Origin of the sequence: Variovorax sp. YR566 (assembly GCF_051992195.1) — a bacterium.
Classification (GTDB): domain Bacteria; phylum Pseudomonadota; class Gammaproteobacteria; order Burkholderiales; family Burkholderiaceae_C; genus Variovorax.
Genome location: NZ_CP197092.1, coordinates 2670901 through 2726152, shown reverse-complemented (window position 1 = coordinate 2726152; position 55252 = coordinate 2670901). Strand labels below are relative to the sequence as shown.

The window sequence follows — 55252 nt, the reverse complement described above, 5'->3', positions numbered from 1 at the left end:
CGACAAATGGGCCGAGCGCACGCTGATGGCCTGCGTGCGCTCGTCGGAAGACCTGCCGCTCAACGCCCGGCGCATGCTCGAGCACCTGATCGCGCCTACGGAAGAAGCTACGAGGAAGTGACGGGCTCCCCAAACTCGATCTGGATCTTCACGTCGGTCGCGCGCCCCGCAGCGGCCTCCTCGAAGGCCTCGATGCCATCTTCGAACGCGAAGGTGCGCGAGATGAAGGGCTTCACGTCGACCTGGCCCGACGCGATCAGCGCCAGCGCGCGCGGGAAGATGTTGGCGTAGCGGAACACCGACTCGATGCGCGCCTCCTTCGCCTGGATGGCGACGATGTCGAAGGCCACCTTGGCAGCGGGTATGCCCACCATCACGAGGCAGCCGCCGGGACACAGCAGCTCGAAGATGTCGTCGAAGGCGCGCGCGCTGCCGCTGGCTTCGAACACCACGTTGGCGCCCCAGCCGTCGGTCAGCGACTTCACGGTGTCGGCGAGCTTGGTGTTGCGCACATCGACCGTGGTGACGGCCGGGTTGTCCGCAAACAGCGCCAGCTTCTCCGGCACGAGGTCCGCGAGGATCACGCGCGCCGCGCCGCCCGCAAGTGCAGCCAGCGCCGTCATCGCGCCGATGGTGCCCGCGCCGATGACCACCGCCACGTCGCCCGGCTTCAGCGCCGCCTTCTTCGCGGCCTGCAGACCGATGGCCAGCGGCTCGACGATGGCGCCCTCGCCGAAGCTCACGTTGTCGGGCAGGCGGAAGGTGAAGGCCGCCGGGTGCACCACGAAGGGCGTAAGACAGCCGTGGATCGGCGGCGTCGCCCAGAAACGCACGGCAGGGTCGAGGTTGTAGATGCCTTCGAGCGTGGCGCGCGAGTCCATTTGCGGAATGCCGGGCTCCATACATACGCGGTCGCCGGGCTTCAGGTGCGTGACTTCCGCCCCCACCTCGGCCACCACGCCCGAGGCCTCGTGGCCCAGGATCATTGGATCTTCCACCACATAGGGGCCGATGCCGCCGTGCTGGTAGTAGTGAACGTCGCTGCCGCACACGCCCACGGTGTGCATGCGGATCTTCACGTCGCGCGGCCCCATGTCCAGGGGAAGGTCTACGTCGCGCAGCCTGAGCTCGTGCGCTTTTTCCAGAACCAGTGCTTTCATTTCTTTTCGTCCTTGAAGGGGTGTCGGGGGTGTCAATGCAAAGGGGTGTCGGTGCGCAGCAGCGAGGCACCGGTGTCGATGTCGAACAGGTGCACCTGCAACGGATCGGCCACGAAACGCACCGCATCGCGCAGCCGCGGGCATTGGGCCGAGGGCATCAGCGCGGCGATTTCGCTCTCGCCCTGCCCGAAGCTCACCAGCACTTCGTTGCCGAGGTATTCGATGAGCTGCACCTCGCCGGCAAAGCCCCCTCCGCGACCGCCTTGCGTGTCGACCTGCAGGTGCGCGGGCCGCACGCCCAGCGTCACGCGCTCGCGGCCTTCGAGTGCAAAGCGGCGCGCGTCCACAAGCACGGTGCCCTCGCGGCCCGCCAGCTCGAAGTAGCCATCGGCGTCACGCACCATCATCTCGACCAGGTTCATCGGCGGCGTGCCGATGAAGCCGGCCACGAAGGCCGAGCGCGGCCGCTCGAAGATCTCGCGCGGCGAGCCGACCTGCTCGATGCGCCCGTCGCGCAGCAGCACGATGCGGTCGGCCAGCGTCATGGCCTCGTGCTGGTCGTGCGTGACGTACACGGTGGTGGTCTTCAGCGCCTGGTGCAGCCGGGCTATCTCGATGCGCATGTGGTTGCGCAGCTTGGCGTCGAGGTTGGACAGCGGTTCGTCGAACAGGAACACCTTGGGCGTCTTGATCATGGCGCGCGCAATCGCCACGCGCTGCTGCTGGCCGCCCGACAGCTCGGTGGGCCTGCGCTGCAGGTACCGCTCCAGGCCCAGTGTGTCCGACACCTCCTTGATGCGCGCATCGATCTCGGCCTTGGGCACCTTCAGGCGCTTGAGGCCGAACGCGATGTTGTCACGCACGCTCATGTGCGGATAGAGCGCGTAATTCTGGAACACCATGGCAATGCCGCGCTCCTGCGGCGGCAAGTCGTTCACGCGCTGGCCGCCGATCAGCAGGTCGCCGTCGGAAATATCTTCCAGCCCCGCGAGCATGCGCAGGATGGTCGATTTGCCGCAGCCCGAGGGGCCCAGGAACACGACAAACTCGTTGTCCGACACGTCGAGGTCGAACTGGTGCACGACCTGTGTTTCGCCGTAGCGCTTGATGATGTTGTGACAGCTGATTGCGGACATGTTGTTCTTCGAGGGAAAGGAAATGATCTGGCTCATGCTGCGTCGCGCTTGCGCTTGAAGGCGGCGTTGAGGAAGCCGCTGAGCACGCCGACCATCAAGAGCGGTGGCAGCGACAGCAGGATGACCGAGGCATTCAAGATGCCCCACGGCACGTCGCGCCCGAGTTGGCTCAGCTCCGAGGCAACGATGGGCAGCGTCTTCGCGTCCGACGTTGTGAGCATCAGCGCGATGAGAAACTCGTTCCACACCAGCACGAAGCCGAAGGCGATGGCGCCGACCAGCGAGCGCGCGGCAATCGGCAGCGCCACTTTGAAGAAGATCGCATAGGGGCCGTAGCCGTCGACGCGACCCGCCTCTTCCACCTCTTTCGGCACAGCCTTGAAGGCCGGTATGGCGAGCCAGATCACGGTCGAGAGCGTGAGCAGCGTGTAGGTAACGATCAGCGCGAAGCGCGTGTCGTACAACTCCAGCTGCAGCCAGATCACCATGAGCGGAATGGCCACGGCCACGGGCGGCAGGAAGCGCATCGACAGCACGAAGAACTGGATGTCGTCAGCCCAGCGCAGCGGATAGCGGGCGAGCGCATAGGCAGCCGGCAGCCCGAGCACCGCGCCGGCAATCACTGCCGCGCCCACCACCACGATGGAATTGAGCAGCCCCTGCGCCACGGCCTCGCGGCTCAGCACGTAGACGTAGTTCTCCAGTGTCGGCGTAAAGAAGATCTTCGGCACTGCCGAGACGATGTCCACCCGGTTCTTGAACGAGTTGAGAAAGGTCCAGAACACCGGCACCAGTGCGGAGAGCCCTGCGGCGACCAGCACCAGCCGGGCTAGCAGCGTGCCTGGGGCGAACGGGGTTTTCTTTTTTGGCAAAGCGCTCATTTCGGTCGCGTCCATTTCCAGATGTAGGTGAACGCCACGGTCGAGGCGACCATCATCAGCACAGCCATGCTCGACGCGTACGAGATACGCCCAGACTCGATGAAGCCCTGCGAGAAGGCGTACATGTCCAGCGTCTCGGTGGAGATGCCGGGCCCGCCACGCGTCATCACGTAGATCAGGTCGAAGGCACGCAACGACTCGACCATCTTCACGAACGTCAGGCTGATAAGCGGCGCCTTCAGCATCGGCAGCGCGACGTACGCATACACCTCCCAGGTCTTCGCATGGTCCATGCGCGCGGCCTCGAAGGGCTGTGGCGGCAGCGTCTCGAGCAGCTTCAGCACGATGACCGCGAAGAACAGCCCCCACTGCCACACGTCCACGAACGCCACCGTCATCAGCGCCGTGAGCGGGCTGGCCAGCAGGTCCAGCGGTTCGCCGGTGATCGCCTTGTACGGATACGTCAGCAGTCCGAACAGCGGATGAAAGGCGAACTTCCACACGAAGGCGGCCGACACGCGCGGCAGCAGCACGGGCACGATGAACAGCATCGACAACACGTTGCGCCAGCGCGCGGTGGTGCACTGGAACAGCAGCACACCCAGCAGCACCGCGAGCCCCATGGTCGCGCTGACCGTCAACACCTCCCACACCAGCGACACCCGCACGGAGTTGAGAAAGCGCCGATCGGAAAACAGCTGGATGTAGTTCGACAGCCAGACCCAGCTGGAATCGGCCTGCCCGAGCTCGCGGTCTTGCAAGGAGATGCCGATCGCGAACAGCGTCGGCACCAGCGCCAGCACCGCGAGCACCAGCAGGCCCGGCCCGATGAAGACGACCGGCAGCCTTGTCTTTTTTCGTTTCTCCCTGGCGGCCATCACTTCTTGCGCCGTGCGATCAGTTGCTTCGCGTAGGCGTCGAGCTCGTCGAGGCCGGCCTTGATGTCGGTGCGCGAGCCGGTGATCAGCTCTTCGAGAATGATCCCCCAGCGGTCGCCGAGGTCGGGCCAGGCGGCGTCCTGCCAGAAGTTCACGGCCGTGAGCTTGCCGGTGTCGGCCAGCGCCTTGCCGAGGTCGGCGCCATAGCGCTTGGCGAACTCGGGGCTGCCCAGCACGCTGGTACGGTTGAGCTCGCCGAACTGGCCTTCGGCGAGGCGGCGCTGCTCCTGCTGCTTGGAAGTGGCCCAGGCGACGAACAGGCCCGCGCACTTCTTCGCCTCCTCGGTCTTGTTGGCCTTGGCACCGATGGCCAGCCCGTGGCCGTAGCCGCCGCCGGTCAGCGGCGTGGGCGGCGGCAGGTAGGCGACCTTGCCGATCACGGTCGACATCTTGGGGTCGAGCGCGTTGCCCGCCAGTGGGGTCGACTCGATCAGCATCGCCACCTTGCCCGCGAGGAAGGCGCCGGTGGCCTCGTCCCAGCCGCCTGTCTTGGTGCCGGGCGCCGAGTACTTGAACAGGTCGAGGTAGGTCTGCGTGGCCTTCACCGCGGCGGGCGAATCGAACACGGGCTTGTCGCCGTCGAACCACTGGCCGCCGTAGCCGCGGAAGAACGGCATCCAACGCCACACGTTGGCACCCGAACCGCGCTGGCCGCGCAGGGCCACGCCGTAGATGCCGTGGGCCGGGTCGTTGAGCTTCTTCGCGGCTTCGGCGAATTCCTCGAGCGTGGTGGGCGGCTTGATGCCGGCCTTTTCGAGCAGGTCCTTTCGGTAGACCAGCAAGTCGCCGCCACCGGTGAGCGGCGCAAACCAGGCCTGGCCGTCGAAGGTGGCGACCTTCTGGCGGCCGGGGTCGAAGTCGGCGTAGTCGTAGTCGGCCGGGTAGTACCTGGCAAGCGGCACGATCCACTTCGACTGGGCGAACAGCGGCACGTTGGCCTCGTCGACGTAGTACACGTTGTACTTGCCGACGGTCGAGGCGTCGGCGCGGGTCTTGGTGCGGCGGTCGTTCTCGTTGAGGTTGTCGATGCTGAACGATGCGCCGCTCAGGGCCTTGAACTCGTCCTTGTACTTTTCCAGCAGGGTCAGTCCGTCGCGCGGCTGGGACAGCACGCGCACATCGTCCTTGCAGGCCTGCTGCGCCTGCGCATGGCCCGCCGCGGCCAATGCCGCCAGCAACAGTGCGCCGGCCTTGATGCGGCGCGTGGTTCGGTTCGTCATCGTTCGTCTCCTGGTCTTGTTTGTGAAGGGCTTGCGAGAGGGACGAAGCGTATGCAGCCGCGGGCCGGCACCGCGTACACGCGCGCCGGTGGACTGGTACTTCGATGACCAGCGGGCTTGGGGTTTTGCCGGGGGTGGCGTACGAATTCGCCAATCGGTTGCAATGTAAAACCAGATTGATAGAATCTGTTTGGTTTTATTTTGAAACCCAAAACGACCAGAAATGCCAGAAGAAAAACAGAGCATCGCCATGCAATTGAACATCGATGCGGCCGCGGCCCGTGATGCGCAGACACGGACTGCCACGCCACAGATAACGGCCGCGATGGCGCTGCTGTTCGCAGTCGCCTGCGGGCTGGCCGTGGCCAACGTCTACTACGCCCAGCCGCTACTGGACACGCTGGCGGCCACCTTCAGCATCCGCCCCGCCACGGTCGGCATCGTGATCACCATCACCCAGGTCGGCTACGGCCTGGGGCTGCTGCTGGTCGTTCCGCTGGGCGACCTGATCGACCGGCGGCAACTGATCGTGGGGCAATCGCTGCTGTCGGTGATCGCCCTGCTTTGCGTTGCGCTGGCGCCCAGCGCGGCGGTCCTGTTGCCGGCGATGGCCGCCGTGGGCCTGCTGGCCGTCGTCACGCAGGTGCTGGTCGCCTACGCCGCACTCATGGCCCCGCCGGGCGAGCGCGGCCGCGTGGTCGGCATCGTCACCAGCGGCATCATCGTCGGCATCCTGCTGGCGCGGGCGGTGTCGGGCACGCTGTCCGATCTTGTCGGCTGGCGCTCGGTGTATTTGGTGTCGGCCGCAGCCACGCTGGTCGTCTCCGGCCTGTTGTGGAAGGCGCTCCCGCGACGCGCACTGCCCTCGGTGCGCATTTCGTACCTGCAGCTGATCCGGTCGGTGTTCACGCTCTTCGCCGAAGAGCCTGTGCTGCGCATCCGTGCGGTGCTCGCGATGCTGATCTTCATGGCGATCACGATGCTGCTGACGCCGATGGTGCTGCCGCTCACGTCGCCGCCGTTCTCGCTGTCTCACACGCAGGTGGGCCTGTTCGGCCTGGCTGGCGCAGCCGGCGCCATGGGCGCTGCGCGCGCGGGCCGCCAGGCGGACCGGGGCCGCGCACAGCGCACTACCGGCATCGGGCTGTCGGTGATGCTGCTGTCTTGGGCGCTCATCGCCATGCTGCCGTGGTCCATCTGGGCGATGGTGGTCGGCGTCGTCACGATCGACTTCGGCCTGCAGTCGGTGCACGTCGCCAACCAGAGCCTGATCTACCGCGTGCGCCCGGAAGCCCAGAGCCGCCTGACCGCCGGCTACATGATCTTCTATTCCATCGGCTCCGCCACCGGATCGATCGTCTCGACGATGCTGTATGCACACGGCGGCTGGAACATCGTCTGCCTGGCCGGGGCCCTCACCAGCGGCCTGGCACTGGCGTTCTGGGCCACGACCCGGCACCTGACGCCGCAGGATGCCAGCCCCTGATGAGCTTCAGCACCGGGAAGCTCAGGCCGTGGTAGCGAGCGGCGTGTTCTGCGCGGTGCGCAGGCCGAAGCGGTCCTGCGCCTGCTGGCGGTAGGCCGAGGGGGTCATGCCCTTGAGCTGCAGGAAGCGCCGGTTGAAGTTCGCGAGGTTCGCAAAACCCACCTCGTAGCAGATGTCGCTCACAAGCCGGTCGGAGGTCTGCAGCATCTCGCAGGCCTTGGCGATGCGCAGCCGAGTGACGAAGTCGGTGAAGGTGGCGCCCATGTGCTTGTGGAAATAGCGCGAGAAGCTGCTTTCGGCCATGTTGGCCACGGCGCACACGGCCGGCAGCGACAGCTCTTCGGTCAGGTGCTGGTCGAGGTAGTCGAGCACGCGGCGCATGCGGGTGTTGGCGCTCGGGTCTTCGCTCGCCGTGCCTGTGGTGTTCGAAATCTGGCGCCAGTCGGGCCAGCGGGCCAGCTCGTGCAGCAGGCCGATGAACTCCGCCAGCCGGGCCATGCCCTCCTGCGCCTGCACGCGCAGGAAGCGTTCGCGCACCAGCGCGTGGATGCCGAAGAACTCGATGCCGAGCTTTGCGCGGTCGAGCATCGGCAGCACCGCCTTCAGCTCCGGGAACAGGTCGGTGCCCTTGCGCAGCGGCTCGTCGCGAAAGTGGATGACCATGCTGCGCTCGGCAATGCCCTCGGGCGGCACGTCGTGCGAAATCCAGGTATGGGGCAGCCGGGCGCCCACCAGGGCCACGTAGCCGGGCTCGAAGCGGCCGATGTGGTCGCCGACGAAGGCGTCACCGCTGCTGCGATTGATGCACTGCAGTTCGTATTCGTCGTGGTAGTGCCAGCAGTCGAAGGGCCAGGGCACGCCGTGCTGCAGGCAGCGCACCGAGCTGCCGCCCGCCGGCTCGAAGCCGAGCCTCGGGTCGCGCAGCAGTTCGTGCTCGAGTTCCGGCTTGCGCGCTGCGTTGTGTCTCATGGTTCTGTGAGCCTTCGCGCGGTGGCCGGCGGTGCTTTCTCAGCTGCCGGCGATCTTCATCCGGTTCACCAGGACCGATCCCGTGGTCTTGGCGCCGAAGGTGTAGGCATCGGCCCCGATGGCCTCGATGCCCATGAGCATGTCTTTGAGGTTGCCGGCGATGGTGATCTCCTGCACCGGGAAGGCGATCTTGCCCTTCTCGACCCAGAAGCCGCTGGCGCCGCGCGAGTAGTCGCCGGTCACGTAGTTCACGCCCTGGCCCATCAGCTCGATCACGAACAGGCCGGTGCCCAGCTTGGCGAGCATGGCGTCGAGGTCGTCGGTGTTCTTGGTCAAGCGCGAGCTCAGCGTCAGGTTGTGCGAGCCGCCGGCGTTGCCGGTGGTCTTCATGCCCAGCTTGCGGGCCGAGTAGGTCGAGAGAAAGTAGCCTTCGAGGCGGCCGGCATCGACCACCTTGCGCGCCCGGGTGGTCACGCCTTCGTCGTCGAAGGGCGAGCTGCCCTTGCCGCGCAGCACGTGCGGGTCTTCGGCCACATCGACGTGCTTGGGCAACACGGGCTTGCCCAGCGAATCGAGCAGGAAGCTGCTCTTGCGGTACAGCGACCCGCCGCTCACAGCCTGCACCAGCCCGCCCAGCAGGCCCACGGCCAGCGGCGACTCGAACAGCACCGGGCATTCGGTGGTCTTGATCTTGCGCGACTTCAGGCGGCTGAGCGCCCGTTCGGCGGCGTAGCGGCCCACGGCCTGCGGGCTGGCCAGTTCATCGGCCGAGCGCATGGAGCTGTACCAGGCGTCGCGCTGCATGTCGTCGCCCTTGCCGGCGATGGGCGCCACCGAAATGGAATGCCGCGAGCTGGCGTAGCCGCCGCGAAAACCGTGCGTGTGGGCGCTGAAGAAGTGGCTCTGCTGGGCCGAGACGCCCGCGCCTTCACTGTTGGTGATGCGCTTGTCGGTCGACAGGGCCGCTTCTTCGCACTCCAGCGCCAGCTTGGCGGCCTGTTCGCTCGTCACGTCCCAAGGGTGGAACAGGTCGAGTTCGGGGTGCACCTTGGCGATGTCTTCTTCGTCCGGCAGGCCGCTGACGGGGTCTTCGGCCGTGAAGCGGGCGATGTCGTAGGCCGCCTGAACGGTCTGCTTGATGGCCCCTTCGGAGAAGTCGGAGGTGCTGGCATTGCCGCGGCGGTGGCCCACGTAGACCGTGATGCCCAGCGACTTGTCGCGGTTGCGCTCGACGTTCTCCAGCTCGCCCTTGCGCACCGAGACACTCAGGCCGCAGCCCTCGGAGGCCTCGGCCCCGGCGTCGGTGGCACCGAGCTTTTTGGCATGCGCCAAGGCGGTGTCGACCAGGTTTTCGAAGAAGGAGCGGCTGTAGGCGAAGCCGGAATCGGCGCGCGAGGAGGATGTCGTCATGTGGTGGCTATGATACTTGCGCCCCCTGTTTCACGTTTTCTCCCCAGCTTCCCACCGCGTTGCAACGCCGCACGGTGCGGCCCAGAATCCACTCCATGTCCCGCAAACCCAAAAAAGGCTATTTCGTCCGTGGCCAATTCGTTGCCGAAGGCAGCGAACTCGACCTTGAGCTCAAGCGCGAGCTCAAGGGCACCGACGAAGCCAGCCGTACCGACCTCAAGCGCGAAAGCGACGAGCTGCAGAAGCTAGGCACCGAGCTGCTCACGCTGCGCGCCGGCCTGTTCGATACGCTCCAGCTCGACGAAAAACTGGTCGACGCCATCGCCGAAGCCAAGCGCATCACCAATTTCGAGGGCAAGCGCCGCCAGATGCAGTTCATCGGCAAGCTCATGCGCAAGCTCGAGCCCGAGGTGCTGGAGGCCGTGAAGCAGGCCCTGTCCGAGCAAAGCATCGCGCCGGCCGCCGAAACCGCCGCCCTGCACGAGGCCGAACGCTGGCGCGACCGGCTGATTGCCGACGACGACGCCCTCGGCGGCTGGATAGAAACCCACCCCGCCACCGATTCCCAGCAGCTGCGCGCCCTGGTGCGCCAGGCCCGCAAGGACATGAAGACCGGCCCGGCCGGTGAAGCGCCGCGCCAGGGCAAGGCCTACCGCGAGATCTTCCAGCTGGTGCGTGCCCAACTGGCGGTGCACGGCGGAGCCGACCACGCGGCAGCGGCCGCCGCCCAAGACCGGGAAGAGGACGCATGAGTTCGCTCGACCCGGTCCGCATCGGCATCGTCTCCATCAGCGATCGTGCTTCCAGCGGCACCTACGAAGACAAGGGCCTGCCCTCGCTGAAGGAATGGCTGGGCCGGGCGCTGAAGAACCCCATCGAATTCGAACCCCGGCTGATCCCCGACGAGGCCGACCGCATCAGCGCCACGTTGATCGAACTGGTCGACGCGGGCTGTTCACTGGTGCTGACCACCGGCGGCACCGGCCCCGCCCTGCGCGACGTGACGCCCGAGGCCACGCTGGCCGTGGCCCACAAGGAAATGCCCGGCTTCGGCGAGCAGATGCGACAGATCAGCCTGCGCTTCGTGCCGACGGCGATCCTGTCGCGGCAGGTGGCGGTGATCCGCGACAAGAGCCTGATCATCAACCTGCCGGGCCAGCCGAAGTCGATTGCGGAAACGCTCGAAGGGCTGAAGGACACCGAGGGCGTGCAGGTCGTGCCGGGCATCTTCGCGGCGGTGCCCTACTGCATCGACCTGATCGGCGGGCCGTACCTGGAGACCGACGACACGGTCTGCAAGGCTTTCAGGCCCAAGTCGGCCATCCGCCCGCCGCGCTGAGCGTCTACTTGACCAGCGTGAGCAACGGCACGCCCTTGTCCTTGACCATCGTCACGAGGAACTTTGCGGGCTTGGTGGCGCTGGCGTTGCGGCCGACCGTGTGGATGTCGGCCGGGCCCTCGTAGAAAGTCTGGCCGGGGGTCAGCGTGACCTCCTTGCTGCCTTTCACGCCCATCACGATCGATCCCTCGAGCACGTACACGAAGGCGTGGGCATCGTGGCGGTGGACGGGATCGATTGAGCCTGGCGGAAAGTCGACAACGAACGTGACTGCTTCCTTGCCGGGCATGTCCGCCAAGTCCTTCGTCATGAGCATGGTCACGGCGGCTTCGGGGGCCGCCAGGGCGGGCATGGCGACGAACACGCCAAGCACACCGAACGTAAGGCCGAGGGAAATGCAGGTTTTCTGAAAACGGGTCATGGGTTGCCTTTCAGGCCAGCGCACGCTGCGCAAGCCAGTCTTCGAAGCGGATCGTCCCGAGGCGCGGGGCGTTGCCGGGTGTCAGTGAGCGGTCGTCGAGTTGCACGCCGAAGTAGCTCGCCCCGGCATCGGTGACGACTGGCCGCTTGTCGCCGGTCGCCGCGAACAGGCGCCGAACCAGCGCGTCGAGCGGCAACGCCTGCGGGCCCGCGATCTCGATCCGGCCCCGCGCGGGCGGCTCGGCCACCACGGCGGCGAGCGCGGCGGCCACGTCATCCGCCGCCATCGGCTGTATCAACGCGTTCGACAGCCGGACTTCGCCGCCCCGCACGCTCCCGTCGGCGATGCCGGCCACGAATTCGAAGAACTGCGTGGCCTGCACGATGGTCCAGGGCACGGGCGAGGCCTCGATCAGCTCTTCCTGGCGTTGCTTGGCGCGGAAATAGCCGCTGGCCAGCAGGCGGTCGGTGCCGACCACCGACAGCGCGATGTGATGCGCCACGCCGGCTTCCGCCTCGGCGGCCAGCAGGTTGCGCCCAGCGGTGTCGAAGAAGCGGAGCGCAGGTTCGTCCTCGAACGAGGGCGAATTCGCGACGTCGACGACCACATTGGCACCCGCCAGCGCGGCTTTCAGGCCTTCGCCAGTGAGCGCGTTGACGCCAGTCGAGGGCGACGCGGCGTTGACCTCGTGGCCTGCATCGCGCAGGCGCGTGGCGAGCTTGGAGCCGATGAGGCCGGAGCCTCCGATGATGACGATCTTCATGGTTGATTCCTCGGTGGATGGAGTCAAAAAGAACGCCCCCCGTGGACGTCCATGCGAGAAAGACGTCCAGCGGGGGGCGTTTGTGACACCGGGACCGAAAAATCCCGGGAATCGACCGATCGAGCCAGCTAGGTGGCCGTTACCGCAGGCCCGAAGCCATGGCTCTCGGCCGCCTGCTCGCAAGGCACGCGTTCGACCTGCACGGTCGAATGGTGGATGTCGAAGCGCTCGGCCAGCAGGGCGCGCAACCGCAGCATCAGCGGCGCCATGTCATCCACATCCGGCGTGCACACCACGTGCACGCTCAGGCTCACCTTGCCGCTCGAGAGTGCCCATACATGCAGGTCGTGCAGGCTGGCGACGCCTTCGCTGCCCAGCAGCGCACGCTCGACCTCGGGCAGGTCCACGTCGTCAGGCACGCCTTCGAGCAGCACGTTCAGGCTCTCGCGCAACAACCGCCAGGTACGCGGCAGCACCCACAGGCCGATGGCGACCGCGATCACCGAATCGACCCACGCCCAGCCGGTGAAGCGGATCACCAGAGCCCCGACGATCACGCCGACCGAGCCCAGCATGTCGGCCCACACCTCCAAGTACGCGCCCTTCACGTTGAGGCTCTTGTCCTTGCCTGCCGCGAGCAGCCGCATGCCGATCAGGTTGACGACCAGCCCGCCCACCGCCACCAGCAGCATCATGGTCGACTGGATCTCGGCCGGCGTGGAGATGCGCCGCCAGGCCTCGTACAGCACGTAGATAGCCACGAAGAACAGCAGCACCGCATTCAGCACCGCCGCCAGGATCTCGAAGCGGTAGTAGCCGAAGGTGCGCCGCCTGTCCGCGGGCCGCTTGCCGATCCAGATGGCGGCCAGCGAAATTGCCAGCGCCACGGTGTCGGTGAACATGTGGGCCGCATCGGACAGCAGCGCGAGGCTGCCCGACACCAGCCCGCCGACCACCTCGGCCACGAGGTAGACCGTGGTCAGCAGAAGCGCCCAGCGCAGTGCCTTCTCGTTGCCGCCTACAGCGTGTGAATGCTCATGTGCCATGGGAGCCTTGCAATGCAGGATCGAGTGGCGCGCCATGAACCTGCTCCTGCACTTCTTCCTCTTCTTCATCGCGCCGGTGCGCAATGCGGTAGAGCAGCGGAAGCACCAGCAGCGTCAGCGCGGTCGACGAAAGAATACCGCCGATCACCACCGTGGCCAGCGGCCGCTGCACTTCGGCGCCGGTGCCGGTGGCAATGGCCATCGGCACGAAGCCCAGCGAGGCGACCAGCGCCGTCATCAGCACCGGCCGCAGCCGCGTGAGCGCGCCTTCGCGTATGGCAGCGTCCAGCGGCAGGCCGCCTTCGCGCAGGTTGCGGATGAACGAGATCATCACCAGCCCGTTGAGCACCGCCACACCCGACAGCGCAATGAAGCCCACCGCCGCCGATATCGACAGTGGAATGCCGCGCATCCACAGCGCCACGATGCCGCCCGTGAGCGCGAACGGAATGCCGGTGAACACCAGCAGGCCGTCCTTCAGGTTGCCGAACATGGCGAACAGCAGGGTGAACACCAGCAACAGCGATACCGGCACCACGATCTGCAGGCGCTGCGTGGCCGAGGCGAGGTTCTCGTACTGGCCGCCCCACACGGTCCAGTAGCCGGTGGGAATCTTCACGTTGCGCATGGCCTCCTCTGCCTCGGCCACGAAGGAGCCGAGGTCGCGGCCGCGCACATTGGCGCTCACCACGATGCGGCGCTTGCCGTCCTCGCGGCTCACCTGGTTGGGGCCGGGCGCGATGTCGAGCGTGGCCACCTCGCCCAGCGGGATGAAGCTGGTGCGCTGGCCTTCCGCGCCCGCGCCCTTGGGCAGGGCCACGGGCAGGCGCTTGATGGCTTCGAGGTCGGTGCGCAGGTTCTCGGGCAGGCGCACGATGATGTCGAAGCGACGGTCGCCGTCGAACAGCGTGCCCGCCTCGCGCCCGCCGACCGCAGTGGAGATCGCGTCCTGCACGTCGCCCACGTTGAGGCCGTAGCGCGCGGTCTTGTTGCGGTCGATGTTCACGGTGAGCATCGGCAGGCCGGTGGTCTGCTCGACCTTCACCTCGGCCGCGCCGGCGATCTTGCCCAGCACACCCGACACCTCGGCCGCCGTCTTGTTCAGCACGTCCATGTCGTCGCCGAAGATCTTCACGGCCACGTCGCTGCGCACGCCCGAGATCAGCTCGTTGAAGCGCAGCTGGATGGGCTGCGAGAACTCGTAGTTGTTGCCCGGCAGCTTCTCCACTTCTTCCTGCACCGCTGCGAGGAGCTCCTCGCGTGTACGACGAGGCTTGGGCCATTCGCTCTCGGGCTTGAGCATGATGTAGCCGTCGGAGATGTTCGGCGGCATCGGGTCCGAAGCAATCTCCGCTGTGCCGGTGCGCGCAAACACGCGTTCGATCTCCGGAAACTTCGCCTTCAGCGTGCGTTCGAGTTGCTTCTGCATCTCGACCGACTGCGTGAGGCTGGTGCCCGGAATGCGCAGCGCCTGGATGGCGAAGTCGCCTTCGCTCAGGCTCGGCACGAACTCCGTGCCCAGGCGCGTGGCCAGCAGGCCCGACAGCACCACCGCCACGGCGGCCAGCGTAATGACCAGCGGCTTGGCCGCCATGACGCGCGCCAGCAGCGGCTCGTAGCCGCGCTTGGCCCACACCATCAGGCGGTTTTCCTTCTCGCTGACCTTGTTGCCGATGAACAGCGCCACTGCCGCGGGAATGAAGGTGATCGACAGGATCATCGCGCCCAGCAGCGCAATCACCACGGTGAAGGCCATCGGGTGGAACAGCTTGCCCTCCACGCCCGTGAGCGCAAAGATCGGCAGGTACACGATCATGATGATCAACTGGCCGAACAGCAGCGGCCGGCGCGCCTCCTGCGAGGCCGCGAACACTTCGTGGAAACGCTCGCCGCGCGTCAGCGGCCGCCCCTTGTGCGCCTGTGCATGGGCCAGCCTTCGCACGCAGTTCTCCACGATCACCACCGCGCCGTCGATGATGATGCCGAAGTCCAGCGCGCCCAGGCTCATGAGGTTGGCGCTGACCTTCTGGTTCACCATGCCGGTGAAGGTGAAGAGCATCGACAGCGGAATCACCAGCGCGGTGATCAGCGCCGCGCGGATGTTGCCGAGGAACAGGAACAGGATCGCGATGACCAGCACCGCGCCCTCGAACAGGTTCTTCTTCACCGTGGTGATGGCCTTGTCGACCAGCACGGTGCGGTCGTACACCGTCACCGCCTTCACGCCGGCGGGCAGCGTGCGGTTGATCTCCTGCATCTTCTTGTCGACCGCCTGCGACACGGTGCGGCTGTTCTCGCCGATCAGCATGAACACGGTGCCCAGCACCACCTCGCGGCCGTTGTCGGTGGCGGCGCCCGTGCGCAGTTCCTTGCCGATGCCGACCTCGGCCACGTCCTGCACGCGCAGCGGAATGCCGTTGGCGTTGCCCAGGATGACGTTGCCGATGTCTTCCACCGACTTCACCTGCCCCGGCGCGCGAATGAGGTACTGCTCGCCGCGCTTCTCGATGTAGCCCGCGCCCACGTTGGCGTTGTTGCGTTCCAGCGCGGTGACGAGGTCGGTCATCGTGAGGCCGTGGGCCAGCAGCTTGGCCGGGTCGGGCGCGATGTGGAACTCCTTGGCATAGCCGCCGATGGAGTTGATCTCGGTCACGCCCGCCACGTTGCGCAGCTGCGGCTTGATGATCCAGTCCTGTATCTCGCGCAGGTCCGTGGGCGAGTAAGGCTTGCCGTCGGCCTTCTTCGCGCCCTCTTCCGCTTCGACGGTCCAGAGGTAGATTTCGCCAAGGCCGGTCGAGATGGGCCCGATCACCGGCGAGATGCCGCCGGGCATGCTTTCCCTTGCGGACTGGATGCGCTCATTGACGAGCTGCCGCGCAAAGTAGATGTCGGTGCCGTCCTTGAAGATCACCGTGACCTGCGAAAGACCGTAGCGCGACAGCGAACGGGTCTGCTGCAGGCCCGGCAGGCCCGCCATGACGGTCTCGATGGGGTAGGTCACGCGCTGCTCGGTCTCCAGCGGGGAGTAGCCGGGCGCGGCGGTGTTGATCTGCACCTGCACGTTGGTGATGTCGGGCACGGCGTCGATGGGCAGCTTCTGGTAGCTGAAGATGCCGAGTGCCGCCATGCCGAGCACGGCAAGCAGGATCAGCCAGCGCTGCTCGATGGAGAAGCGGATGATGCGTTCGAACATGCGGGCTTCCTCAGTGGGTGTGCGTGGCCGAGCTCTTGCCCTGCTGCGACTTCACGACGAAGCTGCCGCTGGCCGCATAGGCCGCGCCGGGCTTCAGGCCGCTCACGATCTCGATGCGCTTGCCGTCGCTGCGCCCGGTCTGCACGTGCTGCGGCACAAAGCCGCCGGGCACGCGCAGGAACACGGTGGGCTTGTCTTCCACCGTCTGCACCGCTTCGGCCGATACGGTCACGGGGGCATCCGTCTCGGAGGCCACGAGTTCGACGTTCACGAACAGGCCCGGGCGCCAGATGCGCTGCGGGTTCGTCAGCGTGACGCGTGCGGTGGCGGTGCGCGTCTGCGCGCCGATCAGCGAACCCACGTACGACACCTTGCCGGTCGCGGTCTGGTCGAAGGCGCTGGAGCGGATGCTCACCGGCTCGCCGATGCGCACCAGGTTCAGGTTGTTGGCGGCCACGCTGATCTCGGCCCACACGGTCGATAGATCAGAGATGGTGAAGACGTTGACGGCCTCGCCCACCGATTCGCCGAGCGAGATGTGCTTTTCGACCACCATGCCGTCGAAGGGCGCGCGCAGCTCGTAGCGGCCCAGCGCCGACGAGCCCGGCGTGGCACCGAGTGCCAGCAGCTTCTGGTTGGCATTGGCCACTGCGATCTGCGCTTCCTGCATGGCCTGCTGGGCCTGCAGGTAGTCCTGCTGCGGGGAGATCTTTTCTTCCCATAGCTTCTTCTCGCGCTCGTAGGTGGAGCGGGCCAGCTCCAGCCGGCGCTGTGCCGACTGCAGCGCGCTGCGTTGCTCCGACAACGAAGGACTCGAAAGCACCGCCAGCACCTGGCCGCGCTTGACCTCCTGGCCGAGGTCGGCCGATACGCTGTCGACCACGCCCGCCACGCGCGGCACCACGTGGGCCGTGCGGTCTTCGTTGAACTTGATTTCTCCGGGCAGTTGCAGCGACGACTTGATGCGCGCGGGGCCTGCGCTCTCGATGGTCATGTCGGCGGCCTTGACCTGCTCGTCGGTGAAGGCGATCTTCTCTTCGTCTTCCTTGTGCTCCGACGTTGCGGCTTTTTCCTTGTCCTTGCCTTCCTCGTGGTGCTCGTTGTCGGCATGGCCCTTGGCCTCGCCGTGATCGTGGTCGTGGTCCTTGCCCTCTTCCTTGGCTTGCTTGCCGCCTTCTTCGTGATGCTCGCCGTCGCCGTGCCCGGCAGCTTCCGAATGGCCGGCCGCTTCGGGCTTGGCGGGTGATGTGCGCAGGATCATCGCGCCCGCGCCGAGGCCCAGCACCAGGACAACCGCGATGGCGATCCATTGCTTCTTGCCGACGCGCTCGGCGAAAGGTTTGCGTTCTTCGGTGTTCATGATGTGTGGAGTTCCTTGCTTGTCAGCGCGCGACGGGTGGTGTCGCGGCAGAGATGTCGTTGCCTTCGTTGCCCAGCAGTCGGTCGAGGTCACCGGCGGCGCGGTGCGCGTCGGCGAGTGCCAGCAGGTATTGCGCTCGCACCTGGAACAGCGTGCGCTGCGCGTCGAGTGCTTCCAGGAAGCTGAACTTGCCCAGCTCGAAGCCCTTGGTGGCGGCCTTGTAGGCGGTCTCGGCGCCGGGCAGCGCGTCGCGCTGCAGCGTCTCGGCGGTGGCGCGCGCGGAGCGCAGGCGCTCCGAAGCTTGCGCGACATCGGTGCCCAGCTGCAGCTCGGCAGCGACGAGGTCGTCGCGCGCCTTCTCTTCGCGGCTCAGGGCCTCGGCCACGTTGCCGCGGTTGGTGTCGAAGATCGGCAATGGAATCGACAGGCCCACGACCACCTGGTTGCGCCGGCTGCCGCCGGTTTCGCCTTCGGATGCCGGCACACGCTTGGCGCCGAGCGACACGGTCACGTCGGGGATTCGCTTGGCCTGCTCCAGGTCGGACAGCGCCTTGCGCCGCTCGACTTCGAGCCGCGCCTGCTGCACCACGGGCGCCGCGCCCAGGCGGCTGGCCACGTCCTGCACCGGTGCCGGCAACTGGTCGACAGCGCCATCCACCTGCGTGAAGCGCGGGTTCGGGTTGCCCCACAGCGCGGCCAGCTGCTGGCGCGACGAGCGCAGCGTGCCCTCGGCCTGCAGCAGCTCGACGCGGATGCCGGCCTCGGCCACGCGCGCCCTGGTTTCTTCCAGCGGCGAGACCTTGCCGGCGGCCACGCGGTTGGCCGCTGCGCGGGTGGCTGTCTGTGCAAGGCTCACCGAGTCCTGCGCGAGCCGCAGGCGCTCCTGCGCGGCGAGCACGTCGAAAAAGGCGGTGACGGTCGCCGCGCGCACCTCGGCGCGGCGGCCTGCCAGCGCCGACGCGGCCTGGTCGCGCGCGCGCTCAGCCGCCGTCACGCGGGCCGCGCGCTTGCCACCCAGTTCGAGGGGCTGGCTCAGTTGCAGCGTGGTGGTGCGGTTGTCGCGGCGCAGGTCTTCCACCTGTGCGTCGAGCGTGGGGTTGGGCCAGGCGCCGGCCTGGACGATGGCGGCCTCGGTGGCCTCCTGCTCGCGGAACGCGGCAGACAGGCCGGGGTTGGCCTGCAACGCCATTGCAACGGCGTTGCGCAGGGTCAGCGGGCCCGCGGGCTCCAGAGTACGGGCAGCCGCGTTGGACTGCTGTGAATACGGGGTGCCGGCAGCGGCCGACACTGCGACCTGTTGTGAAAAAGCCGGGGGCGCCGCCAAGGCCAACATGGCCAGCGGCACGAAGAGCGTGCGCATCGAATTCTCCTGGGTTGCGAAACAACGGACGGACGAATTCGGCGAGAAGAGCTCAGCTGATGGTGAGTATCAGAGGGGAAATGTGTTCTCTCGCCGAATCAAAGGGCGAGAGACCAGTCGGGACGGACCGGAACGTCGGAGATGTGCGAGGCAAAGCGCTCGGCAGGCATTGCGCGCAGGGCCTGGGTCACGTGCACCGCGGCCAGCACCGGCGCCACCGAAGCATCCGCATGCTGGGCATAGCCTGCATGGCAGACCGCGCATTCGCCGACCACGGCATTGGGCTGGGTGCTGGAGTTTTTCTGCGCGCCCTCGCCGCTGTGGCTGCGGTCGGTGCCGCGGGTTTCGCTTTCGTGGTGGCCCCAGTGCTCGGGCTGCGTATCGCGCTCATGCTGGCAATACGCCGATGCCGACGCCCAGCTGAACTGGAACGGCAACAGGACGAGCAGGAAGATGAGGAGCCAGCGGCGCATGGAAGCAAAAAGTATATCGACGGCCTGCGGCGGGCATTCCGGCAATGGCCCTTCGAAATGCAGGCCCGGCGCAATGTATGACACAGGGGCAGGGTTTTGTCCGTCAATAGGATTACCGAAACGTAACCCGCTTATTGAAAGTGCTTCGATACCATGCGGCAATGAGAATACTTGTCATCGAAGACGAGCCCAAACTAGGCGACTACCTAAAAAAGGGGCTGGAGGAGAACGGTTACGTCGTGGACATCGCCCGCGACGGCATCGAGGGGAGATACCTCGCCACAGAGGGGGAATACGCATTGGTCCTGCTCGACGTGATGCTCCCCGGCATCGACGGCTTTGCCGTGCTGCAGGCCATCCGGCGCACAAAGAACGTGCCCGTGCTGGTGCTCACGGCGCGCGACAAGGTCGAAGACCGCGTGCAGGGGCTGCAACAGGGCGCGGACGACTACCTCGTCAAGCCCTTCTCCTTCTCCGAACTGCTGGCCCGTGTGCAGGCCCTGCTGCGACGCGGCAAGCCGCAGGAATCGACCGTGCTGCGGCTGGCCGACCTGGAGGTCGACCTCCTCAGCCGCAAGTGCGTGCGCAACCGCACGCGCCTCGACCTCACGGCCAAGGAGTTCACGCTGCTGCTGGTGCTGCTGCGCCGGCGCGGCCAGATCCTGTCGCGCACCACGCTTGCCGAGCAGGTGTGGGACATGAACTTCGACAGCGACACCAACGTGGTCGAAGTGGCCATCCGGCGCCTGCGCAGCAAGCTCGACGACCCGTTCGAGGTGAAGCTGCTGCACACCGTGCGCGGCATGGGCTACGTCCTCGAAGACCGCTCCTGGTCTTGACCGCCCGGCCGCACTCACTCCAGAGCCGCTTGTCGCTCTGGTTCGCCGCGCAGACCCTGTTCGGGCTCAGCGTGATCTGCTTCGCCATCTACCTCGTCACGGCCTGGAGCTTCGGACAGAAACAGGAAGAGGAGCTCAACCAGAAGGCAGTGCTGGTGGAGCACCTGCTGAAAGAGGCAGAGAAAGGCGGCGACCTCGTCTTCCTGCGGCACAAGCTCGACGACTTCTTCTCGATGCAGGACGACGTGAGCCTGTCGATCTCGCATGCGGGCAAGCAGCTGTTCCAGTCCAGTCCCACGGCCGGCGGCCGCTGGATGCGGCGCGACCTCGTGGTGCCCTGGCAGCAGAGTGGCCTGACGACGCAGCTGCAGGTGCAGCTCGGCGTGAACACGGCACAGGAAGCCCGCCTGCTCGAACGGCTCGCGTGGACGCTGCTGAGCGCCGTCGTGCTGGGCACGGCGCTGGTCTCGCTCACGGGCATGTGGCTGGTGCGGCGCGGCCTGCGCCCGCTCAAGGCGCTGGCCCAGCGCACCGCTGCAATGGCGCCCGACAAGGCCAACCGCCCCATCGACGCGATGGACTTCGCCGAAGAGCTGCGCCCATGGATCACGCAGTTCAACGCGTTGCTGCTGCGGGTGCAACGCGCCTACGTGCAGCTCGAATCATTCAACGCCGACGTGGCGCACGAGCTGCGCACACCGCTGGCCAACCTGATCGGCTCCACCGAACTCGCGCTCACGCGCCCGCGCAGCAACGAAGAGCTGCAGACCGTGCTCGCCTCCAACCTCGAAGAGATCGGCCGGCTCTCGGGCATCGTCACCGACATGCTGTTTCTCTCGCAGGCCGAGCGCGGCGCGCCGATGCGCACGCGGGCGGTGACGAGCCTGGCGGTGCAGGCTGGCGACGTGATCGACTTCTACGACGCCATGCTGGAAGAAGCCGGCCTGCGTGCGGAAGTGAAGGGCGACGCCATGGCCGACGTGGACGCCGCGCTTGTCCGGCGCGCGCTCTTCAACCTGCTGGGCAATGCGATCCGCTTCGCGGCGCCGGCTTCGACGATTCGCATCGAGATCGGAGTAGAGAACGACGATGAATTCGCAGTCGCGGCCGTCAACCGTGGCGAGCCGATCGACCCTGCCGCCCTGCCCCGCCTGTTCGAGCGCTTCTACCGCGTGGCGCAGGCGCGGGACGGCTCGACCCGGCACCACGGCCTGGGCCTGTCGATCGTGGAAGCCATCGCGCGCATGCACGGCGGGCGCGTGTTCGCGGCCAGCCAGGGCGGCGAGACACGCATCGGGTTCACGGTGCGGCGCAGCAGCGACCGGGACTAGGGCTTGGCGTGCGCGGCATCTGCCGCAACCGCTGCCTTGCGGCCGATGAACAGGTTGATCAGCGGCCCCGTCATCGCCGTAGTCACGAGCGCCATCACCAGCAGCATCGTGAAAAGCTCCGGGCCGATCAGGCCCGCGTCGAGGCCGATCTTCATCACGATGAGTTCCATCAGCCCGCGCGCATTCATCAGCGAGCCGGTGGCCAGGCTGTCGCGCCAGCCGTAGCCCGCCATGCGCGCGCCGGCTGCGCCGCCGGCGATCTTGCCGACGGTGGCAACGCCCACGATCAGCAGCATCGCGCCGAGGCTCGCGCCCGAAAAAGCGTTTGACGTGGTGCCCAGCCCCGCCAGCGCGAAGAACAGCGGCATCAGCACGACGATGGAGATCGGCTCGATGCGTTCGGTGAGCGACTTCAGCAGCCGGTCGTCGCGCGGCAGGCAAGCGCCGAACAGGAAGGCGCCGAACACCGCGTGCAGGTGCAGCCACTCGGTGACCAGCGCCGTCGCCAGCAGGCCGAGCATCAGCGCCGCCATCACGGTGGTCGATGGTTCGCCCTCGGGCGCCTTGGCGCGCAGCAGCCGTGCGAAGGCCGGCTTGAGCCCGAAGAACAGCGCCAGCAGCACCACCGCCATGCCCAGCGTGGTCTTGAGCAGGCCCTGGTAGCCCTCGCCCGCGCCGACCATCGCGACCACGAAGGCCAGCAGGATCCAGGCGAACACGTCGACCACGGCCGCAGCGCCCAGCGACAGCTGACCGAAGGGCGTGCGCGTCATGCCGCGGTCTTTCAGGATGCGCGCCATCACGGGGAAGGCCGTGATCGACAGCGCCGCCGCGATGAACAGCGCAAACGGCCAGAAGCCGACGCCGGCCGGCGCAAGCGAGGGATGCAGCGCCGGCGCAATCGCGATGCCCAGCGCCATTGGCACAACCACGCTCAGCACACCCACGTAACCCGCCGAGCGAAGCTGCTCACGCACGCCCTGCGACGCCCGCAGCTCCAGGCCGACCACGAACATGAACAGCACCAGCCCCAGCGTCGACAACGATGAGAGCCCCTGCAGCGACTCCTTGGAAAACAGCTGCGCATGCAGCGAAGGAAACAGCGCGCCCATGACGACCGGCCCGAGCATCAGCCCCGCCGCCATCTCGCCGACCACGCCGGGCTGCCCCACATGGCGAAGCACCCACCCGCACAAACGCGCGGTGGCCAGGATGACGATGAGCTGCAGCAGGAGCGAAGTGACGGACATCGAGGGGTTGGAATCGGTGAAGAAATTCGGCCGATGTTAGTTCGAAGCCGCGTCGTCGAGCCAGCGGTTGGCCCACTGGTTCAGCGGCGTGAGGCGCTTGACGAGTTCGCTGCCCGACTCGGTGAGCACATAGCCCGCGTCGGCGAGCTCGACCACTCCGACGGCGCGCAGCTCCTTGAGCCGGTCGTTCAGCACCGAGGGCGACATGTCGTCCGTGCTGACGCGCAGCGCCCTGAAACTCTGCGGCAGGCCGTCGCGCAGCTCCCACAGGATGCGCAGCGTGCCCTTGCGGCCGAGCTGCTCCAGCAGCCGCATGATGGGTCGGCGCGATGCCGTGGGTTGTGCGTCTTCCATGCCGAATCCTTCGAATGACTGATTGGCGAGTGTACGTCCTTGCGCTACGCATTTCGTAGCGATAGACTGCACCCGATCGCTACGCTTTCCGTAGCGACTTCGTCCACTTCATCGAAGGAATCACCCATGGCCGAGACAGCCGCGAACCGCGCGCCGAGGATCCCCCCGCTCGAAGCCCCCTACCCCGAACCCATCGGCGATCTGCTCACACGCATGACGCCGCCGCAGGCGCCCGAAGTTCTCGCGCTGTTCCGCGTGATGGCCGTGAACCCCGCGCTGGCCGAGCGCACGCTCGACCTGGGTCGCTACCTGCTGGGCCGCAAGGCAGCCATCAGCCTGCGCGAACGCGAGATCGTGATCCTGCGGGTCTGCGCCCGCTGCGGCGCGGAGTACGAATGGGGTGTGCACTGGGCAGGCTTCGCAGACGCGGCCGGCTTCAGCGAGACCGACCGGCGGGTGATGGCCTCGCCAGACGGTGATCTCTCATTGCTCGCGCCGCGCGACCGGCTGCTGGTGTCGATGGTCGACCAGCTGCACGACACCAGCGACGTGGACGATGCGCTCTGGGAAGCCTTGAACGCACACTGGAGCCACGCGCAGCTGGTCGAGCTGATGATGCTCGCGGGCTGGTATCACTCGGTGAGCTATGTGTGCAATGCGGCGCGCGTGCCGCTGGAGAAGTGGGCGGCACGCTGGTAAGGCAGACAGCAACGACCTATTTCGGCACGCGCATCAACCGCAGCCCGTTCGCCACCACCAGCAGGCTCGCACCCATATCGGCGAACACCGCCATCCACATCGTCGCGCTGCCGAACACGGCGAGCACGAAGAACACGCCCTTGATGCCCAGCGCGAGCGTGATGTTCTGCCACAGCACCGAGTGCGCGCGGCGCGAAAGGCGGATGGTCTCGGGGATGCGGCGCAGGTCGTCGTTCATGATGACCACGTCGGCCGCTTCCATCGCGGTGTCGGTGCCGGCCCCACCCATCGCGAAGCCGATGTCGGCCTGCGCGAGCGCGGGGGCATCGTTGATGCCGTCGCCGGTCATCGCGGCCGCGCCGTAGCGCTGCTGCATGGCCTTGATGGCGTCGAGCTTTTCCTCGGGCAGCAGGTTGCCGCGCACGTCGTCGATGCCGGCGTGGGCGCCGATGGTCTTCGCGGTGGCGGTGTTGTCGCCGGTGAGCATCACGGGCACGACGCCAAGCGCGCGCAACTCCGCCACCGCTGCCTGCGACGATTCCTTGATGGTGTCGGCCACGGCGAACAGCGCGAGCACGGCCTTGTCCGATGCCAGCAGCGTGACAGTGCGGCCCGCTTCTTCATGGCGCTTCAATTCGGCGTCGAGCGACGGCGTGCACAGGCCACGTTCCTCGATCAGGCGGTGGTTGCCGAGCACGTAGGCCTGCCCCGCGTGCGTGGCCTGCACACCGCGGCCGGGCAGCGCGGTGAAGTCGCCGACCTCGTCTCGCTGCCCCTTCAAGCCTTCGGCAATGGCCTTCGACACGGGGTGGTCCGAGCGACCCGCGATGCTGGCGGCAATGGCGAACACCGTTGCCTCGTTGCCCGATGCGTCGATCAGCACGGACTCCACAAGCTTCGGCTTGCCTTCGGTGATCGTGCCGGTCTTGTCGAGCGCCACAGCCTTGAGCTTGCGCGCTTCTTCGAGATACGTGCCGCCCTTGATGAGGATGCCGCGCCGCGCGGCCGATGCGAGCGCACTCACCACCGTGACGGGCGTGGAGATCACCAGCGCACACGGGCATGCGATGACCAGCAACACCAGCGCCTTGTAGATGGCCTGCAGCCAGGTCCAGTCCATGAACAGCGGCGTGAGCGTCGCGACGGCCAGCGCCAGCACGAAGACGGTGGGCGTGTAGATGGCGGCAAACCTGTCGACGAAGCGCTGCGTCGGCGCGCGGGAGCCCTGTGCCTCTTCGACCGCGTGAATGATGCGCGCGAGCGTGGTGTTGGCCGCCACGGCCGTCACGCGGAATTCCAGCGCGGCGGTCTGGTTGATGGTGCCTGCGAACACGGCGTCGCCGATGGTCTTGTCGACCGGAATGCTCTCGCCCGTGACCGGTGCCTGGTCGATGGCGCTGATGCCGGCGGTGACAATGCCGTCGAGCGGCACGCGTTCGCCGGGGCGGATGCGCGCGATGGCGTCGAGTGCCACGGTGTCGGCCATCACAGTCTTCCAACTGCCGTCGGCCTGCTTCACCTCGGCCTGCTCGGGCGCAAGTGCCAGCAGGCTCTGGATGGCGTTGCGCGCGCGGTCCACGGCGCGGGCTTCGATGAGCTCGGCAATCGCATAGAGCGCCATCACCATCGCGGCTTCGGGCCACTGGCCGATGATGAAAGCGCCCGTCACGGCCACGGCCATCAGGGCGTTGATGTTGAGGCGCCCGCGCACCAATGCGCCGAAGCCCTTCTTGTAGGTGTCGAGTCCGGCAAGGCCGATGGCGCCCAGCGCGAGCGCCATCTCGGCGGCCATGAAGCCCTTGCCCTCGAGCCCCATGAAGGAGATCGACTCGGCCGCGATGGCCAGCACCAATGCGGCGACGAGGCGCGCGAGGCCCATGCTCATGCCCGCAATGCGCGCCGGCGCGACGAGTTTCGCGCCTGTCGCTTCGACTACAGGCTCGGGCTTGAAGCCGGCCTTGCGGATTGCATCGAGCGCCAGGGGCAAGGCGGCGGCATCAGCCGTGATCGCCATCGTGCGTTCGCCAAGGCGAAAGCGCAGGCCCTGCACACCGGCTACCGGCTCCAGCGCGCGGCGGATCTCGGACTCTTCGACGGCGCAATCCATCGTGGGAATGCGAAAGAGCAAGGCGCCCTTCGGGATGTCGGCCGTGTCGACGACGGCTGGCGACGAGCCGCAGACCGGGTTGCCGCAGCAGGAGGTTTCGGCCGGGGCATGCGCATGCGTGTGTCCGTGCGCATGGCTGTGACCATGGTCGTGATCGTGCGGGTGAAGGGCCGGAGTGACCGGGTTCAGAGTGGTCTGATTCGTCATGGAATCGATTGGAAACCCTGAAGCAGGTGTAGAGTCAACCGCTCATTTCCACTCGTACATTTGCCGCATCATGAAAATCGGTGAACTGGCCAAGGTCGCGAACACGCCGGTCGAAACCATCCGGTACTACGAGCGCGAGCAACTGCTGCCCGAGCCCGCGCGCACCGACGGCAACTACCGCATCTACGACGAAGACCACGCCCAGCGCCTGGGTTTCATCCGCCGTTGCCGCTCGCTGGACATGACCCTCGACGAGATCCGCAGCCTGCTGAAATTTCGCGACGCACCACAGGAAGACTGCGGCGAGGTCAACCAGCTGCTGGACGACCACATCGGCCACGTGGCCGCGCGCATCACCGAGCTCAAGACATTGGAAAAGCAGTTGAAGGCGCTGCGCCAACAGTGCTGCGGCCCCGAATCGGCAAGCGCCTGCGGCATCCTGCAGGAGCTGGACACCGCCGCGCTCGCACCCGAGGCCTTCAGTCAGCACGCAGGCCACGTGCATGGGGCGCTGCACGCGCCCGCCAAGCGCGCCGGCTAGTCAGGCCGACCGACCGGGCTTGCTATTTGCCGATGAGCTGCGTGAGCTTGTCCGCCTCGAAGCTCTCGTCGCGTGCCGCGTCGCCGGGCACGCAGTCCTTGGTGCCGGGCTGCGCCGACAACTTCTCGATGGCCTGCCACAGCAGCGCGATCTGGTGCTCCTGCCCTGATGCGCTGTCGACCAGCCCGCGCAGCGCCTGGCTCAGCGGATCGTCGTCCTGCGTGATGCCATAGGCCGAGAACTTCTGCGGTTCGGCCACATCGGCGCTCTCGTCGGTCTTCGACGGGATGATGCGCGCGGGAATGCCCACCGCCGTCGCCCCTGCCGGCACCGGCTTGATGACCACCGCATTGCTGCCGATCTTCGCGCCGTCGCCGACGACGAACCCGCCCAGCACCTTGGCCCCCGCGCTCACCACCACATTGCGCCCCAGCGTCGGATGCCGCTTGGTGCCCTTGTAGAGCGAGGTGCCGCCCAGCGTCACGCCCTGGTAGATCGTGCAGCCGTCGCCAATCTCGGCCGTTTCGCCGACCACCACGCCCATGGCATGGTCGAAGAACACCCGCTCGCCGATCTTGGCCGCCGGGTGAATCTCGATGCCGGTCATCCAGCGCGCCCAGTGCGCGATGAAGCGGGCGGGCCACTTGAAGCCATGCGTCCAACAGGCGTGCGCCCAGCGATGCAGCACCACGGCATGGAAGCCGGGGTAGACCGTGATCACTTCCCAGGCGCTGCGGGCGGCCGGGTCGCGTTCGAGGATGCACCGGATGTCGGCGCGCAGTCGAGAGAACATCGCTGCCTTTTGTCGTTATATCGATATGGGGCGGGCAGTCTATAACCCGCCGTCATCGCTTACAGGCGATAAGGTTTTAAAAGGCTACGAGCCTCGCGGCGGGCGGGTGGCGTCGCTCATGGCCTTGGCGATGCCGCGCAGGATGTGGATCTCTTCCGGCGTGGGCTGGGCGCGGTTGAAGAGCTGCTGCAGCCTCGGCATCAGCTTCTTGGGCGCCTCGGGGTCGAGAAAGCCGATCTCCACGAGGGAGCGCTCCCAATGGTCGAGCATGCCGGCCACCGCCTGCGCATCGGCCGCCTGCACCGGGTTGATGGCCTCGCGCACCTCGTAGCCGCCGAGCGCCAGCCGCCATTCATAAGCAACCACCTGGATTGCCGCGCCCAGGTTCAGCGAGCCGAATTTCGGATCGGTCGGGATGCTCAGCGCCACGTTGCAGCGGTAGACGTCTTCGTTCCGCATGCCGAAACGCTCGGAGCCGAACAGGAAAGCCACGTGCTGGTCGCCCTGCTTCGCCAGCGGCTCCAGGTGCTCCCGGGGCGTGCGGGTGGGCGGGCCGAAGTCGCGCGGAATCATGGCCGTGGCGCACAGGTGGGTCACGCCGTCCAGGGCTTCGTCCAGCGTTTCGACGATGCGGGCGTTGGTCAGCACGTCGAGCGCGCCGCTCGCGCGCTGGATGGTTTCCTCGCGCCGCAGCACGTTGGCCCAGCGGGGCGCCACCAGCACGAGGTCGTCGAAACCCATGGTTTTCATGGCGCGGGCGGCGGCGCCCACATTGCCGGCGTGACTGGTCTGGATCAGGATGAAACGGGTGCGCATGGCGGGTTTGGAGACACTAACGGGCGGAGCCGGTAAAATGCCCGATTCTCGCCGCCCGCATCGCCGGGTCGCCTCCGGGGGACCAACCCCACCGTTCTTCTCACAATCCAGAATGTCGTCCCCCAACCTGCATCCCATGCTCAACGTGGCCGTCAAGGCCGCACGCGCCGCCGGCGCGATCATCAACCGCGCCGCCCTCGACGTCGAGGCCGTGCGCATCTCCCAGAAGCAGGTCAACGACTTCGTCACCGAAGTCGATCACGCCAGCGAAAAAGCGATCATCGAGACGCTGCTTGGCGCATACCCGGGGCACGGCATCCTGGCTGAAGAATCGGGCACCGAATACGGCGCCAAAGACTCCGACTACGTCTGGATCATCGATCCGCTCGACGGCACCACCAATTTCATCCACGGCTTCCCTGTGTACTGCGTGTCCATCGCACTGTCGGTGCGCGGCAAGATCGAGCAGGCTGTGGTCTACGACCCCACCCGCAACGACCTGTTCACCGCCACCAAGGGCCGCGGCGCCTACATGAACGAGCGCCGCATACGCGTCTCGAAGCGCACCCGCCTCAACGAGTGCCTGATTTCCACCGGCTTCCCGTTCCGCACCGGCGACAACTTCAAGCAGTACCTGGCCATCATGGCGGACATGATGCCCCGCGCGGCCGGCCTGCGCCGCCCCGGCGCCGCCGCGCTCGACCTGGCCTACGTGGCCGCCGGTTTCACCGACGCGTTCTTCGAAACCGGCCTGAACCCCTGGGACGTGGCCGCGGGTTCGCTGCTGGTCACCGAGGCCGGCGGCCTCATCGGCAACTTCACGGGCGAGCCCGAATTCCTCGAACAGCGCGAATGCCTGGCCGGCGCCCCGCGCATCTATGGCCAGCTGGTGCCGCTGCTCGCCAAGTACTCCAAGTTCGCCAACGTCGACGACAAGCTGCGCGCCAGCGACCGCGTGCGCGCCGTGTCCGCCTCGACCAAGTCGAACGCGGACGATGCCTCGGCTGACCTCTACGCCCGCAGCACCGTGGTCGACTTTGCCGACGAAGCTGCCGAAGGCGCCACCCCGGCCGCTGCCGAAGCGAAGCCCGCTCCCCGCAAGCTCACGCGCGTGCGCCGTGACGCGCCCGCCAACGGTGCCTCTCCCCAGTCTTCCCAGCCTTCCCAGCCCCGCGAGGGCGACGCTTCCGCCAAGTGACGATGCTGGGGCCCAACGCCGCGCCCCGCGTTCGTGCCGCTCTGCGCATTGCGCTGAGCCACTACGTCGCGAGCGGGCTCACCGTCGCGCTGGGCCTGCTGTTCATCTCGGGCGGCATCCACTTCTGGCTCGGCACCATCGCGGCCTCGGCCGCCGCCACCGGCGTGATCGTCACCGCGCCGCCCGACCTGCCCGGCCCGCGCCGCGGCAAGTTCTTCCAGATGCTGCCGGCGCCGCTCATCGGCCTGCCGCTGTTCTTTGCCGTGCAGATACTGCACACTGCGCCAATCCGCCTCGGGCTTCTGCTGGTGCCCGCCACCTTCATGGCCTTCCTGGCCATGGCCTGGGGCAAGCGGGGCATCCCGATCGCCATCGCGGTGATGTTCTCGATGGTCTTCTCCATGGCCACGCCAGCGCCCACCGGCATGGCCGACGCGCTGGAGCGCACCTGGCACTTCGGCCTGGGCGCGGGCCTGTACGTGATCTGGGCCACGCTCGCCAACCTGGCGCTCAACGGGCGCTTTCGCACCCAGTCGGTGGCCGACGTGCTGTATTCGCTGGCCGCGCTCATGCGCACCGAGGCCAGCCAGTTCCTGCCGCAGGACGAAACCCGCGACGTGCGCGACACCCCCGCGCCGGTACTGGGCCAGCTGCTGCGTGAGCAGGCCGCGCTGGCCGACCAGCTGCAGGCCACGCGCGACATCGTGCTCGAATCGCCGCGCACCCCGCGCCGCCAGCGCCTGGCCGCCATGCTGGTGATCGTGCTCGAAATGCGCGACCAGCTGCTGGCCAGCGAGCTCGACCTCGACACCCTGCGCGCACACCCCGCGCATGCCGAGGCGCTGATCGAAATGCGCTGCGTGCTCGAAGAACTCGCCGACGAAACCATCGCGCTGGCCGACGCCCTCATGATGGGCCGCCACCCCGAAGCCGTGGCCGACCGGCGCCCGCGCCTCGCGGCCATCCACGTCTCGGCGGACGACAGCGCAAACATGCACGGTGGAGGCGGCGGCCACATCGGTCCCACGGCCGCCATGCTCGCTCGCGGACTGGCCAGCCGCATCGGCCACATCAACGACGAGGTGCTGCGCCTGTCGGCCATGGCGCGCGGCGATGCCGAGCCCAACCTTGCCGTGGTGCGCGCCAACTGGCAGCTGTTCGTGAGCCCGACCGACTGGTCGCTGCGCCCCTTCCTCACGCTGTGGCGCTGGGACCAGCCGCCGCTGCGCCACGCCATTCGCGCGGCGCTGGCCATTGCCGCGGGCTACGCCATCGCCGTGTCGATGCCCTGGGGCTCTCACGACTACTGGATCCTGCTGACCATCGTGGTCGTGCTGCGCGGCAGCCTCTCGCAGACGCTGGAGCGGCGCAACGCGCGCGTGGCCGGCACGCTGCTGGGCTGCGTGCTCGCGGTGGGGTTGCTGTCAGCGCACCCTTCGGCGCTGATGCTGCTGGTGATCGTGACCGTGGCGCAGGCCATTGCGCACAGCTTCGCGGTGCGGCGCTATCTCATCACCGCCGTGGCCGCCACCGTGCTCGGCCTGGTGCAGGCCCACATGCTGAACGTGGGCGTAGCGCCCATCTTCGCGCTGTTCGAGCGCATCGCCGACACGCTCATCGGCGCCGCGCTGGCCTGGGGCTTCTGCTACGTGCTGCCCTCGTGGGAACGCACGCAGATTCCGGCGCTGGTGTCGCGCGTGCTCACCGCGCAGGCCCGGCATGCGCGCCTGGCGCTCGGCCTGGGCCAGCTGCAGGCCATCGACAGCAGCCCCGAACTCGAATGGCGTCTCGCGCGCCGCGAGGCCTACGACAGCCTCTCGGCGCTGGTGCAGGCCACGCAGCGCTCGCTGTCGGAGCCGCGCGCGGTGCAGCCGCCGCTGGAGCCGCTCGAACACCTGCAGGCCCACAGCTACCAGCTGCTCGCGCAACTGAGCGCGGTGAAGTCGATGCTCGTGCTGCGGCGCGACCGCCTCACGCCGGCAGAGGTCGAAGGCCCCATCAGCCGCACCGCCCAACGCATCGAGGCGGCCATCGGAACCACTCCCACCACCGGCCCCTCTCACCCCGAGAGCGCCGGCTCGACCACCGTCGGTGGCCCGATCCCCCTGCCCGACCCGTTCGACAACGACATCAGCCCCTGGCTGCTGCGCCGGCTCGACCTGGCCACGGCCCTGGCCACGCAGCTGCGCGACGACGCGGCGCGAATTCTTCAACCCCTGAACGAGACAACAGCAGCCACGACGACCACCGCCTGATGACCAAAGAGATACTTGCCCACCCCTGGTTCGGCACATGGATTGCCATCCTCGTCGCCATCCCGCTCGCTCTTCTGGTTCACCGCATCGGCGGCCTTGTGCTGAAGCGCATCACCCGCCCCGTGCCCACGGTGCACGCGATGGTGATCAACTGCAACGCGCCGGCGCGGCTCGTGCTGCCGCTGGTGGCGCTGCTGCTCATCTTCCAGGCGGCGCCTGACGACCTTCGCTTCATCGGCAACGTTCGCCACCTCAACGGACTGCTGCTCATCGCCGCCGCCACCTGGCTCACGGTGAAGGCCATCAGCGGTTTCGCCGACGGCGTGCTGGCGCAGAACCCCTCCGACATCGCCGACAACCTGCAGGCCCGCCGCGTGCTCACGCAGACCCGCGTGCTCGCGCGCACCGCCATGACAGTGGTCGTGGTGGCCGGCGGCGCGATGATGCTCATGACCTTTCCCGGCGCGCGCCAGGTGGGCGCGAGCCTGCTGGCCTCGGCCGGCGTGATCGGCATCGTGGCCGGTCTTGCGGCCAAGCCGGTGTTCAGCAACCTCATCGCCGGCCTGCAGATTGCGCTGGCGCAGCCGATCCGCATCGACGACGTGCTGGTGGTCGAAGGCGAATGGGGCCGCGTCGAAGAAATCACCGGCACCTTCGTCGTCATCCGCATCTGGGACGACCGGCGCCTGATCCTGCCGCTCACCTATTTCATCGAGAAGCCGTTCCAGAACTGGACGCGTCACTCGGCCCAGCTGCTCGGCTCGGTCTTCATCTACGTCGACTACGGCATGCCGCTCGCGCCGCTGCGCGAAGAGGCAGAGCGCATCGTGAAGGCCGCGCCCGAGTGGGACGGCCGCTTCTTCAACCTGCGCGTGACCGACGCCACCGAGCGCACCATGCAGGTCCGCGTGCTCTGCACCGCCGCCACCTCGGGGCTGGCCTTCGACCTGCGCTGCAGCGTGCGCGAGGGGCTGATCGATTTCATGCAGCGCGAGTACCCGCAGTTCCTGCCGAAGACGCGCATCGCGAGCGAAGGCAACCAGGAGCGCGAACACCAGCAGGCTGTGGCCTGATCCAGCCTTGAAGCCAGAGCCGCCAGCCCCCGAACGGAACTCCGCGCTCACGCGGGCCCTGCTGTACGGCTTTGCGCTGCTGTGCCTGGTGCTCGGTCTCATCGGCGTCGTCGTGCCCGGCATGCCGACGACGGTGTTCATCCTGATGGCCGCCTGGGCCGCCGCCCGCAGCTCGCCGCGGCTGCACGCCTGGCTGCTGAATCACCGCCTGTTCGGCCCGCTGCTGCACAACTGGGCCAACGGCCGTACCGTGAGCCGCCGCGCCAAGTGGAGCGCGACGGCAACGATGGCGGTGTGCGCGGTGATCGTTTCTTTCACCGCACACCGCACCTTGCTCGCCGTACTGGCCATCGCGTGCATGGCGACGGTGCTGGCGTGGCTGTGGTCGCGGCCACTTCCGCCACCGTAAACGCTGCGATCGGGGATCAGCGCCTGCGGCGCATCGCAGGAAGCGCGAGGTTCGTGAACGCGCGCAGCAGCCACTCCACCGGCCCGTAGACGAAGCGGCTCATCCACCAGCGGCTCAGCACCAGCTGCGCCGCGAAGATCGCGAAGGCGATGGCCGTTGCCGCGAGCGGGCCGACCGTGCCGATCCAGCGCAGCCCGTACGCCAGGAAGAGCCATGCGCACACCAGCGACTGCATCAGGTAGTTGGTCAGCGCCATGCGCCCCGCCGGCGCCAGCAGGCTTTCCAGCATGCGGCCGCGCGGCGTCTGCATCAGCAGCACCAGGCCAGACGCATAGGCGGCGGCAAGAAAAGGCGCCGTCAGCAGCGTGGCCGCGAGGCCGTAGAGCTCGCGGACGGCGTTGTCCAGCCGTATCGATGGAAAGGCATACACCAGGGCCCCCGGCAGCCCGATGGCCAGCCCCCAGAACAGCAATCGCCGGAACAGCGCGCGATGCGCATCGGCATTTGCGAAGAGCCCGCGCCGCCCGGCGATGAAGCCCGCGAAGAACATCGCCAGCGCCGTCGGCGCCTGCACAAGCCCCGTGACCCACCAGATCTGCGACAGCTCGCGCAGGTGCTGGACGATCACCGTGGCGGGCGTTCCGCGATAGGCCCCCAGTGCCGCAGCCGCCTCGCCGTAGGCATTGCGCATCGTGTCCTGCGGAATGCCGGCCAGCGCCCACAGATAGCCGATGCCGGCCCAGAGCAGCGCCGTCGCCAGCACCAGCCCGACCGCGCAGCGCGCGAGGAACACATCGCTGCGCCGCCGCAGCATCAGCAGCACCGCGCCCAGCACCGCATAGGTGGTGAGGATGTCGCCGTGATAGAGCACCACAGCATGCAACAGGCCGATGACCCACAGCGCCCCCAGGCGCCGCAGCAAGCGCGGCGCGAAGGGCTTGCCGTCGCGTTCGGCCGCGCGCATCTGCAAGGTGAAGCTGTAGCCGAAGAGAAAGGAGAACAGCAGGTAGAACTTGGTCTCGAACACCAGCGTCCTGACGAGCAGGGCCGCGCGCTCCAGTGCCGATTGCGCCATCGGATCGGGCACGCCGACGCCGTAGTAGGTCGAGGAAAAGCTCGCGATGTTCACGACAAGGATGCCCAGCAGCGCGAAGCCGCGCAGGGCGTCGACCAGCGACTGGCGTTCAGGGTCGACTTTTCTCATGACTCCACCATTAGACCAAGCGGCCGATCTGCGATTCAAAAGCCCCTTGATCTCGAACGCCCCACTCGGCTTGAGCACTGCGGCGCACCGTGGCACGATCCGCCGGATGACCAGCAGACCCACCGCTGCGCAGCAACTGCGCGACCTCGCACGGCTGCGCCGCGTTCGCGACCGGATCGACCGCGAATACGCGCAGCCACTGGACCTTGAAACGCTCGCGCGCGACGCGGGCATGTCGGCCGGGCACCTCAGCCGCCAGTTCCGCATCGCCTACGGCGAGCCGCCGTATGCCTACCTGATGACGCGGCGCATCGAGCGCGCCATGGCGCTGCTGCGGCGCGGCGACCTCAGCGTTACCGAGGTCTGCTTCGCGGTCGGCTGCGGATCGCTGGGCACCTTCACCACCCGCTTCACCGAACTCGTCGGCATGCCGCCCGGCAGCTACCGGCGCCAGGAAGCGAGCGCGACCGAGGGAATGCCTTCATGCGTGGCCAAGCAGGTGACACGACCGATCAGGAATCGAGAAGCGCCGACCCCGGAGCCGCAGCTAGCATCGCCACCCCTGCCTACCTAGCACTATCGCCATGAACATCACCATCCACTCGACCTTCCTCCCGCACGACGACCCGGAAACCTCGCTGGCCTTCTACCGCGACACCCTCGGCTTCGAGATTCGCAACGACGTCGGATACGGCGGCATGCGCTGGATCACGATCGGCCCCGCAGGCCAGCCCGGCATTTCGATCGTGCTGTATCCGCCGGCTGCCACGCCCGGCCTCACCGACGACGAGCGCCGCACCATCGCCGAGATGATGGCCAAGGGCACCTACGCCACGATCCTGTTTGCCACCAAGGACCTCGACGGCGCCTTCGCGCGGCTGCAGGCCGCCAAGGCCGAGATCGTCGAAGAGCCGACCGAACAGCCCTACGGCGTTCGCGACTGCGCCGTGCGCGACCCGGCGGGCAACATGATCCGCATCCAGCAACTGCGCTGACCCATCACCCCAAAGACGGAGACACGGAGACACGATGAGCAAGACCCCAAAGAAGGACTCGAAGGACACGCAGAAGAACGCACCCCAAGCCGCCGACCACCACGACCTGATCCGCGTGCAGGGCGCGCGCGTGAACAACCTCAAGGACATCAGCGTCGAGCTGCCGAAGCGGCGGCTGACCGTGTTCACCGGCGTCTCCGGCTCGGGCAAGAGCTCGCTGGTGTTCGGCACCATCGCCGCGGAATCGCAGCGGCTCATCAACGAAACCTACAGCGCCTTCGTGCAGGGCTTCATGCCAACGCTGGCGCGGCCCGAGGTCGACGTGCTCGACGGCCTGACGACCGCGATCATCGTGGACCAGGAGCGCATGGGCGGCGACCCACGTTCCACCGTTGGCACCGCGACTGACGCCAACGCGATGCTGCGCATTCTTTTCAGCCGCCTCGGCAAACCGCACATCGGCTCGCCAAGCGCCTTTGCCTTCAACGTGCCATCGGTCAAGGCGACCGGCGTCATCACCGTCGAACGCGGTGCCAGCAAGACCGTGAAGCAAAGCTTCAACCGCACCGGAGGCATGTGCCCGCGCTGCGAAGGCCGGGGCGCCGTTACCGACTTCGACCTGACGGCGTTCTACGACGACAGCAAGTCGCTCAACGAAGGCGCGCTCACCATTCCCGGCTTCAGCATGGAGGGCTGGTACGGCCGCATCTTCAACGGCTGCGGCTTCTTCGACCCCGACAAGCCGATCCGCAAGTTCACCAAGAAAGAGCTCGACGCCCTGCTCCACAAGGAGCCGACCAAGATCAAGGTCGATGGCATCAACCTCACCTACCAGGGGCTGATTCCGCAGGTGCAGAAGTCTTTCCTCGCGAAAGACGTCGATGCCATGCAGCCGCACATCCGTGCCTTCGTGGAGCGCGCGGTAACGTTCAGCACCTGCCCCGAGTGCGAAGGCACCCGGCTCAGCGAGGCGGCCCGGTCTTCGAAGATCAAGAAGATCAACATCGCCGATGCCTGCACCATGCAGATCAGCGACCTGGCCGAATGGGTGCGCGGCCTCGACGAGCCATCGGTGGCGCCGCTGCTCGCCAAGCTGGCACACACGCTCGACTCGTTCGTGGAAATCGGGCTCGGCTACCTGAGCCTCGACCGGCCCTCGGGCACGCTCTCGGGCGGCGAGGCGCAGCGCACGAAGATGATTCGCCACCTCGGCTCCTCGCTCACCGACGTGACCTACGTCTTCGACGAGCCGACCATCGGGCTGCACCCCCACGACATCCAGCGCATGAACAGCCTGTTGCTGCGGCTGCGCGACAAGGGCAACACCGTGCTCGTGGTGGAGCACAAGCCGGAGGCCATCGCCATCGCCGACCACGTCGTCGACCTCGGCCCCGGTGCGGGCACTGCCGGCGGCACCGTCTGCTTCGAGGGCACCGTCGAGGCGTTGCGGGCCAGCAACACCCTCACCGGCCGGCACCTCGACGACCGGGCCGCCCTCAAGAAAAAGGTGCGCAAGCCGACGGGCAAGCTGCCGATTCGCGGCGCGAAGACGCACAACCTGCGCAACGTGAGCGTCGATGTACCGCTCGGCGTGCTGGTCGTCGTGACGGGAGTGGCCGGCTCCGGCAAGAGCTCGCTCGTGCACGGATCGATTCCTGCCGGCGCGGGCGTGGTGTCGGTAGACCAGGGCTCGATCCGCGGCTCGCGGCGCAGCAACCCTGCCACCTACACCGGGCTGCTCGACCCGATCCGCAATGCGTTCGCAAAGGCCAACGGCGTGAAGCCGGCGCTCTTCAGCGCCAACTCCGAGGGCGCCTGCCCCGCCTGCAACGGCGCGGGCGTCATCTACACCGACCTCGCGATGATGGCCGGCGTTGCCACCACCTGCGAAGAGTGCGAGGGCAAGCGCTTCCACGCCTCGGTGCTCGAGCATCACTTCGGCGGGCGCGACATCAGCGAAGTGCTCGCGATGTCGGTGACTGAAGCCAAAGAGTTCTTCGGCGCTGGCGATGCCCGCACGCCGGCTGCGCACGCCATCCTCGACCGGCTGGCCGACGTCGGGCTCGGCTACCTCAGCCTGGGCCAGCCGCTCACCACGCTGTCGGGCGGCGAGCGGCAGCGGCTCAAGCTGGCCACTCATATGGCGGAGAAAGGCGGCGTGTACGTGCTCGACGAGCCGACCGCCGGCCTGCACCTTGCCGACGTCGAGCAACTGCTCGGCCTGCTCGACCGGCTGGTGGATGCAGGCAAGTCAGTCATCGTCGTCGAGCACCACCAGGCGGTGATGGCGCACGCCGACTGGATCATCGATCTCGGCCCCGGCGCCGGGCATGACGGCGGCCGGGTCGTGTTCGAGGGCACGCCTGCTGACCTCGTCGCCGCCAGCTCCACCCTCACGGGCGAGCATCTCGCGGCCTACGTCGGCGCCTGAGCGGAGCGCTTCTTGCGCGGCGCGGCGGGCTTCGGCCGCTGCGCGCCCACCGCGCTCGCATACGCCTTCACGGCCCATTCGCGCAGCACGTGCGGATCGTCCATCGCATCGACCGGCGCCTGGTAGTAGCTCGCCACCTTGACGTTCGAGACGCGCGTGGCATACGTGAAAGGCGTCGCCCCGATGCGTTCGAACTCCGGGCGGGTGGTGTCGTCCACTCGCAAGTAGAGCGTGCTCTTCATGACGAAGGCGAACTGCACGCCCTGCATGACCAGCCCGAAGCCGCCGAAGAAGCGCTTGACCTCGATCGGGCCCATCGCATGCAGCGACTCGGCCAGCTCGAGCGCACGCTCACGCGACGGTTCGGACTTTGTTGGTGCGGCTGTAGCTCCTTTTGCACGGCTCATGCGACGGCCTTGCGTCGCGGGTCCGTCACGGGGAAGCCGCCGTGCACTTCGAGCAGCCGGAGCAGCGCTTCAGAGCTGTGCGCCCTGGCCCAGTCCTTTTCCGAATCGGTAATGCCCACGACATGAAGAAAGTCGAACTGGCCCGAGGCCAGCTGCGCCGTGGCGGGATAGTGCTTCGGCTCCGCCAGCACGACGCAGCGCAGGCCGATGGCGCCCTTCTCGCGGATCACATCGCCGATGGGGATGCGGCCTCCGTAGTCGAGCAGCGGTTTGTCTTCACCGAATTGCCCGTGCGCGAGCAGCACGTTGTAGGCCAGCAGCCGGCGCAGCAGCTTGATCGGCCACTGGTCCTTGGGCTGCGAGGGCACCTCGATGACCAGCTCGGAGCCTAGCCATGAATATTCCTCGGGGTTGTAGTCGGCAGGCTCCGTCTCCCAGGGCGTCGATCCGCCCGAAGTGACGTAGAGCCACGAGTTGCGCGTGGGCGTCGGCTCGAACTCGAACACGCCGAGGTGCAGCCAGCGCGGATCGACGTTTTCGGCGCCCAGCGACGTGAAGTCGTCGTGGTCCAGCACGAAGATGCCGTTGTGCTTTTCACCGAACAGCTGCGGGTAAAGGGTCTCCTCGCGGTAGGCCCAGACTTCTTCCAACGAACTCATCGGCTGCTCCTCCTCTGTATGTCCATGCCGGCGAGAGCATAAGCGTGAGACCGGACAGACGCCACCGGCATTAAGGACTAGAGTGCCCCACGCGGATGTCTTTCTGCGCATCACCGAAAGGACTCCCATGACACACACCAGGCCTTGCGATGGCTGACGCCGCCTTCTTCCACGACGCTTCGGGCACGGTGCGCTTTTCGGTGGCGGTGGAAGGCCGCGACGTGAACGCGAGCATCGGAAGGGAAACCCTGCGCTATCACTACCGCACCGGCGAAGACGCCGACCCGCTGAACACCTACGGCCTTCATGCCCAGGAAATCGACGCGGCCGTGCGGCGCCGGCTGGCACAGGGCTCGATGGAGCCCGTGATGCTGCGGGAAAACGACCTCAAGGCTCCCGCCTAGGGCCTCAACCCTTTCGCTTGAGCACGATCCCGCGGATCGTTGCGAGCAGCAGCCGCGCGCCCTCCCCCAGTTCGCCGCTGCGGCGCACCGTGAACCCGACCGGGCCTTCGGTGCTCGACGTGTCGATGGCCACGCGCTTCAACTCGCCGCGCGCGATGAAGCCTTCTACCGCTCCTTGCGGCGCGAACCATACTGCGTCGCAGCGCTGCAGCAGCCCCACCACGAAGCTCGTGTCGGTCGCCTCCACCAGCCGGTTGGGCAGCGCCAGGCCTTGCGCGATCAGGAAGGCATCGGCCGTGTGCCTGATGAGCGTGCCCGACACCGGCAGCACCAGCGGGTGCGCGGCCAGCGCGTCGAGCGTCGGCTTGCGCCGTGACGCGAGCGGATGGCCGGGGCGCACCACCAGCAGCAGGGGCTCGCTGAAGAGCTGTTCGAAGGCCAGGTCAGCCATGGCCGAGGCTTGCGCGAGGCGACCGAGCACGACGTCGATTTCGCCCTGGCGCAGCTGCGTCATGAGCTGCGCATTGGTGCCGCTCACCACGCGCACGCGCAGCGCGGGGTGCGCTTCGTTCAGCAGGGCGACGGCTTCGGGCAGCAGGTTGGCCACCATGTTCGGCAAGGCGCCAACGGCCACGCGCAACTGGTCGGCCTCGGGCTGGTCCATGGCCAGGCCCATGCCTTCGCGCAGGCCGCGCAGGGCAGAGACGGCATGGCGCACCAGCACCTCGGCGGCCGGCGTGAGCTCCACGCCGCGGCGGCGGCGCAGCAGCAGCTGGCGGCCGACGATCTCTTCCAGCTCGGCGACGGTCTTGGACACCGCCGGCTGCGTGAGCGACAGCGCCTCGGCCGCGCGCACGAGGTTGCGCTCCTGCGCCACCATCACGAGGCATTGCAGATGGCGCAGCTTCAGGCGCGCAAAGTTCATGGCTGACATGGGGCTTTCCTTGAGCGAGCGGCCATTTGAATATAACCATCAGGAATACCTGGCAGAAGAGCTTTCAGTTGTGCCGGTGCCGCCAGCCTTCTAGAGTTGCCTCCAACAAGGAGACAAACAGAGACATGACCACCGGTTCACCGAACGCCTTCGGCGGCACACGCCGCCTTGCCTTTGCCATCACTACCTGCGCGGCACTCGCTCTTGGCACCATCGCCGCCCACGCCACCGCAGCCGACGCGCCCTACCCCACCAAGGCGGTGAAGTTCCTCACCAACTTCCCGGCGGGCGGCCCCATCGACATCCTCGGCCGCGCGCTGGCCGATGCGCTGCAGAAAGACCTGAAGCAGCCCTTCATCGTCGACAACCGGCCCGGCGCCGGCGGCAACATCGGCGCCGATCTGGTCGCCAAGAGCCCGGCAGACGGCTACACGGTGCTGCTGGGCATCGACAGCACCTTCACCATCAACCCGCACCTGTACGCGTCGATGCCCTTCGCGGCCAAAGACCTGAAGCCGCTGATGATCTTCAGCTCCTCGGGCCTGAGCTTCGGCGTCGCGCCGGGCGTGAAGGCGAAGACGCTGCCCGAGTTCATCGCGCAGGCCAAGGCCGAGCCCGCCACCTTCAGCTCGGCCGGCAACGGCAGCCCCGGCCACATTGCCGCCGAGATCTTCGCCAGCGAAACGGGCGCGAAGATCACGCACGTGCCCTACAAGGGCAACTCGCCCGCCGTGCTGGCGCTGATGGGCGACGAGGTGCAGGCCGGCATCCTCGCCACGCCGGGCCTGCTGCCGCAGGTGCAGTCGGGCAAGCTGCGCGCGCTGGCCGTTACCGGCAAACAACGCTCGCCGCTGCTGCCGCAGGTGCCCACCGTGGGCGAACTGGGCCTGAAAGGCCTGGAGTTCGAGGTGCTCTATATCTCGATGGTGCCCGCCGCCACGCCCGAACCGGTGATGCAAACGCTGCGAGCCTCGCTGCAGAAGGCGATGGCCCTGCCCGAGGTCAAGGCCCGGCTGGCCTCGCTCGACATGGTGCCGCTCGGCGAAACCGGCAGCGCGGCCAGCGAGCACCTGGCCGCCAGCCAGGCGCGCTACGGCCGCATCGTCAAGGCAACCGGCATGAAGGTGGACTGATGAGGCCGGTGTTGCCGCGGGGTAAACCCCGGCAATGGTTGATTTGATCAATCGAACGCAGCGTCTTCAGAATCGTCCGCAACCGCGAGCCTCGCGGTCACACTTACTGGTCACCGCCCGACCGACCGAAGACGACGACAAGGACTTGCCCATCATGCTGCCGACCTCCCTTTTCACCCGCCGCGCCGCCGGCCTGTTGGCCATTGCCGGCTTTGCGGCGGCCTTCGCCACCCAGGCAAGCGCCCAGGCCAAGTTCGACACCCCCCTGCACATCGTGGTGGGCTACGCTCCCGGCGGCGCCACCGACCGCGTGGCGCGCATCGTGGGCGACAAGCTCGGTGCAAAGCTGGGCGTGGCGGTGGTGGTAGACAACAAGCCCGGCGCGGGCGGCCGCCTTGCGGCGCAGCAGGTGAAGATCACGCCCGCCAACCAGAACGTGCTGATGCTCGCCAACCCCGCCGTGATGATCGTCGCGCCGCTGGTCTTCAAGGACAACAACTACGACCCAGAGCGCGACTTCGTGCCCGTGTCGTACGTCAACGACTACAACTTTGCGCTGGCCGTCTCGCCCAGCCTGCCCGTGCGCGAGCTGAACCACCTGCTCGCATGGATGCGCGCCAACCCCACGCAGGCCAACGTCGGCGTGCCGGCCACCGGGAGCCTGCCCCACTTCTTCGGCCTCATGGTCGGAGAAAAGGCCAACGTGCAGACCCAGGTGATCGGCTACCGCGGCTCGGCCCCGCTGCTGAACGACCTGATCGGCGGGCAGGTGCCCATCGCCGTCGACACCGAAGACGTGGTCGTGCCCCAGCATGCGGCGGGCAAGCTGCGCATCCTGGCGCTGTCGGGCGCCAAGCGCTCGCCCTTTGCGCCGAACGTGCCCACCTTCAAGGAAGCCGGCCTCGACCTCTCCGCCACCGGCTGGAACACCTTCTTCGCGCCGAACAGCATGCCCAAGGACAAGGTCGAGCGCCTGTCCAACCTGATCCGCGAAGTCATGCAAGACCCCGACACGCAACGCAAGTTCAAGGACTCCGGCATGACGCCGGTGGTGAGCACGCAGGCGCAGACCGCCGCCATGCTCAAGGCCTACCGCGCGCAGTGGGCGCCGGTAGTGCAGAAGTCGGGCTACCAGCCCTGAACCCCTTCAAGAAGAACGTCAAAGAGACATGACCACAAGACCCAACATCATCTTCATCGTTGCCGACGACCTCGGCTATGCCGACCTCGGCTGCTACGGCGGCCGCGATGCCGTGTTCGGCCCCGTGTCGCCTGTGCTCGACGGCCTGGCTGCCAACGGCCTGAAGCTCACGCAGGGCTACGCGAACTCGCCCGTATGCTCGCCCACGCGCTTCGGCATGATCACCGGCCGCTACCAGTACCGCCTGCGCGGCGCCGCCGAAGAGCCCATCAACAGCAAGAGCCGCGGCAGCACCACGCTAGGCCTGCCCACCGACCACCCCACCCTGCCGTCATTGCTGAAGGCCAGCGGCTACCAGACCGCGCTCATCGGCAAATGGCACCTGGGCTACCCGCCCACCTTCGGCCCGCTGCGCTCGGGGTACGACGAATTCTTCGGCCCCATGTCGGGCGGCGTCGACTACTTCACCCACTGCGACTCCACCGGCCGCCACGACCTGTGGCTTGGCGAAGAAGACAAGCAGGAAGAGGGCTACCTCACCGACATCCTCTCCAGGCGCGCGGTCGAGTATGTGGAGCGCATGTCAGAGCAGGAAGCCCCCTTCTTCCTGAGCCTGCACTACACCGCCCCCCACTGGCCGTGGGAAACGCGTGACGACGCCGCCAAGGCGCCCACCGTGAAGGACAACCTGTTCGACCTGGCTGGCGGCAACATTCATGTGTACCGCCGCATGATTCATCACATGGACGAAGGCATCGGCTGGATCATGGCCGCGCTGCAAAAGCACGGCATGGCCGACAACACGCTCGTGGTGTTCACCAGCGACAACGGCGGCGAACGCTTCTCGGACAACTGGCCGCTGGTGGGCGGCAAGATGGATTTGACCGAAGGCGGCATCCGCGTGCCATGGATCGCGCACTGGCCCGCGGTGATCGGCAAGGGCGGCGAGAGTACGCAGCTGTGCATGACCATGGACTGGTCGGCCACCATGCTCGACGCGGCCGGGGTTTCATCGCACCCGGACTATCCGCTCGACGGCGTGTCGCTGATGCCCGTGCTGAAGGACGCGAAGCACAGCTTCCGCAGGCCGCTGCACTGGCGCATGAACCATCGCGGGCAGGAAGCGATGCGCGATGGGGACTGGAAGTATTTGAAGGTGGACGGGAACGAGTACCTGTTCAACATTCCTGCGGATGAACGCGAGCGGGCGAATTTGGGGAAGAAGGAGCCTGAACGACTGGCTGCAATGCGGGCGGACTGGGCGGCTTGGAATGCGACGATGCCGGCTATTCCGGAGGATGCGACTGTGAGTCTGGGGTACTCGGTGAAGGACATGCCGCAACGTTGAGACAACCGTGGACCAAAGGTCAGCGCGACTGCACAGCATACGTGCACGTCATGGAGACCTCTTAGCCAAGATCTCGTTCAACCAGCACCGACAAAGGCCAAGCTAGATCGCCGGTCTTGTGGAAGGCACACGCGGTAAAAAGGAGCTGACCCTTTTCTACGCGCGCGACGATGACGGCCAAAGTCCCACGGAAATCCTCGTTGTCCTCGTGATGCTCTCGAATGATCGCCTGCCATTCGCGGAGTTTCGCATAGGCACCTGCAGCCGGTTCTGGTTTGAACTGTTTCTGCGTGAAGGTGATCAAAACCCGCAGTGGCGAGTTGAGAGAACAAAGCTTCCGGATCTCATGCGTGGCTTCGGAGAAATTATTTTCAGATTCCACGTAGATAGATGGAATGGCATGGCCGTTCCTACTAAGTCTGGCGATGACGTGATCTACTTTGAACTCCTCCTTTCCATGCACCATTCCAAGATCGGCCGAGACACGTGGAAGCAGTAAGCGCGCGTAGAACTGAGTACGCTGGGTATTGGAAGTTGCAACTCCCTGCAAATCGCTGACTTCGCAACTCAAGATCCGTTTTTCAAAGGCCTTGAAGAAGCTTCGTGCAAGCTCCTGACCTTGGGTCCGTTCGGTTCCTGGCCACGAGAGCGATGCAAGGTACTTTCTAAGCTCGTCCACCGACATGAAGAGCTTCGAATCATCCGCAACAACCCCACCGGCTTTACTGGGAGCAAAACCGATTCCGTTGAATTTCGCCACGCGCGAATCCTCGAATCGAAAATTGCCCTCCCCGAGGAACGGCATGACGGTGGCAATCAGGCCATCCATAGCCGCGCAAACCAAGTGACAGCTCGGACACTCCAAGAAATCAGATGTACTTAGGTGCAAGTGCCTTGCGCCGCAATTTGGGCATTCTCCGTCGCTGAAAATCAATGGAATCTCCTAATGTGAGGCTGTACTTGCCATCTTCTCGAGTGACCACTCTGCGTCGCCGTCATTCCTTTCCTGCTGCCTCTCCTATGCAGCTTGAACGCGCTTGTGGTGTCTGAGGAGGGATTCTGGGACGAACATCAGATTGCCCCGCGCCCTCGAGCACGCGACATAGAGCTTGTTGCGAGTCTCTGGATTGAGGCCTGCCAAAGCTCTCGCCTTCCAGGCCGTGACTGCTGCAGGATGCAACACGACACACACATCCTGATAATGATCGAGCCCTTTTGACGCTCCCCAGTTCTGCGAATAACAACCGTACTTGTAGTGCTCTTTCAGAAAGAGCTTCACCGTGCCGGGCGCATCGTAGAGCGCTTGCGCGGCCACTGGATCCTCCGTCAGTCCAACCTCAGATGTCGAATCCGAGAATGATTCGATATGGATTCCAATATCCTGAGAGATAAAGTCACACACGGACTTGCTGCATCTGCGGCTCTTGACCAGCGAGGTCAGGTCAAGGTCGACTTTCGCCGTCACGAAACGCTTCCTGTACTTTTCATAGTCCGAGTGAAGATTGATGTTCACACTGCCATCGCGGCTTGTGTCATAGGTATGCTGATAGAAATCACCAACGAACATACACCTGACATTGCTCTTGCACAGCGACATCAGCAAATTGAAGTCGTGCCCGGCAAAGTCCTGTACTTCGTCAATGAAGAGTGCGTCGAAGTACTTCTCTATTCGAGCTATCACGCTATCGACCGTATCAGTTTGCGCCAAGTACTTTGCTAGCCTGTTGTGATAGAGCCAGCGCCCAGCTGTCATGTAGTACCGGTCCTCCGTAGCTGAGAAATTCGGCTGATCGTTCGATCGACGGTGGAATGTCATTCCCTTTGTCCGCTTCGCATTCAGCAAGAATGGTCGATAGCAGAACGAATACAGAAAAGTGAAATAGGTGTAGAGGCAAATATTGGTGGGAAAGTGGCCAAACTTATTGATGATCCGCGTGCGCAGATTTTCTCTATTTGCTTCTGTGAACGTGATCAATAAGAAGCGATGTGTCTCGTCCAGCTGTTCCACGATTTTGTAAGTCTTGCCAGAGCCGGCAACGGCAAAGATTACTTTCTTATCCATGTCACCGCATCTTGGATATAGGCTGGTGCAACGAGAGCGTCTTCATTTTTCTCTAGGAGCAGGAACGCGGCATCCGTCTTGTTCTTGAGCATGTACTGCTGGACAGTCAGCGTCTTCCTGCCTGCGGCGAATTGCTCCTCGCATACAGCCTTGTTGTCCTCATACATGCAGATCTCAAATGTGTAACGCTTGTCGTTCGGATCGGCAAACACCTTGATCGTGGGCAGGTCGTAGTCGGCGTAGTTAGTTACGCAGATTTCCTGATATGCCCCGTCGTTGTCACGGACCGCTGCCACCTTGATCTTGAGAACTTTGGCTAGATCGAAATAACGTTTGAAACTCGTGCCGTCGACTGAGATGACATGAACACCATCTCCATCCAAGGATCCGCCTTCAGCATGTTTTTTGTAGAGTGCCTCCATCAATATGAACTCGGCATCCCCCTCCACCAGAATTGCCTTGCTGCAAAGCGCAAGCTCCAGTACGTTGTTATCTGGCGCTTTCATGAAGAACATTGCAGTATCGTCAGGTAGGCTCTTCAACGGCAAATACTTGGATGCGTCGTTCTCGCTAAGGATGATCGCCTTCTTCAGATTAAGTCGCGTGCAGATCAGGCTGCTGTGTGTCGCAATGAAGATCTGCTTCTTCTGCGTATTGCTGATTCGGTCGATTAGTTTTCGCGTGTGAATATGGCTGAGATGATTCTCAGGCTCCTCCAAGAGGAGCACATCTAAAGTGTGCTCGCGGTCCCGCAAGGCAAACTCGATTTTTATGAAGCACTGACGCCCCTTTCCCTTGCTGTCGATAGGAATGTCGCCCTCCGTGATCATGATGTCTGTCTCGATGCTAGCTTTTGGACCGCTCCTGACGCCGAACTTGTAGTCGGGCAACTTTTCGTTGACATCTACCAACATGTCATCACGGAATTTTGTCTTGGCGTTCCGGTATTCCAGAGCGTGACGGTTTCTCTCCAGCACCGATGCACTCGCTACGTACATTGAACGGGTGTACTCCTTTGTTGCGTAGTCGTTGTTGATCTGGGCGCTATCAATCAAAAGATGCTTCAGCGGCTTCTTGTAAGGATGGACGGGGTGCCCCCCAAAGCTCGAGAACTGGATGGCGTAGTACTCAAACGGAAAGCTCGAGTTGTGATCCCGAAGGATCTCTTCTATGTGCTGCGTGTATTCGTCTACCGGCTCGCACACTAGCTTTATCCCATCTATCTCGACGTCCCGCTTGCTGTGATTCTTGCCATTGAGTTCATGTTCAGCGAATCCTTCCAAGTAGATCTCAATGAACATCCTTGGCAGATTGGCCACCTTACGTGTACCAGCCATGAATTCTTCAATGCACGCCGCATTGAACAGAGATTCCAGCCCCATGCTCTCCACTTTGCTACGGCTTCCGCTCATGACTAGATCCAGCGCTTGGAGTACAGAACTCTTTCCCGCCTCGTTTCCGCCGATCAAGATGTTCAACTCCGAGTCGAAATCGAGCTCAAGCGTCTTGAATCGCTTGAAGTTCTTCAGTATCAGCTTCTTGATGGTCTTCATTCCCCGAGTCCTTATGTATGCAGCATTTAGGGATCTCAATGAGCCATACGTCGATCAATCGACGGCATAGTCACCGGGGGATGCCACCGTCGGATTCGGCGCTAGTCGAAATACGCACTCCACATACGGCCGAACCTCCAGCCATTCCGCTTGGCTGTCATAGAACTGCGCAAGCACCCGTCCAACGTCCACCGCGCTTGGTGCTCCGGAGGACCAGTGAACGGAGAATGCGGCACGAACGTCCGCAGTGGAGTGCTTGTCCGAGTCTTGGTGACCGTAAGCGTGAAACTCTCTGATGCGGCCTGGTGCTGCGTAATCGCTGGCACCAGGGCACTTGGCCCCCGTCGTTACTTGTTCCCGCTCGACATGCGCGCGAGAGAACGAATCTTGAACAGTGTGCAAAAGGCTTCCGAACGCGACCGCACCCAGATAGGAAGGCTTGCGGATGTTCGGGTTGCCGAGAGCAAAGAGGTCTTGCACGCTCCAGCCATTCAAGCCAAAGACATCGCGAATACCCGCCACGTCCTGACTAGCAACGATGCCGTCAGGAGCGATCTTCTGGGTCGCGACCTTCCACGTGAACTCGGCCCACATCATGATGCGCCTGTAGGTGATGTCCGGCAGCTCACCATCGACCGAGCCCATTGCGTGAAGAAACTGCATATCGCCGAAATGGGACCGCACAAGTAGCGGTGCTGTCTTGGCATTCAACACGTCGCCGCGAGCCGCCCTTTTCTTTCCGTCGACGAACACTCTCCCCCAACACTCCGGCTGCACTACAAGGCGTACCGTGTCGCCGATCTTGCATCCACGGTACTTCCCGAACGCGGACTCGAATCTGAACGGCGGATCATCATTCCAGCGAACGCCGGCCAGCACGTAGGCCTGCATTGGGTCCCAGTCGGGGTCGGCGCAAATATCTGCATCTCCATCGCAACCCATTGATCGGTTTGCGATCTCTTCGTGAACCGGGCTACCGAACTTCCGGACGCCCAAGTCCGCAATCAGGCCGAACAGCCGCTCCCCGGTTGGTTGTCCCTTCTTCGCGAGCTTCTTCTCGAAGGACGTTCCGTCCGGCGATAGCTCGAAGGAAAAAGATGCACTTGGCATCAACAGAAATGCCGCTATGGCTAAGCTCGCCGCTGTCCAGTGCATCTTTCGGCCTCCGTATTTCTTCGTGCTTTTCTTACGGCCTTGCGCTGGTTACTGCCAAGCAGCATCCAGCGCCGGCAAAAACTTCAACTCCGCAAGCCGTCGAAACCCCTCAGGCGTCGGATGCAATTCATTGGCCCACTGATCAACCGCTAACGTACCTGTCGTCTTCAGCGCAACGATCTTTCCCAAGCCAGGCTCTGCAGCCAATGCGTCCTGTGCTTTACCAAAGGCAGCGACAAGATCTGCGAAGAGGTCCTTGCGCAAGGAGGTCGGGACTTGGCATTTCTCCATCGGCACCTTGAGCCAATCTGCCGGGCCAAAAACGCCATGGCCAGTTGCGTACGCGTCGTCATAGTTGTGGAGTACGACGACGGCAGTCTGGTTATAGGTTCTGAAGAGTTTGATCAGCCTTCGGTAGTGGCCGATGATCTTGTCCAGTGCTGTCGAAGGCTGCCCATCCGCATAGCAGGACGGAACCGACTGACAGGCCGAGCAATTGGCCTTGATCAGCTTCGGAAAATTCTTCTGTCCCACGATGTCGTTTCCGCCACCGCTGAGCAAAAGAGCTTTGACGAGGGGGCCGCGTGCATAGAAGTCGAAGGTGGCCTTGATCGACCCGGCGTACTTGCCCTGCCACTCCGAAGCCTCTGAGCCGTTGTAGCCTGCCACGACTATCGACTGCAAAACGCGGCGCGTCGCAATCTCGCCGAGCAGGTTGTCGAACGGGTACCAGAACCAGGAGTCGCCCACGGCAAGCGTTGTCGGAGACGCACCGCGCATCAGGGCATCTTGATGCCCATAGAACAAGTTCGGGATCGGCATGGGAACCCTCCTCGGCGCCACGTTAGCGCAGAGGAAAGTTCTAGGGCATCCCGCTTTTGTGGGATGCCCTACCCCAGCCCGCTCTCCTGCAACAGCATCTCCGCCTCCCGCGCCAGATCCGCAGCAATCCAGAGCATGCGGTCTCGGTGCATCTCCCCTGCTTCCTCGAACCACCCGTTGCCGTCGCCGTAGCAACACCACAGCAGTGAGTTCAGCTGCGCCAGTTTGATTTCGAGGAGTGCCCTTGCTTCGTCGTTTGTCCGTGTGGCGGGTTTCGACGGGCCGCGTGTGCGGCGACGGGAAGATTGGGGCGTAGAACGCCCGGCCATAATTCGCTCAGCCATTTGGTGTGCTTCCTTTCCAAAGTAGTGCACGTCATGTGGTCAGACGGCCAGGGTGTTCACGCACCCTGGCCGTCGCCATTTGTGCCTCACGTTCGCACCAATGCACCAGGGCATCGGCAACCCGCCGTGAGGCAAGGCGGTTCATTCACTCATTCAATCGGTCGTCTTGGGGTGTTCCTTTTGCGGTGGATGTTCATCGCCCACGGGGAGGGGCGACTTGTCGATGGGGCATTCACTGTAGAGAAGCGAAGCCGCGCAAGGGAAAAGATTTCGTCGAGGATTTCTCGAATCGAAGAGATATCTGCCGGGGCGCTGCGGCGAGACACAAAGCAATGACAGTCGGGCGGCTGTCGCTTGCCAAAGCGGCTCGGCACGGCGCAACGGCAGCGTGCTTTTCGTGCCGGGCACAATCTGCCGCATGTCGACGACCATCACTCTGCACCTTCAGGCGCCAGCACGGCTGGGCTGCTGACGTGCGCAAGAGTCCATTTGCCCCAGGCGGCAGTGCATGCGAATCCACGAACTGAAACAACGACTCCGCGAAGCCGGCGCGGGCCCCAGCCACGAGCAGCGCATCTTGCGGCTGTGGTCGCATGCGCTGCCCCGCAACAGCGGCAGGCGCCTGCCGGGCACCTTCTTTCCGTCGTCGCTGCTGGAGGCCCTGCCCGCCATCGAGGCCGAGCTTGCGGGGCTGGCGCGCATCCACGCGGTGCACCCCGGCGCGGATGGTTCAGAGCGGCTGCTCGTGACCCTTGCGGACGGCCAGACGGTGGAGAGTGTGTTGCTGCCTCGCGATGGCCTGTGCGTGTCTTCGCAGGTCGGGTGCGCCGTGGGGTGCCAGTTCTGCATGACGGGCCGCGACGGCTTGCTGCGCCAGGTAGGAAGCGCAGAGATCATTGCCCAGGTCGCTCTCGCGCGCATGCGCCGTCCGGTGCGCAAGGTGGTGTTCATGGGCATGGGCGAGCCGGCCCACAACCTGGACAACGTGATGGAGGCCATCGACCTGCTCGGCACGGTGGGCAACATCGGCCACAAGAACATCGTGTTCTCCACCGTGGGCGATCCGCGCGCGTTCGAGAGGCTGCTGCAGCAACGCGTAAGGCCCGCGCTGGCGCTGTCGCTGCACACGACCAAGGCTGAGTTGCGCAAGAAGCTGCTTCCGCGCGCGCCGGGCCTGACACCCGAGGAAGTGGTCGATGCAGGCGAGCGCTATGCGCGAGCCACCGGCTACCCCATTCAGTACCAGTGGACGCTGCTGGAAGGCGTGAACGACGGGCAGGATGAAATCGACGGCATCGTGAAGCTGCTCTCCGGCAAGTACGGAGTGCTGAACATGATTCCGTTCAATGCGGTGGATGGCGTGGCGTTCAGCCGCCCATCATGGGAGCGCTGCGAAGAGATTGCCCGCACGCTGCATCAGCGGGGCATTCTGACGAAGCTGCGCAATTCGGCTGGGCAGGATGTCGATGGCGGGTGCGGTCAGCTGAGGGCGCGCGCAGCCGAAGTGCGGGTAACGCTTCATCGAAGGGCTGAAGACTCTCGTTGAAGGCGGCCTGCTCCCTCATCTCAAGTCAGGGAGGCCACCCAATCCCAGACCTGCCCGGGCGCCTCGACCATCACGTTGTGGCCATGCGGGCCAAGGTCGCAGGCGTTGGGGTCGAGGGAGCGGGTTTGCTCCAGCGTTACCAATGCGTCGTTACCGCCGCGGGCCAGATGAATGGGGCAGCGCGCAAGGGTCATCAGCTCGGACAGCGGTGGCTTGCCTACGGCGTTGGCTCTGGGGTCCATTGCGAGGCGCCAGCCGTCGTTGTTGTCGTTGTGTGCGATGCCGCGTGCGACGACGGGTGATGCTGTGGTGGCGATTCCGGCGAGGCCGGAGACCTTCAGGTATCTGTCACATGCTTCTGCTTCCGTGGGGAAGCTCTTGGCAGGCTGGGATGCCAGCGTCTCCATGCGGCGGAGTTCTTCGTCGCTCCATGCGATCTTGATGCCGGCTGCGAAGACGCGGTGCGGGGTGACGCCGAACCAGCCCGTTGCCAGGGCGAGACCTATCACTCCGCCGAGCGAGTGCCCGAGAACGACGAGGCGACCCTCTGGGTGGATGTGCGGCAGCAATGCACGCCCAACGCTTGCTGCGTATTGGCCGATGGCATAGGAGTCTTGCCGATCAGATTGGCCGTGGCCGGGCAGGTCGAGAGCGAGCCAGCGGCCACGCCAGCGAGCACCAGCCTCTGCGCACATGGGCGACCACACGGCGCCTGTCGCGCCCATGCCGTGCAGCATGAGGAGGAGGTCTGGGCCCTGGCCGCCTTGTTCGGTGTACATGTTGGCTGTCTCCTTCACCTTTGATGGGGCAAGAATAATTGAGGGAGCTCCCGGCAACGGAGCCCTACCTCCTGGCCTGCCGTCGCGCCTCGCCGGGAGTCATGCCATATCGGTGAAGGAACACGCGGTTCAGATGCCCCTGATTCGCGAAGCCGACTTCCAAGGCAATGTCCGCCAGCGGCAACGATGAACACTGCATCAGGTGGAGAGCGCGCTCCGCACGCTTTTGCATCACGTAGCGATGGGGCGACATGCCGGTGGTGTTGCGAAACATGCGCACGAAGTGCGGCTTGCTGAGGCCGACTGCCGCCGCCAGCGCGGTCAGCGACAGGTCGCTTGCCAGCGAGTGATCGACCAACTCTTCCAATCGTGCCCACTGCCACGGGTCAAGCTTGCCGCGCTCGCCAGCACCATCTGCCTTGACCGCGCGTGTGCGGCGCAAGTGCAGCGCCACACCCAACGAAAGTGACTCGGCGAACAGCGCTCCGTTGGGGCAGCCTTCGCGGACCTCGTGCAGCATCTGCCGCAGCACGGCGGCCAGCGGCGCGTCGTCGAAGAACTGGCTGTGCTGTAGCGGCTGCGCCAGTTCGTCGTCGCACAGGCCGCGTCGCACGAGCGCGTCGGTGTCGATCTCCAGCAGGATGCGCCGGGCATCGAAGGCTGCGGCTTGTTCCACCCCGACTTCGATGCCGGCACCGAAGAGGCCAAAGCCTCCCGAGTGCACGTCTATGTCCCGGGTCCTGTCGCCGATCCGGAAGCGGGTGCGCATGCAGCCGGTGTCGAGCAGGGCCAATGCACCGTGCGGAGCGACGAACCGGGTTTTCCAGACGCCGGCCGGCGTGGTGAACCAACCCAGCGGCAGGCCCTGCCAACGGCTCAGCAAGGCGGGGCTGAGCATGTTGTCGGGGGCGGCGGAGCCCGGCTCCGGGGGCTTGCTTGGGCGGGTGGTCATAAAGCGGGCAAGTAGATGCGTCGCAAAGTTGTATGTCCATGGTCATGAGGTGCCGGGCGCTCCCCAATGTCGTTTTCCCGGATTCGCACTGTCGGGCGATCCATTTGTACAAAGCCGAGCCATTCGTACAAGACAGTGCCCTTCTACGCTGCTGCAATGTTGACATATTAACTATTCATGAGAAAAGGAAAAGACATGACAGCTCGTTCGGTCTCGTGGTGGGTGACTCTGGTCGGCGGCACCGCCCTCGTGGCGGGTGCGGTCGTTGCCTGTGGCGGCAGCAGTGACAGCGGCGGTATCGTCGGCGGCATCAGTGGTGGCAGCAGCGGCAACGACGGCAGCACTCCGCCCGCTGCCGTGGCACCACTGGCCTGCGACGATTCGATGAAGACCGCCTTCAAACCCGATGCCAACACCACCGTCTTGCTGGTCAAGTCGCTGAAGAAGGGTGACAGCATCGCCGCCGCACCGCCGACCGGGGCTGTGCCGGCACCCAGCGACGTGTGCGTGGTCAAGCTGCTCGTGGGACCGGGCCACGCAGGCCCGGCCGGTGCTCCGTCCACCACGCCCGGCATTGGCATCGAGGTCTGGCTGCCTGCGAAGACGGCATGGAACCAGCGTGTGCACTTGCTGGGCGGCGGCGGCATGGCCGGTGGCCCGCAGGTCAAGCTGGACGTGTTCTCGCCCGGCGTGGGTGTCAACCCATGGGACGTCGCGGGCACCGAAGGCGCTGTCTCGGCCACGACCGACACGGGGCATCCGGACTCGAACTCCAACTTTCTGATGAACCCCGACGGCACCATCAACACGGTGGGCTGGGACGAGTTCTCGCAGCGCGGCATCCACGAGATGACGGTCAAGGCCAAGGCGCTGGCGCAGGCCTACTACGGCACCGCACCCAAGTACACCTACTGGCAAGGCGGCTCCACCGGTGGGCGCCAGGGCATGAAGCAGGCGCAGCTTTATCCGGAGGATTTCGACGGCATCATCGCCACCTCGCCGTCCGTGAACTGGAGCCGCTTCATCACCGCCATGCTGTACGGCCAGATCGTCACGCAGCGTGACCTGGGCGGCGTGGGCATGACGACGGCGCAGGTCAATGCCGTGTCGAATGCGGCCATCTCGGCCTGCGACCTGGTGGGCGGCCAGCACCTGGGCTACCTGCTCGATCCTTCGAAGTGCACCTACGACCCCACCACCGATGCGAGCGTGCTGTGCATCGGCGAGGGGCCGGGAACCAACGCCACCGCAAGCTGCGTGACGCTGCTCCAGGCCAGTGCGATGAACAAGGTCTGGTACGGCATGACACTCGACGGCACCGCGCCCTCGCCGTCGGTGGACACCGGCTATGAACTCGCGCTGTCTGGCAACCATCGGTGGTACGGCTATCCGCGCGGCTCCAGCATTGGCACCTCGCCGATTCCGAACTTCGGCAACATCTTCGGGCCCACCACGCCGACAACGATTGCCACCGACCTCGTCGCGCTGGAACTGCAAGACCCGACCCTTGCAACGCCGTCGTTCATCAACGCAACCGGCAACGGCGCCGACCGCTGGAAGAACCTGTCGTACGCCCAGCTTGCCAACGCGCAGGACCGGGGCGTGGCACTGCAGGCGGCATTCGCCAACATCAACACCGACGAACCCGACCTGTCGAAGTTCAAGGCCCGCGGCGGCAAGCTGATCACGATGTACGGCGCGGCGGACAACCTCATTCCATACAACGGATTCATCAACTACTACAACCGCGTGCTCTCCGCGACAGGCGGCCTGGCCAACGTGCAGAGCTTCTACAAGTTCTACCTGGTGCCGGGCATGGGCCACTTCCCGATGAACGGCACCACCAATCCGTCGGCCAACCCGCCCATTCCCAGCGACGCGTTCAACTACACCTTGCTGACCGACTGGGTTGAAAAGGGCATCGCGCCGGCCGACAAGCTGAGCATTGGCACGGCGAGCGGCACCAGCGGTGCCATCTGCGCATACCCGAAGGCGCCGACCTACGTCAGCGGAGACATTCGCGCGGCGGCCAGCTACAACTGCCAGTGACGGGCGTCGTTGCTGCCACTACAAGCCATGCGCCACCTCGTGACCTCCCTTTTGCTACCTCTCATCGCCGCCTGTTCCATGAATCCCACGTCGAGCACGTCCAGTGCATCCAGCAAGCCACTAGCCTCGCAGGTGCCGCCGGCCATCGAGGCGTCGCTGCGGCAGATGGGCCGCGTCATCGAGCCGATGGGCACCGCCCGCCTCTACGCGCCGCTGCATCCGCGCGAGCCCTACGCCGGAGTGAAGGTGGAACGCTCGCTGGCCTATGGGCCCAACGCGCGCCACCTGCTCGACGTGTTCACCCCAA

54 protein-coding genes (2 of these 54 running past the window's edge) are annotated in these 55252 nt (G+C 65.6%); 22 read left to right on the top strand and 32 right to left on the bottom strand.

Annotated elements, in window-relative coordinates; translation table 11 throughout:
* Positions 1–121, top strand: the final stretch of a protein-coding gene (locus ACTG4X_RS12770; protein WP_440533945.1) for a LysR family transcriptional regulator. Its footprint begins 785 nt before the window's first position; only the last 121 of its 906 coding nucleotides appear in the window; the start codon falls outside the window, past its left edge; the stop codon is at positions 119–121.
* On the opposite strand, the gene ACTG4X_RS12765 is transcribed toward ACTG4X_RS12770, so the two are convergent.
* Genes ACTG4X_RS12765 through ACTG4X_RS12745 form a run of 5 tightly spaced genes read right to left on the bottom strand, consistent with a single transcriptional unit; the run spans position 108 to position 5335 of the window.
* Entirely contained in the window at positions 108–1160 is a 1053-nt protein-coding gene (locus ACTG4X_RS12765; RefSeq protein WP_440533944.1) for an NAD(P)-dependent alcohol dehydrogenase, read from the bottom strand. The two genes, ACTG4X_RS12770 and ACTG4X_RS12765, sit on opposite strands and share 14 nt — an antisense overlap.
* Positions 1161–1192: 32 nt before the next feature.
* Positions 1193–2296 carry an ABC transporter ATP-binding protein gene (locus ACTG4X_RS12760; RefSeq protein WP_440533943.1) on the bottom strand — a complete coding sequence of 368 codons (1104 nt, stop codon included), beginning with the start codon at positions 2294–2296 and terminating at the stop codon, positions 1193–1195.
* A 32-nt stretch (positions 2297–2328) separates the two neighbouring features.
* Positions 2329–3177, bottom strand: coding sequence for a carbohydrate ABC transporter permease (locus ACTG4X_RS12755; RefSeq protein WP_440533942.1), 849 nt, complete (start codon positions 3175–3177; stop codon positions 2329–2331).
* Complete coding sequence (locus tag ACTG4X_RS12750; protein ID WP_093057883.1) at positions 3174–4055, bottom strand: carbohydrate ABC transporter permease; 882 nt, start codon at positions 4053–4055, stop codon at positions 3174–3176. The genes ACTG4X_RS12755 and ACTG4X_RS12750 overlap by 4 nt, the downstream gene beginning before the upstream one ends.
* Entirely contained in the window at positions 4055–5335 is a 1281-nt protein-coding gene (locus ACTG4X_RS12745) for an ABC transporter substrate-binding protein (protein WP_440533941.1), read from the bottom strand. The genes ACTG4X_RS12750 and ACTG4X_RS12745 overlap by 1 nt, the downstream gene beginning before the upstream one ends.
* Before the next feature lie 250 nt (positions 5336–5585).
* On the opposite strand from ACTG4X_RS12745, the gene ACTG4X_RS12740 reads away from it, so the two are divergent.
* Positions 5586–6821, top strand: coding sequence for an MFS transporter (locus ACTG4X_RS12740; RefSeq protein ID WP_440533940.1), 1236 nt, complete (start codon positions 5586–5588; stop codon positions 6819–6821).
* A 21-nt stretch (positions 6822–6842) separates the two neighbouring features.
* On the opposite strand, the gene ACTG4X_RS12735 is transcribed toward ACTG4X_RS12740, so the two are convergent.
* Positions 6843–7790 (bottom strand): AraC family transcriptional regulator, encoded by a 948-nt coding sequence (locus tag ACTG4X_RS12735; RefSeq protein ID WP_354337505.1) that lies wholly within the window; start codon positions 7788–7790, stop codon positions 6843–6845.
* Positions 7791–7829: 39 nt separating this feature from the next.
* On the bottom strand, positions 7830–9200 hold the full coding sequence (gene pmbA, locus ACTG4X_RS12730; RefSeq protein ID WP_440533939.1) for a metalloprotease PmbA: 1371 nt from the start codon (positions 9198–9200) through the stop codon (positions 7830–7832).
* A gap of 95 nt (positions 9201–9295) precedes the next feature.
* Between pmbA and yjgA the strand changes: the two genes are divergently transcribed.
* Both yjgA and mog read left to right on the top strand, forming a co-directional pair.
* Complete coding sequence (gene yjgA, locus ACTG4X_RS12725; RefSeq protein WP_093057887.1) at positions 9296–9952, top strand: ribosome biogenesis factor YjgA; 657 nt, start codon at positions 9296–9298, stop codon at positions 9950–9952.
* Positions 9949–10539 (top strand): molybdopterin adenylyltransferase, encoded by a 591-nt coding sequence (gene mog, locus ACTG4X_RS12720; RefSeq protein WP_440533938.1) that lies wholly within the window; start codon positions 9949–9951, stop codon positions 10537–10539. The genes yjgA and mog overlap by 4 nt, the downstream gene beginning before the upstream one ends.
* A 4-nt stretch (positions 10540–10543) precedes the next feature.
* On the opposite strand, the gene ACTG4X_RS12715 is transcribed toward mog, so the two are convergent.
* From ACTG4X_RS12715 to czcI, 7 genes are all read right to left on the bottom strand, one after another.
* Positions 10544–10960 carry a cupin domain-containing protein gene (locus tag ACTG4X_RS12715; protein ID WP_440533937.1) on the bottom strand — a complete coding sequence of 139 codons (417 nt, stop codon included), beginning with the start codon at positions 10958–10960 and terminating at the stop codon, positions 10544–10546.
* A 10-nt stretch (positions 10961–10970) separates the two neighbouring features.
* Complete coding sequence (locus tag ACTG4X_RS12710) at positions 10971–11723, bottom strand: SDR family oxidoreductase (RefSeq protein WP_440533936.1); 753 nt, start codon at positions 11721–11723, stop codon at positions 10971–10973.
* 128 nt (positions 11724–11851) lie between these two features.
* A complete protein-coding gene (locus tag ACTG4X_RS12705) occupies positions 11852–12769 on the bottom strand; it encodes a cation diffusion facilitator family transporter (protein ID WP_440533935.1) in 918 nt (305 codons plus the stop codon).
* On the bottom strand, positions 12759–15962 hold the full coding sequence (locus ACTG4X_RS12700; RefSeq protein ID WP_440533934.1) for a CusA/CzcA family heavy metal efflux RND transporter: 3204 nt from the start codon (positions 15960–15962) through the stop codon (positions 12759–12761). Before ACTG4X_RS12700 ends, ACTG4X_RS12705 begins: the two co-directional genes overlap by 11 nt.
* A gap of 10 nt (positions 15963–15972) precedes the next feature.
* On the bottom strand, positions 15973–17322 hold the full coding sequence (locus ACTG4X_RS12695) for an efflux RND transporter periplasmic adaptor subunit (RefSeq protein ID WP_440533933.1): 1350 nt from the start codon (positions 17320–17322) through the stop codon (positions 15973–15975).
* A 22-nt stretch (positions 17323–17344) separates the two neighbouring features.
* Positions 17345–18682, bottom strand: a complete 1338-nt coding sequence (locus ACTG4X_RS12690; protein ID WP_440533932.1) for a TolC family protein — start codon at positions 18680–18682, stop codon at positions 17345–17347.
* A 98-nt stretch (positions 18683–18780) separates the two neighbouring features.
* Positions 18781–19155: a cation efflux protein, CzcI family gene (gene czcI / locus ACTG4X_RS12685; protein WP_440533931.1), complete on the bottom strand. Its 375-nt coding sequence runs from the start codon at positions 19153–19155 to the stop codon at positions 18781–18783.
* 161 nt (positions 19156–19316) lie between these two features.
* Between czcI and ACTG4X_RS12680 the strand changes: the two genes are divergently transcribed.
* A complete protein-coding gene (locus ACTG4X_RS12680; protein WP_093057895.1) occupies positions 19317–19994 on the top strand; it encodes a heavy metal response regulator transcription factor in 678 nt (225 codons plus the stop codon).
* The gene (locus tag ACTG4X_RS12675) at positions 19991–21325 is read left to right on the top strand and encodes a heavy metal sensor histidine kinase (protein WP_440533930.1); all 1335 of its coding nucleotides are present in this window, start codon (positions 19991–19993) and stop codon (positions 21323–21325) included. Before ACTG4X_RS12680 ends, ACTG4X_RS12675 begins: the two co-directional genes overlap by 4 nt.
* Here ACTG4X_RS12675 and ACTG4X_RS12670 read toward each other — a convergent pair.
* Both ACTG4X_RS12670 and ACTG4X_RS12665 read right to left on the bottom strand, forming a co-directional pair.
* Complete coding sequence (locus ACTG4X_RS12670; protein WP_440533929.1) at positions 21322–22575, bottom strand: cation:proton antiporter; 1254 nt, start codon at positions 22573–22575, stop codon at positions 21322–21324. The two genes, ACTG4X_RS12675 and ACTG4X_RS12670, sit on opposite strands and share 4 nt — an antisense overlap.
* Positions 22576–22611: 36 nt before the next feature.
* A complete protein-coding gene (locus tag ACTG4X_RS12665; RefSeq protein ID WP_093057898.1) occupies positions 22612–22929 on the bottom strand; it encodes a winged helix-turn-helix transcriptional regulator in 318 nt (105 codons plus the stop codon).
* Between the two features lie 126 nt (positions 22930–23055).
* Between ACTG4X_RS12665 and ACTG4X_RS12660 the strand changes: the two genes are divergently transcribed.
* Positions 23056–23628: a carboxymuconolactone decarboxylase family protein gene (locus ACTG4X_RS12660; protein WP_440533928.1), complete on the top strand. Its 573-nt coding sequence runs from the start codon at positions 23056–23058 to the stop codon at positions 23626–23628.
* Between the two features lie 16 nt (positions 23629–23644).
* On the opposite strand, the gene ACTG4X_RS12655 is transcribed toward ACTG4X_RS12660, so the two are convergent.
* Positions 23645–25942: a heavy metal translocating P-type ATPase gene (locus ACTG4X_RS12655; protein ID WP_440533927.1), complete on the bottom strand. Its 2298-nt coding sequence runs from the start codon at positions 25940–25942 to the stop codon at positions 23645–23647.
* A 70-nt stretch (positions 25943–26012) separates the two neighbouring features.
* On the opposite strand from ACTG4X_RS12655, the gene cadR reads away from it, so the two are divergent.
* The gene (gene cadR, locus ACTG4X_RS12650) at positions 26013–26483 is read left to right on the top strand and encodes a Cd(II)/Pb(II)-responsive transcriptional regulator (RefSeq protein ID WP_097199486.1); all 471 of its coding nucleotides are present in this window, start codon (positions 26013–26015) and stop codon (positions 26481–26483) included.
* Between the two features lie 22 nt (positions 26484–26505).
* On the opposite strand, the gene cysE is transcribed toward cadR, so the two are convergent.
* Both cysE and ACTG4X_RS12640 read right to left on the bottom strand, forming a co-directional pair.
* Positions 26506–27276 carry a serine O-acetyltransferase gene (gene cysE, locus ACTG4X_RS12645; protein ID WP_093177697.1) on the bottom strand — a complete coding sequence of 257 codons (771 nt, stop codon included), beginning with the start codon at positions 27274–27276 and terminating at the stop codon, positions 26506–26508.
* Positions 27277–27360: 84 nt separating this feature from the next.
* Entirely contained in the window at positions 27361–28092 is a 732-nt protein-coding gene (locus ACTG4X_RS12640) for an RNA methyltransferase (RefSeq protein ID WP_093057903.1), read from the bottom strand.
* A 112-nt stretch (positions 28093–28204) separates the two neighbouring features.
* Here ACTG4X_RS12640 and ACTG4X_RS12635 point away from each other — a divergent pair, with 112 nt between their 5' ends.
* The 4 genes from ACTG4X_RS12635 to ACTG4X_RS12620 are packed head-to-tail and all read left to right on the top strand — an operon-like array spanning position 28205 to position 33027.
* Positions 28205–29290, top strand: coding sequence for an inositol monophosphatase family protein (locus tag ACTG4X_RS12635; protein ID WP_093057904.1), 1086 nt, complete (start codon positions 28205–28207; stop codon positions 29288–29290).
* A 2-nt stretch (positions 29291–29292) separates the two neighbouring features.
* Entirely contained in the window at positions 29293–31545 is a 2253-nt protein-coding gene (locus tag ACTG4X_RS12630) for an FUSC family membrane protein (protein ID WP_440533926.1), read from the top strand.
* Entirely contained in the window at positions 31545–32618 is a 1074-nt protein-coding gene (locus ACTG4X_RS12625; protein WP_093057906.1) for a mechanosensitive ion channel family protein, read from the top strand. The genes ACTG4X_RS12630 and ACTG4X_RS12625 overlap by 1 nt, the downstream gene beginning before the upstream one ends.
* Before the next feature lie 7 nt (positions 32619–32625).
* Positions 32626–33027, top strand: a complete 402-nt coding sequence (locus tag ACTG4X_RS12620) for a YbaN family protein (RefSeq protein ID WP_440533925.1) — start codon at positions 32626–32628, stop codon at positions 33025–33027.
* A gap of 16 nt (positions 33028–33043) precedes the next feature.
* Here ACTG4X_RS12620 and ACTG4X_RS12615 read toward each other — a convergent pair whose 3' ends face one another.
* A complete protein-coding gene (locus ACTG4X_RS12615) occupies positions 33044–34231 on the bottom strand; it encodes a DUF418 domain-containing protein (protein WP_440533924.1) in 1188 nt (395 codons plus the stop codon).
* A 106-nt stretch (positions 34232–34337) separates the two neighbouring features.
* On the opposite strand from ACTG4X_RS12615, the gene ACTG4X_RS12610 reads away from it, so the two are divergent.
* From ACTG4X_RS12610 to ACTG4X_RS12600, 3 genes are read left to right on the top strand one after another with little or no spacing between them, the layout of a single operon-like run.
* Complete coding sequence (locus ACTG4X_RS12610) at positions 34338–34805, top strand: helix-turn-helix transcriptional regulator (RefSeq protein WP_426392283.1); 468 nt, start codon at positions 34338–34340, stop codon at positions 34803–34805.
* 10 nt (positions 34806–34815) lie between these two features.
* Positions 34816–35226, top strand: a complete 411-nt coding sequence (locus ACTG4X_RS12605) for a VOC family protein (protein ID WP_093079807.1) — start codon at positions 34816–34818, stop codon at positions 35224–35226.
* A 34-nt stretch (positions 35227–35260) separates the two neighbouring features.
* Positions 35261–37657: an ATP-binding cassette domain-containing protein gene (locus tag ACTG4X_RS12600; RefSeq protein WP_440533923.1), complete on the top strand. Its 2397-nt coding sequence runs from the start codon at positions 35261–35263 to the stop codon at positions 37655–37657.
* Here ACTG4X_RS12600 and ACTG4X_RS12595 read toward each other — a convergent pair.
* The gene (locus ACTG4X_RS12595) at positions 37642–38064 is read right to left on the bottom strand and encodes a TfoX/Sxy family protein (RefSeq protein WP_440533922.1); all 423 of its coding nucleotides are present in this window, start codon (positions 38062–38064) and stop codon (positions 37642–37644) included. The two genes, ACTG4X_RS12600 and ACTG4X_RS12595, sit on opposite strands and share 16 nt — an antisense overlap.
* Positions 38061–38723 (bottom strand): suppressor of fused domain protein, encoded by a 663-nt coding sequence (locus tag ACTG4X_RS12590; RefSeq protein WP_440533921.1) that lies wholly within the window; start codon positions 38721–38723, stop codon positions 38061–38063. The genes ACTG4X_RS12595 and ACTG4X_RS12590 overlap by 4 nt, the downstream gene beginning before the upstream one ends.
* A gap of 149 nt (positions 38724–38872) precedes the next feature.
* Here ACTG4X_RS12590 and ACTG4X_RS12585 point away from each other — a divergent pair, with 149 nt between their 5' ends.
* Positions 38873–39127, top strand: a complete 255-nt coding sequence (locus ACTG4X_RS12585; RefSeq protein WP_440533920.1) for a DUF1488 family protein — start codon at positions 38873–38875, stop codon at positions 39125–39127.
* Between the two features lie 4 nt (positions 39128–39131).
* Here the strand turns inward: ACTG4X_RS12585 and ACTG4X_RS12580 are convergent, their stop codons facing one another.
* On the bottom strand, positions 39132–40061 hold the full coding sequence (locus ACTG4X_RS12580; RefSeq protein WP_440533919.1) for a LysR substrate-binding domain-containing protein: 930 nt from the start codon (positions 40059–40061) through the stop codon (positions 39132–39134).
* 125 nt (positions 40062–40186) lie between these two features.
* Between ACTG4X_RS12580 and ACTG4X_RS12575 the strand changes: the two genes are divergently transcribed.
* From ACTG4X_RS12575 to ACTG4X_RS12565, 3 genes are all read left to right on the top strand, one after another.
* Positions 40187–41194 carry a Bug family tripartite tricarboxylate transporter substrate binding protein gene (locus ACTG4X_RS12575; RefSeq protein WP_440533918.1) on the top strand — a complete coding sequence of 336 codons (1008 nt, stop codon included), beginning with the start codon at positions 40187–40189 and terminating at the stop codon, positions 41192–41194.
* A gap of 154 nt (positions 41195–41348) precedes the next feature.
* Positions 41349–42335 carry a Bug family tripartite tricarboxylate transporter substrate binding protein gene (locus ACTG4X_RS12570; protein ID WP_093177712.1) on the top strand — a complete coding sequence of 329 codons (987 nt, stop codon included), beginning with the start codon at positions 41349–41351 and terminating at the stop codon, positions 42333–42335.
* 28 nt (positions 42336–42363) lie between these two features.
* Positions 42364–43683, top strand: coding sequence for a sulfatase family protein (locus ACTG4X_RS12565; protein ID WP_440533917.1), 1320 nt, complete (start codon positions 42364–42366; stop codon positions 43681–43683).
* A gap of 61 nt (positions 43684–43744) precedes the next feature.
* Here the strand turns inward: ACTG4X_RS12565 and ACTG4X_RS12560 are convergent, their stop codons facing one another.
* The 7 genes from ACTG4X_RS12560 to ACTG4X_RS12530 form a co-directional block, all read right to left on the bottom strand.
* Positions 43745–44512, bottom strand: a complete 768-nt coding sequence (locus tag ACTG4X_RS12560) for a hypothetical protein (RefSeq protein WP_426392270.1) — start codon at positions 44510–44512, stop codon at positions 43745–43747.
* Positions 44513–44701: 189 nt separating this feature from the next.
* Complete coding sequence (locus tag ACTG4X_RS12555; protein WP_426392269.1) at positions 44702–45745, bottom strand: AAA family ATPase; 1044 nt, start codon at positions 45743–45745, stop codon at positions 44702–44704.
* Positions 45730–47298, bottom strand: a complete 1569-nt coding sequence (locus ACTG4X_RS12550; protein WP_426392268.1) for an ATP-dependent nuclease — start codon at positions 47296–47298, stop codon at positions 45730–45732. The genes ACTG4X_RS12555 and ACTG4X_RS12550 overlap by 16 nt, the downstream gene beginning before the upstream one ends.
* A 54-nt stretch (positions 47299–47352) precedes the next feature.
* Positions 47353–48453, bottom strand: a complete 1101-nt coding sequence (locus ACTG4X_RS12545) for a hypothetical protein (protein ID WP_426392267.1) — start codon at positions 48451–48453, stop codon at positions 47353–47355.
* Between the two features lie 48 nt (positions 48454–48501).
* Positions 48502–49275, bottom strand: coding sequence for a hypothetical protein (locus ACTG4X_RS12540; RefSeq protein ID WP_426392265.1), 774 nt, complete (start codon positions 49273–49275; stop codon positions 48502–48504).
* Between the two features lie 68 nt (positions 49276–49343).
* Complete coding sequence (locus tag ACTG4X_RS12535) at positions 49344–49619, bottom strand: hypothetical protein (protein ID WP_440533916.1); 276 nt, start codon at positions 49617–49619, stop codon at positions 49344–49346.
* A 153-nt stretch (positions 49620–49772) separates the two neighbouring features.
* Complete coding sequence (locus ACTG4X_RS12530; RefSeq protein ID WP_440533915.1) at positions 49773–50051, bottom strand: hypothetical protein; 279 nt, start codon at positions 50049–50051, stop codon at positions 49773–49775.
* 76 nt (positions 50052–50127) lie between these two features.
* Here ACTG4X_RS12530 and ACTG4X_RS12525 point away from each other — a divergent pair, with 76 nt between their 5' ends.
* Entirely contained in the window at positions 50128–51165 is a 1038-nt protein-coding gene (locus tag ACTG4X_RS12525) for an RNA methyltransferase (protein ID WP_440533914.1), read from the top strand.
* A 20-nt stretch (positions 51166–51185) separates the two neighbouring features.
* Here the strand turns inward: ACTG4X_RS12525 and ACTG4X_RS12520 are convergent, their stop codons facing one another.
* Complete coding sequence (locus ACTG4X_RS12520; RefSeq protein ID WP_440533913.1) at positions 51186–51944, bottom strand: alpha/beta fold hydrolase; 759 nt, start codon at positions 51942–51944, stop codon at positions 51186–51188.
* Positions 51945–52008: 64 nt separating this feature from the next.
* Positions 52009–52896 carry a helix-turn-helix domain-containing protein gene (locus ACTG4X_RS12515; RefSeq protein WP_440533912.1) on the bottom strand — a complete coding sequence of 296 codons (888 nt, stop codon included), beginning with the start codon at positions 52894–52896 and terminating at the stop codon, positions 52009–52011.
* Positions 52897–53091: 195 nt separating this feature from the next.
* Here ACTG4X_RS12515 and ACTG4X_RS12510 point away from each other — a divergent pair, with 195 nt between their 5' ends.
* The gene (locus ACTG4X_RS12510) at positions 53092–54945 is read left to right on the top strand and encodes a tannase/feruloyl esterase family alpha/beta hydrolase (RefSeq protein ID WP_440533911.1); all 1854 of its coding nucleotides are present in this window, start codon (positions 53092–53094) and stop codon (positions 54943–54945) included.
* Positions 54946–55023: 78 nt separating this feature from the next.
* On the top strand, positions 55024–55252 hold the 5' portion of the coding sequence (locus tag ACTG4X_RS12505) for an alpha/beta hydrolase (protein WP_440533910.1). It continues 701 nt past the right edge of the window; 229 of the gene's 930 nt are visible here — the first part of the coding sequence; the start codon lies at positions 55024–55026; the stop codon falls past the right edge of the window.

What these genes read in the sequence shown, in the direction of transcription:
- ACTG4X_RS12765 (WP_440533944.1), bottom strand. Translation starts at nt 1,160, where the DNA reads ATGAAAGCACTGGTTCTGGAAAAAGCGCACGAGCTCAGGCTGCGCGAC.
- ACTG4X_RS12760 (WP_440533943.1), bottom strand. Translation starts at nt 2,296, where the DNA reads ATGTCCGCAATCAGCTGTCACAACATCATCAAGCGCTACGGCGAAACA.
- ACTG4X_RS12755 (WP_440533942.1), bottom strand. Translation starts at nt 3,177, where the DNA reads ATGAGCGCTTTGCCAAAAAAGAAAACCCCGTTCGCCCCAGGCACGCTG.
- ACTG4X_RS12750 (WP_093057883.1), bottom strand. Translation starts at nt 4,055, where the DNA reads ATGGCCGCCAGGGAGAAACGAAAAAAGACAAGGCTGCCGGTCGTCTTC.
- ACTG4X_RS12745 (WP_440533941.1), bottom strand. Translation starts at nt 5,335, where the DNA reads ATGACGAACCGAACCACGCGCCGCATCAAGGCCGGCGCACTGTTGCTG.
- ACTG4X_RS12740 (WP_440533940.1), top strand. Translation starts at nt 5,586, where the DNA reads ATGCAATTGAACATCGATGCGGCCGCGGCCCGTGATGCGCAGACACGG.
- ACTG4X_RS12735 (WP_354337505.1), bottom strand. Translation starts at nt 7,790, where the DNA reads ATGAGACACAACGCAGCGCGCAAGCCGGAACTCGAGCACGAACTGCTG.
- pmbA (WP_440533939.1), bottom strand. Translation starts at nt 9,200, where the DNA reads ATGACGACATCCTCCTCGCGCGCCGATTCCGGCTTCGCCTACAGCCGC.
- yjgA (WP_093057887.1), top strand. Translation starts at nt 9,296, where the DNA reads ATGTCCCGCAAACCCAAAAAAGGCTATTTCGTCCGTGGCCAATTCGTT.
- mog (WP_440533938.1), top strand. Translation starts at nt 9,949, where the DNA reads ATGAGTTCGCTCGACCCGGTCCGCATCGGCATCGTCTCCATCAGCGAT.
- ACTG4X_RS12715 (WP_440533937.1), bottom strand. Translation starts at nt 10,960, where the DNA reads ATGACCCGTTTTCAGAAAACCTGCATTTCCCTCGGCCTTACGTTCGGT.
- ACTG4X_RS12710 (WP_440533936.1), bottom strand. Translation starts at nt 11,723, where the DNA reads ATGAAGATCGTCATCATCGGAGGCTCCGGCCTCATCGGCTCCAAGCTC.
- ACTG4X_RS12705 (WP_440533935.1), bottom strand. Translation starts at nt 12,769, where the DNA reads ATGGCACATGAGCATTCACACGCTGTAGGCGGCAACGAGAAGGCACTG.
- ACTG4X_RS12700 (WP_440533934.1), bottom strand. Translation starts at nt 15,962, where the DNA reads ATGTTCGAACGCATCATCCGCTTCTCCATCGAGCAGCGCTGGCTGATC.
- ACTG4X_RS12695 (WP_440533933.1), bottom strand. Translation starts at nt 17,322, where the DNA reads ATGAACACCGAAGAACGCAAACCTTTCGCCGAGCGCGTCGGCAAGAAG.
- ACTG4X_RS12690 (WP_440533932.1), bottom strand. Translation starts at nt 18,682, where the DNA reads ATGCGCACGCTCTTCGTGCCGCTGGCCATGTTGGCCTTGGCGGCGCCC.
- czcI (WP_440533931.1), bottom strand. Translation starts at nt 19,155, where the DNA reads ATGCGCCGCTGGCTCCTCATCTTCCTGCTCGTCCTGTTGCCGTTCCAG.
- ACTG4X_RS12680 (WP_093057895.1), top strand. Translation starts at nt 19,317, where the DNA reads ATGAGAATACTTGTCATCGAAGACGAGCCCAAACTAGGCGACTACCTA.
- ACTG4X_RS12670 (WP_440533929.1), bottom strand. Translation starts at nt 22,575, where the DNA reads ATGTCCGTCACTTCGCTCCTGCTGCAGCTCATCGTCATCCTGGCCACC.
- ACTG4X_RS12665 (WP_093057898.1), bottom strand. Translation starts at nt 22,929, where the DNA reads ATGGAAGACGCACAACCCACGGCATCGCGCCGACCCATCATGCGGCTG.
- ACTG4X_RS12660 (WP_440533928.1), top strand. Translation starts at nt 23,056, where the DNA reads ATGGCCGAGACAGCCGCGAACCGCGCGCCGAGGATCCCCCCGCTCGAA.
- ACTG4X_RS12655 (WP_440533927.1), bottom strand. Translation starts at nt 25,942, where the DNA reads ATGACGAATCAGACCACTCTGAACCCGGTCACTCCGGCCCTTCACCCG.
- cadR (WP_097199486.1), top strand. Translation starts at nt 26,013, where the DNA reads ATGAAAATCGGTGAACTGGCCAAGGTCGCGAACACGCCGGTCGAAACC.
- cysE (WP_093177697.1), bottom strand. Translation starts at nt 27,276, where the DNA reads ATGTTCTCTCGACTGCGCGCCGACATCCGGTGCATCCTCGAACGCGAC.
- ACTG4X_RS12640 (WP_093057903.1), bottom strand. Translation starts at nt 28,092, where the DNA reads ATGCGCACCCGTTTCATCCTGATCCAGACCAGTCACGCCGGCAATGTG.
- ACTG4X_RS12635 (WP_093057904.1), top strand. Translation starts at nt 28,205, where the DNA reads ATGTCGTCCCCCAACCTGCATCCCATGCTCAACGTGGCCGTCAAGGCC.
- ACTG4X_RS12630 (WP_440533926.1), top strand. Translation starts at nt 29,293, where the DNA reads ATGCTGGGGCCCAACGCCGCGCCCCGCGTTCGTGCCGCTCTGCGCATT.
- ACTG4X_RS12625 (WP_093057906.1), top strand. Translation starts at nt 31,545, where the DNA reads ATGACCAAAGAGATACTTGCCCACCCCTGGTTCGGCACATGGATTGCC.
- ACTG4X_RS12615 (WP_440533924.1), bottom strand. Translation starts at nt 34,231, where the DNA reads ATGAGAAAAGTCGACCCTGAACGCCAGTCGCTGGTCGACGCCCTGCGC.
- ACTG4X_RS12610 (WP_426392283.1), top strand. Translation starts at nt 34,338, where the DNA reads ATGACCAGCAGACCCACCGCTGCGCAGCAACTGCGCGACCTCGCACGG.
- ACTG4X_RS12605 (WP_093079807.1), top strand. Translation starts at nt 34,816, where the DNA reads ATGAACATCACCATCCACTCGACCTTCCTCCCGCACGACGACCCGGAA.
- ACTG4X_RS12600 (WP_440533923.1), top strand. Translation starts at nt 35,261, where the DNA reads ATGAGCAAGACCCCAAAGAAGGACTCGAAGGACACGCAGAAGAACGCA.
- ACTG4X_RS12595 (WP_440533922.1), bottom strand. Translation starts at nt 38,064, where the DNA reads ATGAGCCGTGCAAAAGGAGCTACAGCCGCACCAACAAAGTCCGAACCG.
- ACTG4X_RS12590 (WP_440533921.1), bottom strand. Translation starts at nt 38,723, where the DNA reads ATGAGTTCGTTGGAAGAAGTCTGGGCCTACCGCGAGGAGACCCTTTAC.
- ACTG4X_RS12585 (WP_440533920.1), top strand. Translation starts at nt 38,873, where the DNA reads ATGGCTGACGCCGCCTTCTTCCACGACGCTTCGGGCACGGTGCGCTTT.
- ACTG4X_RS12580 (WP_440533919.1), bottom strand. Translation starts at nt 40,061, where the DNA reads ATGTCAGCCATGAACTTTGCGCGCCTGAAGCTGCGCCATCTGCAATGC.
- ACTG4X_RS12575 (WP_440533918.1), top strand. Translation starts at nt 40,187, where the DNA reads ATGACCACCGGTTCACCGAACGCCTTCGGCGGCACACGCCGCCTTGCC.
- ACTG4X_RS12570 (WP_093177712.1), top strand. Translation starts at nt 41,349, where the DNA reads ATGCTGCCGACCTCCCTTTTCACCCGCCGCGCCGCCGGCCTGTTGGCC.
- ACTG4X_RS12565 (WP_440533917.1), top strand. Translation starts at nt 42,364, where the DNA reads ATGACCACAAGACCCAACATCATCTTCATCGTTGCCGACGACCTCGGC.
- ACTG4X_RS12560 (WP_426392270.1), bottom strand. Translation starts at nt 44,512, where the DNA reads ATGGATGGCCTGATTGCCACCGTCATGCCGTTCCTCGGGGAGGGCAAT.
- ACTG4X_RS12555 (WP_426392269.1), bottom strand. Translation starts at nt 45,745, where the DNA reads ATGGATAAGAAAGTAATCTTTGCCGTTGCCGGCTCTGGCAAGACTTAC.
- ACTG4X_RS12550 (WP_426392268.1), bottom strand. Translation starts at nt 47,298, where the DNA reads ATGAAGACCATCAAGAAGCTGATACTGAAGAACTTCAAGCGATTCAAG.
- ACTG4X_RS12545 (WP_426392267.1), bottom strand. Translation starts at nt 48,453, where the DNA reads ATGCACTGGACAGCGGCGAGCTTAGCCATAGCGGCATTTCTGTTGATG.
- ACTG4X_RS12540 (WP_426392265.1), bottom strand. Translation starts at nt 49,275, where the DNA reads ATGCCGATCCCGAACTTGTTCTATGGGCATCAAGATGCCCTGATGCGC.
- ACTG4X_RS12535 (WP_440533916.1), bottom strand. Translation starts at nt 49,619, where the DNA reads ATGGCTGAGCGAATTATGGCCGGGCGTTCTACGCCCCAATCTTCCCGT.
- ACTG4X_RS12530 (WP_440533915.1), bottom strand. Translation starts at nt 50,051, where the DNA reads ATGGTCGTCGACATGCGGCAGATTGTGCCCGGCACGAAAAGCACGCTG.
- ACTG4X_RS12525 (WP_440533914.1), top strand. Translation starts at nt 50,128, where the DNA reads ATGCGAATCCACGAACTGAAACAACGACTCCGCGAAGCCGGCGCGGGC.
- ACTG4X_RS12520 (WP_440533913.1), bottom strand. Translation starts at nt 51,944, where the DNA reads ATGTACACCGAACAAGGCGGCCAGGGCCCAGACCTCCTCCTCATGCTG.
- ACTG4X_RS12515 (WP_440533912.1), bottom strand. Translation starts at nt 52,896, where the DNA reads ATGACCACCCGCCCAAGCAAGCCCCCGGAGCCGGGCTCCGCCGCCCCC.
- ACTG4X_RS12510 (WP_440533911.1), top strand. Translation starts at nt 53,092, where the DNA reads ATGACAGCTCGTTCGGTCTCGTGGTGGGTGACTCTGGTCGGCGGCACC.